The 57,671-nt window shown below is 70.0% G+C and carries 49 protein-coding genes and 1 pseudogene (1 of these 50 running past the window's edge); 25 read left to right on the top strand and 25 right to left on the bottom strand.

The window, feature by feature from the left end; translation table 11 throughout:
• The 3 genes from mmsB to chvE form a co-directional block, all read right to left on the bottom strand.
• Positions 1–874 carry the 5' portion of a multiple monosaccharide ABC transporter permease gene (mmsB, locus tag ACVCAH_RS16445; protein WP_447137002.1) on the bottom strand. Its footprint begins 368 nt before the window's first position, so the window shows 874 of its 1,242 coding nt (coding positions 1–874); its start codon is at positions 872–874; its stop codon lies beyond the left edge, outside the window.
• Positions 871–2,409, bottom strand: a complete 1,539-nt coding sequence (mmsA, locus tag ACVCAH_RS16440; protein ID WP_447137100.1) for a multiple monosaccharide ABC transporter ATP-binding protein — start codon at positions 2,407–2,409, stop codon at positions 871–873. The genes mmsB and mmsA overlap by 4 nt, the downstream gene beginning before the upstream one ends.
• An 82-nt stretch (positions 2,410–2,491) precedes the next feature.
• Positions 2,492–3,634, bottom strand: a complete 1,143-nt coding sequence (gene chvE / locus ACVCAH_RS16435) for a multiple monosaccharide ABC transporter substrate-binding protein (protein ID WP_447137001.1) — start codon at positions 3,632–3,634, stop codon at positions 2,492–2,494.
• A 471-nt stretch (positions 3,635–4,105) separates the two neighbouring features.
• On the opposite strand from chvE, the gene araB reads away from it, so the two are divergent.
• From araB to ACVCAH_RS16380, 11 genes are all read left to right on the top strand, one after another.
• On the top strand, positions 4,106–5,803 hold the full coding sequence (gene araB / locus ACVCAH_RS16430; RefSeq protein ID WP_447137000.1) for a ribulokinase: 1,698 nt from the start codon (positions 4,106–4,108) through the stop codon (positions 5,801–5,803).
• Positions 5,800–6,498 carry an L-ribulose-5-phosphate 4-epimerase gene (locus ACVCAH_RS16425; protein ID WP_447136999.1) on the top strand — a complete coding sequence of 233 codons (699 nt, stop codon included), beginning with the start codon at positions 5,800–5,802 and terminating at the stop codon, positions 6,496–6,498. Before araB ends, ACVCAH_RS16425 begins: the two co-directional genes overlap by 4 nt.
• Positions 6,499–6,625: 127 nt before the next feature.
• Positions 6,626–7,621: an ABC transporter substrate-binding protein gene (locus ACVCAH_RS16420; RefSeq protein ID WP_447137099.1), complete on the top strand. Its 996-nt coding sequence runs from the start codon at positions 6,626–6,628 to the stop codon at positions 7,619–7,621.
• A gap of 172 nt (positions 7,622–7,793) precedes the next feature.
• Positions 7,794–9,338 (top strand): sugar ABC transporter ATP-binding protein, encoded by a 1,545-nt coding sequence (locus ACVCAH_RS16415; RefSeq protein ID WP_447136998.1) that lies wholly within the window; start codon positions 7,794–7,796, stop codon positions 9,336–9,338.
• 119 nt (positions 9,339–9,457) lie between these two features.
• The gene (locus ACVCAH_RS16410) at positions 9,458–10,468 is read left to right on the top strand and encodes an ABC transporter permease (RefSeq protein ID WP_447137098.1); all 1,011 of its coding nucleotides are present in this window, start codon (positions 9,458–9,460) and stop codon (positions 10,466–10,468) included.
• Positions 10,465–11,493 (top strand): galactofuranose ABC transporter, permease protein YjfF, encoded by a 1,029-nt coding sequence (gene yjfF, locus ACVCAH_RS16405; protein ID WP_447136997.1) that lies wholly within the window; start codon positions 10,465–10,467, stop codon positions 11,491–11,493. Before ACVCAH_RS16410 ends, yjfF begins: the two co-directional genes overlap by 4 nt.
• Positions 11,490–12,995 (top strand): L-arabinose isomerase, encoded by a 1,506-nt coding sequence (gene araA, locus ACVCAH_RS16400; RefSeq protein WP_447136996.1) that lies wholly within the window; start codon positions 11,490–11,492, stop codon positions 12,993–12,995. The genes yjfF and araA overlap by 4 nt, the downstream gene beginning before the upstream one ends.
• A gap of 107 nt (positions 12,996–13,102) precedes the next feature.
• Positions 13,103–14,146 (top strand): LacI family DNA-binding transcriptional regulator, encoded by a 1,044-nt coding sequence (locus ACVCAH_RS16395; RefSeq protein ID WP_447136995.1) that lies wholly within the window; start codon positions 13,103–13,105, stop codon positions 14,144–14,146.
• A gap of 173 nt (positions 14,147–14,319) precedes the next feature.
• Complete coding sequence (locus tag ACVCAH_RS16390; RefSeq protein WP_447136994.1) at positions 14,320–14,760, top strand: MarR family winged helix-turn-helix transcriptional regulator; 441 nt, start codon at positions 14,320–14,322, stop codon at positions 14,758–14,760.
• A 34-nt stretch (positions 14,761–14,794) separates the two neighbouring features.
• The gene (locus tag ACVCAH_RS16385; protein WP_447136993.1) at positions 14,795–15,295 is read left to right on the top strand and encodes a hypothetical protein; all 501 of its coding nucleotides are present in this window, start codon (positions 14,795–14,797) and stop codon (positions 15,293–15,295) included.
• Positions 15,292–15,696, top strand: a complete 405-nt coding sequence (locus ACVCAH_RS16380) for a GNAT family N-acetyltransferase (protein WP_447136992.1) — start codon at positions 15,292–15,294, stop codon at positions 15,694–15,696. Before ACVCAH_RS16385 ends, ACVCAH_RS16380 begins: the two co-directional genes overlap by 4 nt.
• A 126-nt stretch (positions 15,697–15,822) precedes the next feature.
• On the opposite strand, the gene ACVCAH_RS16375 is transcribed toward ACVCAH_RS16380, so the two are convergent.
• The 3 genes from ACVCAH_RS16375 to ACVCAH_RS16365 are packed head-to-tail and all read right to left on the bottom strand — an operon-like array spanning position 15,823 to position 18,831.
• Positions 15,823–17,328: a tripartite tricarboxylate transporter permease gene (locus ACVCAH_RS16375; protein ID WP_447136991.1), complete on the bottom strand. Its 1,506-nt coding sequence runs from the start codon at positions 17,326–17,328 to the stop codon at positions 15,823–15,825.
• A gap of 20 nt (positions 17,329–17,348) precedes the next feature.
• A complete protein-coding gene (locus ACVCAH_RS16370; RefSeq protein ID WP_447136990.1) occupies positions 17,349–17,810 on the bottom strand; it encodes a tripartite tricarboxylate transporter TctB family protein in 462 nt (153 codons plus the stop codon).
• Between the two features lies 1 nt (position 17,811).
• Positions 17,812–18,831, bottom strand: coding sequence for a tripartite tricarboxylate transporter substrate-binding protein (locus ACVCAH_RS16365; protein ID WP_447136989.1), 1,020 nt, complete (start codon positions 18,829–18,831; stop codon positions 17,812–17,814).
• A gap of 175 nt (positions 18,832–19,006) precedes the next feature.
• Between ACVCAH_RS16365 and ACVCAH_RS16360 the strand changes: the two genes are divergently transcribed.
• On the top strand, positions 19,007–19,690 hold the full coding sequence (locus ACVCAH_RS16360; protein WP_447136988.1) for a response regulator transcription factor: 684 nt from the start codon (positions 19,007–19,009) through the stop codon (positions 19,688–19,690).
• Positions 19,691–19,696: 6 nt separating this feature from the next.
• Positions 19,697–21,175, top strand: coding sequence for an ATP-binding protein (locus tag ACVCAH_RS16355; RefSeq protein WP_447136987.1), 1,479 nt, complete (start codon positions 19,697–19,699; stop codon positions 21,173–21,175).
• A gap of 38 nt (positions 21,176–21,213) precedes the next feature.
• On the opposite strand, the gene ACVCAH_RS16350 is transcribed toward ACVCAH_RS16355, so the two are convergent.
• Together ACVCAH_RS16350 and ACVCAH_RS16345 are read right to left on the bottom strand one after the other, a co-directional pair.
• On the bottom strand, positions 21,214–22,176 hold the full coding sequence (locus ACVCAH_RS16350) for a TAXI family TRAP transporter solute-binding subunit (protein WP_447136986.1): 963 nt from the start codon (positions 22,174–22,176) through the stop codon (positions 21,214–21,216).
• A 112-nt stretch (positions 22,177–22,288) separates the two neighbouring features.
• Positions 22,289–23,851, bottom strand: coding sequence for a family 10 glycosylhydrolase (locus tag ACVCAH_RS16345; protein WP_447136985.1), 1,563 nt, complete (start codon positions 23,849–23,851; stop codon positions 22,289–22,291).
• Between the two features lie 179 nt (positions 23,852–24,030).
• On the opposite strand from ACVCAH_RS16345, the gene ACVCAH_RS16340 reads away from it, so the two are divergent.
• Positions 24,031–24,531: a nitroreductase/quinone reductase family protein gene (locus ACVCAH_RS16340; RefSeq protein ID WP_447136984.1), complete on the top strand. Its 501-nt coding sequence runs from the start codon at positions 24,031–24,033 to the stop codon at positions 24,529–24,531.
• Positions 24,532–24,687: 156 nt separating this feature from the next.
• Here the strand turns inward: ACVCAH_RS16340 and ACVCAH_RS16335 are convergent, their stop codons facing one another.
• Positions 24,688–25,068, bottom strand: coding sequence for a VOC family protein (locus ACVCAH_RS16335; RefSeq protein ID WP_447136983.1), 381 nt, complete (start codon positions 25,066–25,068; stop codon positions 24,688–24,690).
• A 146-nt stretch (positions 25,069–25,214) separates the two neighbouring features.
• The gene (locus tag ACVCAH_RS16330) at positions 25,215–26,156 is read right to left on the bottom strand and encodes an NAD(P)-dependent alcohol dehydrogenase (RefSeq protein ID WP_447136982.1); all 942 of its coding nucleotides are present in this window, start codon (positions 26,154–26,156) and stop codon (positions 25,215–25,217) included.
• A 276-nt stretch (positions 26,157–26,432) separates the two neighbouring features.
• On the opposite strand from ACVCAH_RS16330, the gene ACVCAH_RS16325 reads away from it, so the two are divergent.
• Complete coding sequence (locus ACVCAH_RS16325; protein ID WP_447136981.1) at positions 26,433–27,890, top strand: alkaline phosphatase PhoX; 1,458 nt, start codon at positions 26,433–26,435, stop codon at positions 27,888–27,890.
• A 76-nt stretch (positions 27,891–27,966) separates the two neighbouring features.
• Here ACVCAH_RS16325 and ACVCAH_RS16320 read toward each other — a convergent pair whose 3' ends face one another.
• A complete protein-coding gene (locus ACVCAH_RS16320) occupies positions 27,967–28,746 on the bottom strand; it encodes an SAM-dependent methyltransferase (protein WP_447137097.1) in 780 nt (259 codons plus the stop codon).
• Between the two features lie 340 nt (positions 28,747–29,086).
• The gene (locus ACVCAH_RS16315) at positions 29,087–31,444 is read right to left on the bottom strand and encodes an SGNH/GDSL hydrolase family protein (protein WP_447136980.1); all 2,358 of its coding nucleotides are present in this window, start codon (positions 31,442–31,444) and stop codon (positions 29,087–29,089) included.
• A 542-nt stretch (positions 31,445–31,986) separates the two neighbouring features.
• Between ACVCAH_RS16315 and ACVCAH_RS16310 the strand changes: the two genes are divergently transcribed.
• Positions 31,987–33,840 (top strand): exo-alpha-sialidase, encoded by a 1,854-nt coding sequence (locus ACVCAH_RS16310; protein WP_447137096.1) that lies wholly within the window; start codon positions 31,987–31,989, stop codon positions 33,838–33,840.
• A 172-nt stretch (positions 33,841–34,012) separates the two neighbouring features.
• Here ACVCAH_RS16310 and ACVCAH_RS16305 read toward each other — a convergent pair whose 3' ends face one another.
• From ACVCAH_RS16305 to ACVCAH_RS16290, 4 genes are all read right to left on the bottom strand, one after another.
• A complete protein-coding gene (locus tag ACVCAH_RS16305) occupies positions 34,013–35,749 on the bottom strand; it encodes a serine hydrolase (RefSeq protein ID WP_447136979.1) in 1,737 nt (578 codons plus the stop codon).
• Positions 35,739–36,500 carry an endonuclease/exonuclease/phosphatase family protein gene (locus ACVCAH_RS16300; protein WP_447136978.1) on the bottom strand — a complete coding sequence of 254 codons (762 nt, stop codon included), beginning with the start codon at positions 36,498–36,500 and terminating at the stop codon, positions 35,739–35,741. The genes ACVCAH_RS16305 and ACVCAH_RS16300 overlap by 11 nt, the downstream gene beginning before the upstream one ends.
• 1,086 nt (positions 36,501–37,586) lie before the next feature.
• Complete coding sequence (locus ACVCAH_RS16295) at positions 37,587–38,429, bottom strand: SGNH/GDSL hydrolase family protein (protein ID WP_447136977.1); 843 nt, start codon at positions 38,427–38,429, stop codon at positions 37,587–37,589.
• The gene (locus tag ACVCAH_RS16290; RefSeq protein WP_447136976.1) at positions 38,426–38,971 is read right to left on the bottom strand and encodes an NAD(P)-dependent oxidoreductase; all 546 of its coding nucleotides are present in this window, start codon (positions 38,969–38,971) and stop codon (positions 38,426–38,428) included. The genes ACVCAH_RS16295 and ACVCAH_RS16290 overlap by 4 nt, the downstream gene beginning before the upstream one ends.
• A 74-nt stretch (positions 38,972–39,045) precedes the next feature.
• On the opposite strand from ACVCAH_RS16290, the gene ACVCAH_RS16285 reads away from it, so the two are divergent.
• Complete coding sequence (locus ACVCAH_RS16285) at positions 39,046–39,645, top strand: TetR/AcrR family transcriptional regulator (protein WP_447136975.1); 600 nt, start codon at positions 39,046–39,048, stop codon at positions 39,643–39,645.
• A gap of 79 nt (positions 39,646–39,724) precedes the next feature.
• Positions 39,725–40,241 (top strand): annotated as a pseudogene (locus tag ACVCAH_RS16280) (IS1634 family transposase); the annotation flags it as partial.
• Between the two features lie 152 nt (positions 40,242–40,393).
• Here the strand turns inward: ACVCAH_RS16280 and ACVCAH_RS16275 are convergent.
• On the bottom strand, positions 40,394–41,332 hold the full coding sequence (locus ACVCAH_RS16275; RefSeq protein ID WP_447136974.1) for a cyclase family protein: 939 nt from the start codon (positions 41,330–41,332) through the stop codon (positions 40,394–40,396).
• 271 nt (positions 41,333–41,603) lie between these two features.
• Positions 41,604–42,026, bottom strand: coding sequence for a hypothetical protein (locus ACVCAH_RS16270; RefSeq protein WP_447136973.1), 423 nt, complete (start codon positions 42,024–42,026; stop codon positions 41,604–41,606).
• Between the two features lie 123 nt (positions 42,027–42,149).
• Here ACVCAH_RS16270 and ACVCAH_RS16265 point away from each other — a divergent pair, with 123 nt between their 5' ends.
• Entirely contained in the window at positions 42,150–43,157 is a 1,008-nt protein-coding gene (locus ACVCAH_RS16265) for a GlxA family transcriptional regulator (protein ID WP_447136972.1), read from the top strand.
• An 85-nt stretch (positions 43,158–43,242) separates the two neighbouring features.
• Here the strand turns inward: ACVCAH_RS16265 and ACVCAH_RS16260 are convergent, their stop codons facing one another.
• Both ACVCAH_RS16260 and ACVCAH_RS16255 read right to left on the bottom strand, forming a co-directional pair.
• Positions 43,243–43,833, bottom strand: coding sequence for a dihydrofolate reductase family protein (locus ACVCAH_RS16260; protein ID WP_447136971.1), 591 nt, complete (start codon positions 43,831–43,833; stop codon positions 43,243–43,245).
• A 27-nt stretch (positions 43,834–43,860) separates the two neighbouring features.
• Positions 43,861–44,484, bottom strand: a complete 624-nt coding sequence (locus tag ACVCAH_RS16255; RefSeq protein ID WP_447136970.1) for a dihydrofolate reductase family protein — start codon at positions 44,482–44,484, stop codon at positions 43,861–43,863.
• Positions 44,485–44,716: 232 nt separating this feature from the next.
• Here ACVCAH_RS16255 and ACVCAH_RS16250 point away from each other — a divergent pair, with 232 nt between their 5' ends.
• Positions 44,717–45,775: an ArsR/SmtB family transcription factor gene (locus ACVCAH_RS16250; protein ID WP_447136969.1), complete on the top strand. Its 1,059-nt coding sequence runs from the start codon at positions 44,717–44,719 to the stop codon at positions 45,773–45,775.
• Here the strand turns inward: ACVCAH_RS16250 and ACVCAH_RS16245 are convergent.
• Positions 45,731–46,042: a hypothetical protein gene (locus ACVCAH_RS16245; RefSeq protein ID WP_447136968.1), complete on the bottom strand. Its 312-nt coding sequence runs from the start codon at positions 46,040–46,042 to the stop codon at positions 45,731–45,733. The genes ACVCAH_RS16250 and ACVCAH_RS16245 overlap by 45 nt on opposite strands.
• Before the next feature lie 13 nt (positions 46,043–46,055).
• Positions 46,056–47,024: a TrmB family transcriptional regulator gene (locus ACVCAH_RS16240; RefSeq protein ID WP_447136967.1), complete on the bottom strand. Its 969-nt coding sequence runs from the start codon at positions 47,022–47,024 to the stop codon at positions 46,056–46,058.
• 119 nt (positions 47,025–47,143) lie between these two features.
• Here ACVCAH_RS16240 and ACVCAH_RS16235 point away from each other — a divergent pair, with 119 nt between their 5' ends.
• Positions 47,144–50,878, top strand: coding sequence for a S8 family serine peptidase (locus ACVCAH_RS16235; RefSeq protein ID WP_447136966.1), 3,735 nt, complete (start codon positions 47,144–47,146; stop codon positions 50,876–50,878).
• A gap of 27 nt (positions 50,879–50,905) precedes the next feature.
• Here ACVCAH_RS16235 and ACVCAH_RS16230 read toward each other — a convergent pair whose 3' ends face one another.
• Positions 50,906–51,160: an aromatic-ring hydroxylase C-terminal domain-containing protein gene (locus ACVCAH_RS16230; protein ID WP_447136965.1), complete on the bottom strand. Its 255-nt coding sequence runs from the start codon at positions 51,158–51,160 to the stop codon at positions 50,906–50,908.
• A gap of 231 nt (positions 51,161–51,391) precedes the next feature.
• Here ACVCAH_RS16230 and ACVCAH_RS16225 point away from each other — a divergent pair, with 231 nt between their 5' ends.
• Positions 51,392–51,844, top strand: coding sequence for a ribosomal maturation YjgA family protein (locus ACVCAH_RS16225; protein WP_447136964.1), 453 nt, complete (start codon positions 51,392–51,394; stop codon positions 51,842–51,844).
• 246 nt (positions 51,845–52,090) lie between these two features.
• Here ACVCAH_RS16225 and ACVCAH_RS16220 read toward each other — a convergent pair whose 3' ends face one another.
• Positions 52,091–53,191: a hypothetical protein gene (locus tag ACVCAH_RS16220; protein WP_447136963.1), complete on the bottom strand. Its 1,101-nt coding sequence runs from the start codon at positions 53,189–53,191 to the stop codon at positions 52,091–52,093.
• A 349-nt stretch (positions 53,192–53,540) separates the two neighbouring features.
• Here ACVCAH_RS16220 and ACVCAH_RS16215 point away from each other — a divergent pair, with 349 nt between their 5' ends.
• Positions 53,541–54,212 carry a hypothetical protein gene (locus tag ACVCAH_RS16215; RefSeq protein ID WP_447136962.1) on the top strand — a complete coding sequence of 224 codons (672 nt, stop codon included), beginning with the start codon at positions 53,541–53,543 and terminating at the stop codon, positions 54,210–54,212.
• A 344-nt stretch (positions 54,213–54,556) separates the two neighbouring features.
• On the opposite strand, the gene ACVCAH_RS16210 is transcribed toward ACVCAH_RS16215, so the two are convergent.
• Entirely contained in the window at positions 54,557–54,976 is a 420-nt protein-coding gene (locus tag ACVCAH_RS16210; RefSeq protein WP_447136961.1) for an ASCH domain-containing protein, read from the bottom strand.
• A 535-nt stretch (positions 54,977–55,511) separates the two neighbouring features.
• On the opposite strand from ACVCAH_RS16210, the gene ACVCAH_RS16205 reads away from it, so the two are divergent.
• Together ACVCAH_RS16205 and ACVCAH_RS16200 are read left to right on the top strand one after the other, a co-directional pair.
• Positions 55,512–55,952 carry a VOC family protein gene (locus ACVCAH_RS16205; protein ID WP_447136960.1) on the top strand — a complete coding sequence of 147 codons (441 nt, stop codon included), beginning with the start codon at positions 55,512–55,514 and terminating at the stop codon, positions 55,950–55,952.
• Between the two features lie 181 nt (positions 55,953–56,133).
• Entirely contained in the window at positions 56,134–57,426 is a 1,293-nt protein-coding gene (locus ACVCAH_RS16200; RefSeq protein WP_447136959.1) for a phospholipase D-like domain-containing protein, read from the top strand.
• The last annotated feature ends 245 nt before the right edge of the window (positions 57,427–57,671 follow it).

Genomic DNA, 57,671 nt, shown 5'->3' with positions numbered 1-57,671 from the left:
TGCCGCCGATCGCGTAGACCTGTCGACCGAAGACCGTACGCCGGGTGAGCAGGCCGTAGACGAGCACGAGCACGGCCAGGATGATCAGCACGATGGGGAGCCCACGGGCGTGGGCCAGTTGCCAGGCGAAGTACATGACGACGGCGGCCACCAGCGTCACCCGCGCGACGAACAGCGGGAACGATTCGACGGGCTGCTCGTAGCGGATGCGGGCCACCCGGGTCCGGAAGCCGCTCACCGCGTAGCCCGCCACCGCGACGGCCCCGATGAGGAGGGTGAAGGCGTCGTAGCCCTGGCCACCGAGCAGCCCGTTGAGGAACCCCGCCGCGACCCGCTGGTACTCGGCCGGGAACGGCGACAGGGAAATGTTGTCGAGCACGCGGAGGGTGAGCCCGCGGAACAGGAGCATGCCGGCCAGGGTGACGATGAAGGCCGGTATTCCTGCGTAGGCAACCCAGATCCCGTGCCAGGCCCCGACCGCGATTCCGACGGCCAGTGCGGCCAGGACGCCGATCCACCAGGGGTACCCCTCCCGGATGACGAGCACGGCGGAGACGGCACCGGTGAGCGCGACCACGGACCCCACCGAGAGGTCGATGTGTCCCCCGATGATCACGATGACCATGCCGATCGCGAGCACCAGGATGTACGAGTACTGCAGGACGATGTTCGTGATGTTGCCGGGGCTGAGTGACACGCCGTCGGTCAGGATCGCGAAGAGGGCGACGATCACGACGAGGGCGATGTAGATCCCGCTCTGCCGAAGGTTGCCCAGGATCAGGGTTCGTGGGTTGCTGGTCCCGGTGTGCAGGGCGGCGGCCGCGCCGTCGGACGGCGTACGGTGTGGAGCCGCGGGAGGCTTGGTGCTGGTCATCCGACGGGTTCCCTGTCCTTCGTCATGAGTTCCATGAGTTTTTCCTGGGTGGCCTCCCCGACCGGCAGTTCGCCGGTGATCCTGCCGGCCGCGAGGGTGTAGATCCGGTCGCACATCCCGAGCAGTTCCGGGAGCTCCGAGGAGATGAGGATGACGGCCTTGCCGTCCGCCACCAGGCGGTTGACGATCGTGTAGATCTCGAACTTCGCCCCGACGTCGATGCCGCGCGTCGGCTCGTCCAGGATCAGCACGTCCGGGTCGGTGAACAGCCACTTCGACAGGACGACCTTCTGCTGGTTGCCGCCGGACAGCTTGCCGACCACCGCCATGACGCTCGGTGCCTTGATGTTCATGTCACGGCGGCCCGCCTCGGCGACCTTGATCTCCTGGTTGCCGTCCACCCAACCCAGGCGGGCGAGCTTGCCCAGCGCCGCCGCCGAGATGTTGCCGCGTACATCGTCGATCAGGTTGAGTCCGTAGCGCTTGCGGTCCTCCGTCGCGTACGCGATGCCGTTGTCGATCGCCTCCGCCACCGTGCGCGCCCTGACCTCGCGGCCGTGCACGAACAGCCGGCCGGTGATGTCGCGTCCGTACGACCGGCCGAACACGCTCATGGCGAGTTCGGTCCGCCCCGCGCCCATGAGTCCGGCGATGCCGACGACCTCGCCGGCCCGGACGTTCAGGCTGACACTGTCGACCACCCGCCGGTCCTGGGTCGGGTGCCGCACGGTCCAGTCCTCGATCCGCAGCACCTCCGCACCCGGCGACGACACCCGCTCCGGGTAGAAGCTGGCCAGGTCACGGCCCACCATGCCGCGGATGATCCGCTCCTGCGTCACGGCGGTGGAGCGCACGTCGAGCGTCTCGACCGTCCGCCCGTCGCGGATGACGGTGGTCGAGTCGGCGATCGCGGTGATCTCGTTGAGCTTGTGCGAGATCATGATGCAGGTGATCCCCTGCTGCCGGAGCCGGCGCATCAGGTCCAGCAGGTGAGTCGAGTCGATGTCGTTGAGCGCGGCGGTCGGTTCGTCGAGGATGAGCAGGCGGACCTTCTTGGACAGCGCCTTGGCGATCTCCACCAGCTGTTGCTGGCCCACGCCGAGCTGGATGACCGGCGTGACGGGGCTCTCGTGCAGCCCCACCGACTCCAGCAGCCGCGCCGCCTCGGCGTTGGTCCGGTTCCAGTCGATCAGGCCGCCGGCGCCGCGCCGCTCGTTGCCGAGGAAGATGTTCTCGGCGATCGACAGATACGGCACCAGGGCGAGTTCCTGATGGATGATGACGATGCCGCGCGCCTCGCTGTCGCGGATGCCCCGGAAGTGCACCGGCTCGCCGTCGAAGACGATCTCGCCGTCGTAGCTGCCGGACGGATACACGCCCGACAGCACCTTCATCAGGGTGGACTTGCCGGCGCCGTTCTCACCGCAGATCGCGTGGATCGCTCCGCGTCGCACCGCGAGCGAGACGTCCCGCAGCGCCGTCACCCCGGGGAAGGTCTTCGTGATGTGCCGCATCTCGAGGATGTGGTCGTCCATGGTCACCGTCCTGATCGTTGCGGGCTCGGGTGCGGTACGACCGGGCTCGGTGGGGATGCGCGCCACCGAGCCCGGCGGCCGGTCAGCCCTTGGCCTGGCCGGCGGCGACCTCCTCGGCGGTCCAGTAACCGGAGTCGACGAGGACGGGCTTGATGTCGTCCTTGTAGACGGTCTGGACCGGCAGCAGGTGCGACGGAACGACCTTGACCCCGTTGTTGTAGGTGGTGGTGTCGTTGGCCTGCGGCTGCTTCTCCTGCAGGAACGCCTCGGCGGCGATCACGGCCTGTTCGGCGAGCAGCCGGGTGTCCTTGAAGATCGTGGAGTTCTGGACGCCGTCGTTGATGAGCTTGACCGAGGCGATCTCGGCGTCCTGGCCGGTCACCACCGGGATCTTGTTTCGCGGGCCGCCGTACCCGGCGTTCTGCAACGCCGTGATGATTCCCCGCGAGAGCCCGTCGTACGGGGAGAGGACCCCGTCGACCCGCGTGCCGTCGTTGTAGCTGGAGGTCAGCAGGTCCTCCATCCGCTTCTGCGCGGTCTCCTGCTGCCATCGCAGGATCGCCACCTGCTCGATCTTCGTCTGCCCGGACTTCACCCGCAGGGTGCCGGCGTCGAGGAACGGCTTGAGCGTGTCCATCGCCCCGTCGAAGAAGAAGTGGGCGTTGTTGTCGTCGAGCGACCCCGCGAACAGTTCGACGTTGAACGGTCCGGTCGCTGAGCCCTTGGAGCCGTCCTTGTTCTGCAGGCCGAGGCCGGCCAGCAGCGCGGTGGCCTGGGCGACGCCGACCTTGTAGTTGTCGAAGCTGACGTAGAAGTCGACGTTGGGGCTGTCCCGGATCAGCCGGTCGTAGGCGATGACCGGGATCTTGGCCTCCGCCGCCGCCTGCAACTGCCCGCTGAGCGCGGTGCCGTCGATCGCGGCGATGACCAGCACGTCGGCGCCTTGTGTGATCATCTGGTCGACCTGCTGCGACTGGGTGGGGATGTCGTCTCCGGCGTACTGGAGATCGACCTTGTATCCCTTCGCCTCCAGCTTCTCCTTCACCGAGTTGCCGTCGGCGATCCACCGCTCCGAGGTCTGCGTCGGCATCGAGACGCCGATGGTCAGGTCAGCGGGCCGATCCCCGCTGGTGTCGCCGCCGCCACCGGCGCCTTCGCCGCTGCAGGCCGCGAGGCCGAGGGCCAGCACCGTCCCACCGAGAGCGGCCAGAAATCGTCTACCCACGAGCTGTCTCTCCTCTCCGGACCCGCCGGATACGGGCAACCCTGCCGTAGTGTTAGCGCTCACAATGACGGCGTCAACACCCGCCCGAGAAATACGCCCGTCACGGTCTCGTAACGGTGCCGGTCGGCGTTCCGGGGCGCCGCCACGCCGTGGCGCACCGGCGGCCCACCGCCCGGCCGCACCGCGGCGGAAGCCCTCCCAGGTCGGGGCCCCGGTCCCCCGAACCGCCGTCAGGTCGCCGGACGATGTCGATCACGCGGGGGAGGAGGAGCGGGTCGGCCACGCGCAACTCCGACGGAGCAACGGATCGGGGGCGAAGGCCCTCCACTCGATGCGGGCGACACGGATCCGACGCACCGGACAGTCGCTGGCGCAGTTGGTCGCCGGCGTTGCGAGCAGGTGTCCGACGCGGCCTTGACGGAACCAATGTGAGCGCTAACACTGTTGGCCAACAGGCGAGCGGAGGATGTCATGAGCGTGTCGGCGGGCCCGGACGACCGGTTCGTCATCGGCGTCGACTTCGGAACGTTGTCCGGGCGCGCCCTGGTCGTACGGGTGCGCGACGGCGCCGAACTGGGCACCGCGGTGCACGCCTACCGCAGCGGCGTGATGGACCAGGTGCTGGCCGCCGACGGACAGGCGCTGCCGGTCGACTGGGCCCTGCAGGATCCCGACGACTACCGTGACGTGCTGCGGCACGCCGTGCCCGCGGCGCTCGTCGCGAGCGGTGTCGCCGCCGACCGGGTCATCGGCATCGGCATCGACTTCACCGCCTGCACCGTGCTGCCCACCCTGGCCGACGGCACCCCGTTGTGCGAGCTGCCCGACCTACGCGTCCGCCCGCACGCCTACGTCAAGCTGTGGAAGCACCACGCCGCCCAGCACCAGGCCGACCGGATCAACGCCCTGGCCCACCAGCGCGGAGAGCCGTGGATCGGTCGCTACGGCGGCAAGATCTCCGCCGAATGGCAGTTCGCCAAGGCGTTGCAGCTGCTCGAGGAGGACCCCGAGGTCTACGCCCGGGCGAAGCGGTGGATCGAGGCCGCCGACTGGATCGTCTGGCAGTTGTGCGGCGTCGAGACCCGCAACGTGTGCACCGCGGGGTACAAGGGCCTCCGCCAAGGCGGCCGTTACCCGTCCCGGGAGTACCTGGCCGCGCTGAACCCGGCCTTCGCCGACTTCGTGCAGAAGATCGACGGTCCACTGGCGGCGTTGGGCGGGCGGGCCGGCGGGCTGACCGCGCAGGCCGCGGCGTGGACGGGCCTGCCCGAGGGCATCGCGGTGGCGGTCGGCAACGTGGACGCCCACGTCACCGCCGCGGCCGCCCAGGCCCTCGAACCGGGCCGGCTGGTCGCCATCATGGGCACGTCCACCTGCCACGTCGTCAACGGCAGGGAGCCGGCCGAGGTGTCCGGCATGTGCGGCGTGGTCGACGGCGGCATCAGCGCGGGCCACTGGGGATACGAGGCCGGCCAGAGCGGGGTCGGCGACATCTTCGGCTGGTACGTCGAGCACGCCGCGCCCGACGGCTACGCCTCGCACGAACTGCTCAGCGAGCAGGCCGCCGCGCAACCCGTGGGCGCGCACGGGCTGGTGGCGCTGGACTGGTGGAACGGCAACCGGTCGCTGCTGGTCAACCACGACCTGAGCGGGGTGATCGTCGGGCTGACCCTGGCCACCCGGCCGCCGGACATCTACCGTGCGCTGCTGGAGTCCACCGCGTACGGGACCCGCATGATCATCGAGGCCTTCGCGGCGGCGGGGGTGCCGGTGGACGAGCTGATCGTCGCCGGTGGACTGACCGGCAATCAGCTGCTGATGCAGATCTACGCCGACGTCACCAACCGGCCGCTGGGCATCATCGGCTCCGCACAGGGCCCGGCACTGGGCTCGGCGATCCACGCGGCGGTCGCGGCCGGGGCCCATCCCGACGTACCGACGGCCTCCGCGGCGATGGGCCGGGTCGACCGCGACGCGTTCCTGCCCGATCCGGAGCGGGTCCGCGCCTACGACGCGCTGTACGCCGAATACCGGCGACTGCACGACCACTTCGGCCGGGGCGGCGACGACGTGCTGCTGCGCCTGCGCGCCATTCGGAACGCCGCCCGATCGGCGGCCACTCCCCCGCCGGCCGGCGAGGCCGCGCTTTCCCTGGAGGTGATGGCATGAGCGAGCGGTCGATCATGGGCGGCGAGGTGGCGCGGCTGCGCGAGACGGTGGCCGCCCTGCACGCCGAGCTGGTCAGGTACAACCTGGTCGCCTGGACGGCGGGCAACGTCTCGGCGCGGGTGCCGGGTCGGGACCTGATGGTGATCAAGCCGAGCGGCGTGTCGTACGACGACCTACGGCCCGACAACATGGTCGTCTGCGACCTGGACGGAGTCGTGGTGGAGGGAGACCTGTCGCCGTCGAGCGACACCGCCGCGCACGCCTACGTCTACCGGGCGATGCCCGACGTCGGTGGTGTCGTGCACACCCACAGCAGCTACGCGACCGCCTGGGCCGCCCGGGGCGAGTCGATCCCCTGCCACCTCACCGCTCAGGCGGACGAGTTCGGCGGCGAGATCCCGGTCGGCCCGTTCGCCCTCATCGGCGGCGACGACATCGGCAAGGGCATCGTCGCCACCCTGTCCGGGCACCGCTCGCCGGCGGTGTTGATGCGCAACCACGGCGTCTTCACCATCGGGCCGAACGCCACGGCGGCGGTCAAGGCCGCGGTGATGTGTGAGGACGTCGCCCGTACCGCCCACCTGGCCCGGGCGCTCGGCGAGCCGCTGCCGATCGCCGCCCAGGACATCGAGTCGCTCCACGCGCGCTACCAGAACGTCTACGGGCAGACCAGCATCCCGTCGGCCCGCCGGTAGCGCGGCCGGCAACCCGGCCGGCCCCGCGCTCCCCAGGGGTCGGCTTCGACGCACCTTGTTCCAGCACCACCAGTGGCGTGACCGCCAGCGTGACCCCCACCTCACCCCCGTAAGGAGTCAGCACATGATGGACAAGGGCACCACCCTCACCCGCCGTGGTTTCGGCGCCGTCCTGGCGGCCGGGCTGCTCGCCACCGGGCTGGTCGGCTGCGCCAACAGCGACACCGGCGGCGCCGGTGGCGACGACAAGATCGTCCTCGGGTTCTCGCAGGTCGGCGCGGAGAGCGGCTGGCGCACCGCGAACACCACCTCGATCAAGGACGCCGCCGCGGCGGCCGGGATCGAGCTGAAGTTCGACGACGCCCAGCAGAAGCAGGAGAACCAGATCAAGGCGATCCGCAACTTCATCCAGCAGAAGGTCGACGTCATCGCCTTCTCGCCGGTGGTGGAGTCGGGCTGGGACACCGTGCTCAAGGAGGCCAAGGACGCGGGGATCCCGGTGATCCTGACCGACCGGGCGGTGGACTCGGCCGACAAGTCGCTCTACAAGACCTTCCTCGGCTCCGACTTCATCAAGGAGGGCCGGCTCTCCGGCGAGTGGCTGGTGGAGCAGACCAAGTCCGCGACCGGCCCGGTGAACATCGTGGAACTGCAGGGCACCACGGGTTCGGCGCCGGCCAACGACCGCAAGAAGGGCTTCGCGGAGGCGATCGCCGCCAACCCCAACCTGAAGGTGGTCGCGTCCCAGAGCGGTGACTTCACCCGGGCGGGCGGCAAGGCCGTCATGGAGCAGTTCCTCACGGCCAACCCGAAGATCGACGTGCTCTTCGCGCACAACGACGACATGGGCCTGGGAGCGCTGGAGGCGATCACGGCGGCCGGGAAGGTGCCCGGCAAGGACATCACCATCATCACCATCGACGCCGTCAAGGACGGCATGCAGGCCCTGGCCGACGGGAAGTTCAACTTCATCGCCGAGTGCAGCCCGCTGCTCGGGCCCCAGCTGATGGACCTGGCCAAGAAGGTGCACGCCGGCGAGGAGGTGCCCGCGCGCATCGAGACCGAGGAGACCACCTTCACGTCTGAGCAGGCCAAGCAGGCCCTGCCCAACCGCAAGTACTGACGTACCGGGCCGGGCGCTCCTCGTGCCCGCGTCCGTCGCCACGGGCGGGCCGGCGGTGTCGACCACACCGCCGGCCCGGCCCGCTCTCCCGTGCCGTGCGCCGACGGGCCGGGACGCCGCGGAGGGTCGCGGCGGCCGCGCACCTGACGACAATCACGAAAGGTCTGCTGGGATGTCGGATAGGCATCCGGTCCTGACGATGACCGGGATCAGAAAGTTCTTTCCGGGGGTCCGCGCCCTCGACGGCGTCGATTTCCGGCTGTTCCCCGGCGAGGTGCACGCCCTGATGGGCGAGAACGGCGCCGGCAAGTCCACCTTGATCAAGGTGCTGACCGGGGTGTACGGCAGCGACGCCGGAACGGTCACCCTCGACGGCGCGCACGTCTCCTTCGCCGGCCCCATGCAGGCCACCGCCGCCGGCGTGAGCACCGTCTACCAGGAGGTCAACCTCTGCCCGAACCTGTCGGTGGCGGAGAACATCTTCATCGGGCGGCAGCCGCGCCGGTTCGGGACGGTGGCCTGGCGCGAGATGCGCCGCCGCGCCACGGCCCTGCTGGCCCGGCTCGACCTGGACATCGACGTCACCGAACTGCTCGGCAACTACTCTCTCGCCGTCCAGCAGATGGTGGCGATCGCCCGCGCCGTCGACGTACAGGCCCGGGTGCTGATCCTCGACGAGCCCACGTCCAGCCTGGACGCCGACGAGGTGACCCAGCTGATGCGCATCATGCGTCAGCTGCGTGACGAGGGCATCGCGATCCTCTTCGTCACGCACTTCCTCGACCAGGTGTACGGGATCGCCGACCGGATCACGGTGCTCCGGAACGGTCGTCTCGTCGGCGAGTACCCGACTGCGGAGCTGCCACAGTTCGCCCTGGTGGAGAAGATGATCGGCAAGGAACTCGACACGCTGGAGCGACTCGATGGGCAGGCCGGGCGGGACCTGGCCGCGGTCGAGACGGGTACCCCGGTGGTCGAGGCGACCGACCTCGGCCGGACGGGCTCGGTGGCGCCGTTCAACCTCACCATCCACCGGGGCGAGGTGGTCGGCATGGCCGGACTGCTCGGATCGGGCCGGACCGAGGTTGCCCGTCTGTTCTTCGGCGCCGATCGGGCCGACCGGGGTCGGCTCGCCGTGGACGGCCGCCCCGTGACCGTCCGGGGACCGATCACCGCCATCGAGCGGAACATCGCGTTCTGCTCGGAGAACCGACGCACCGAGGGCCTGGTGGGCGAGCTGTCGGTGCGGGAGAACATCGTCCTGGCGCTGCAGGCGGCCCGCGGCTGGTTGCGCCCGGTGCCTCGACGCCGGCAGGACGAGCTGGTCCGGCGCTACGTCGACGCGCTGAGCATCCGCCCGGCCGACCCCGACATGCCGGTGCGCAATCTCTCCGGCGGGAACCAGCAGAAGGTCGTTCTCGCCCGGTGGCTGATCACGGAGCCCCGGCTGTTGATCCTCGACGAACCGACCCGTGGCATCGACATCGGCGCGAAGACGGAGATCCAGCGCCTGGTGGTGCAGCTCTCCGACGGCGGCATGGCCGTGCTGTTCATCTCCGCCGAGTTGGAGGAGGTGCTGCGGCTCAGCCACAAGGTCGCCGTGATGCGCGACCGGCAGCTGGTCACCGAACTGGCCAACGACGACAGTCTCGACGCCGAACGCGTCATGCGCGTCATCGCGAGCGGAACGGAAACAGAAGGGCGGGACGGGGCATGAGTGAACATGGCGAGCATGGCGCGTCGGTTCCTGCCGCTGGCGCCGGGGGCGCGGGCACGAGCAGCTGGCGCACACGCGCCTCGGAGATCAGCGGACACCGGCTGTTCTGGCCGGTCGTGATGCTGGTGGTCCTGCTGGCGGCGAACGTGGCCTACCGGCCGGGTTTCCTGGCCATCGAGGTCAAGGACGGGCACCTGTACGGAAGCCTGATCGACATCGTCCGGCTCAGCGCCCCGCTCATCCTGGTCGCTCTCGGCATGACGCTGGTGATCGCCACCGGCGGGATCGACCTGTCCGTGGGATCCGTGGTCGCCGTCAGCGGCGCGGCGGCCTGCCTCCACATCAGCCGACAGCCGGACCAGGACAGCCTCGGCGGCGTGCTGACCGCGCTGGCGATCGCACTCGGGATCGCCCTGCTCCTCGGCGTCTGGAACGGGATGCTGGTCGCCGTGATCGGCATTCAACCGATCATCGCCACCCTGATCCTGATGGTCGCCGGACGGGGCCTGGCCCAGTTGATCACCTCGGGGCAGATCATCACCATCAACAGTGATCCCTACCGGATGATCGGGGTCGGACATGTGCTGACCCTGCCGTTCGCGATCGTCATCGCCCTGGCGGTGACGCTGCTCGTGGCGGTGCTGACCCGCCGTACCGCGCTCGGGATGATCATCGAGGCGGTCGGCGGCAACGCCGAGGCCAGCCGGCTGGCGGGCATCCGCGCGCGGCGGATCACGATCCTCGTGTACGTCGCCAGCGCCGCCTGCGCCGCCTGCGCCGGGTTCATGATGACCGCGAACGTGTCCAGCGCCGACGGCAACTCCGCCGGGCTGTGGGTCGAGCTCGACGCGATCCTCGCCGTCGTCATCGGCGGCACGTCGCTGGTCGGTGGCCGCTTCTACCTCGGCGGCACCGTCGTCGGCGCGCTGCTCATCCAGACCCTGACCACCTCCGTCTACGCCATGAACATCGATCCGCAGACCTCCCTGCTGTTCAAGGCGATGGTGGTGATCGTGGTCTGCCTCATCCAGGCACCGGCTTTCCGCGCCAAGCTCCGCCGCCGACGTGCCCCCGCGACGGCACCGGCGGCACCGGCCGGCGAGATGAAGAAGGAGCAGGTGACGGCATGAGCACGAGCCAACTGACCGGGCGGCTGGACCGGCCGACGTGGTGGCGGCTGCCACGGCGTCAGGTGCCGGTGCTGGTCAGCCTCGGCCTGCTGCTGGTCATGTACGGCATCGGCGTGTCGCAGTACCGTGCCTTCTCCAACGTCCAGGTCGTCTTCAACGTGTTCATCGACAACGGGTTCCTGCTCGTCGTCGCGGTCGGGATGACCTTCGTGATCCTCACCGGCGGCATCGACCTGTCCGTGGGCTCGGTGGTGGCGATGACCGCGATGGTGTCGGCCGCGTTGCTGCGCGACGGCCTGCCACCCGCGCTGGTCCTGCTGATCGCGCTGCTGATCGGCCCGACGCTCGGGTTCGTGATGGGCTGCGTGATCCACTTCTTCGACATCCAGCCCTTCATCGTCACCCTGGCGGGGATGTTCTTCGCCCGCGGCATGTGCACCTGGATCAGTTCGGTGTCCGTTCCCATCACCGACGACTTCTGGACCGGAGTCGCGCAGGAACGGATCAGGATCGGCGACAACTTCCTGACCGTCAGCGTCCTGGTCACGGTGGCGGTGGTCGCGGTGGCCGCGTACGCGCTGGCGTACACCCGGCTGGGCCGCAACGTGTACGCGGTCGGCGGCAACCCGCAGTCGGCGCTGCTGATGGGCCTGCCGGTCGGCCGTACCCGCATCGCCGTCTACACGATCAGTGGCCTCTGCTCGGCGATCGGTGGCATCCTGCTGTCCTTCTACACCCTGTCGGGGGCCCCGCTGATCGCCGTCGGCATGGAGCTGGATGCGATCGCCGCGGTGGTCATCGGCGGCACTTTGCTCACCGGCGGCGCCGGATACGTCCTGGGCACCGTGCTCGGTGTGCTGGTCCTCGGCGTGATCCAGACCTTGATCACCTTCGACGGCACCCTCAACTCCTGGTGGACCAAGATCGTGATCGGTGGCCTGCTGTTCGCGTTCATCGTGCTCCAACGCCTCATCGGCATCCGCAAGAAGCAGTCTCCACCCGATCATCGGAAGGCAACCGCATGACTCGCCCATCCCCGGCCCCCGAGGTCTGGTTCCTCACCGGCAGCCAGGGCCTCTACGGCCCGGAGACCCTGCGTCAGGTGGCCGCTCAGTCCCAGCAGATCGCGGCGCAGCTGGATGCCGATTCCGCCATCCCGGCCCGGGTGGTCTGGAAGCCCGTGCTCACCTCCAGCTCGGAGATCCTGGCCGTCTGCCGCGACGCCGCCGTCCAGGGAGCCGTCGGGGTGATCGCCTGGATGCACACCTTCTCGCCGGCGAAGATGTGGATCTCCGGTCTGGACGCGTTGCGTACTCCCCTGCTGCACCTGCACACCCAGGCGAACGTGGCGCTGCCGTGGTCCGAGATCGACATGGACTTCATGAACCTCAACCAGGCCGCCCACGGCGACCGGGAGTTCGGGTACGTGCAGACCCGGCTCGGGGTCGCCCGCAAGACGGTCGTCGGCCACGTCAGCAACCCCCAGGTCGTCACTCGAATCGCGGCGTGGACCCGGGCCGCGATCGGGTACGCCGCGATGCGGTCGCTGCGGCTGGCCCGCTTCGGCGACAACATGCGCGACGTGGCCGTGACCGAGGGGGACAAGGTCGAGGCGGAGCTGCGGTTCGGTGTCTCAGTCAACACGTACGGGGTGAACGACCTGGTGAACGCCGTCGAGGCGGTCCCCGACACGCGGGTCAACGAACTCGTCAAGGAGTACGACGACAGCTTCCGGCTGGATCCCGTGCTGCGGCCCGGCGGCGAGCGGCACGATTCCCTACGCTACGCCGCCCGCATCGAGGCCGGATTGCGGGATTTCCTCACCGCCGGTGGGTTCGGCGCCTTCACCACCAACTTCGAGGACCTCGGCGGGCTGCGGCAACTGCCGGGCGTCGCCGTACAACGGCTGATGGCCGACGGTTACGGTTTCGGCGGCGAGGGCGACTGGAAGACCTCGGTGCTCGTGCACACGCTGAAGGCCATGTCGGTCGGGACCCGTGGCGGCACATCCTTCATGGAGGACTACACCTACGACCTCACGCCGGGTCGGGAACTCGTGCTCGGAGCGCACATGCTGGAGGTCTGCCCGAGCATCGCCGCGGCGACGCCCAGCGTGGAGATCCACCCGCTGAGCATCGGCGGGCGCGAGGACCCGGTTCGGCTGGTGTTCGACGCCCGGCCCGGTCCCGGCGTGGTGCTGGGGCTGGCCGACATGGGCGAACGGTTCCGTCTGGTCGCCAACGAGATCGACGTGGTGGCCCCGCCGCAGCCGCTGCCGAAGCTGCCCGTCGCCCGGGCGGTGTGGCGGCCCCGTCCGAGCCTCGCCACCGCGGCGGAGGCCTGGCTCACCGCGGGCGCACCGCACCACACGGTTCTGTCCCAGGCCGTCGGGATCGAGGAACTGCACGACCTCGCCGAGATGATCGCGACTGAACTCGTGGTCATCGATGCGGAAACCACCCCGCGCCGGCTGGCCGACGAGATTCGCTGGAATCAGGCCTACTACCGGCTGGCCAAGGGTTTCTGATCCTCCGATCGCTGGCGTCGATCGGCTGTCGGTGCACGGCGGGAGCGCACCGGCGGTCCGGCCTGCGGTCGGAATCCGGCCGCGCGGGCGAGGGCGTTACGATGACCATGAGGGGGAAACACGCCATGCGCCAGCAGCCGGCCGCACGCGCCGCGGTCATGAGCGACGTCGCACGGCTCGCCGGTGTCTCACACCAGACCGTGTCCCGGGTGCTGAACAACCACCCGAGCGTCCGCCAGGAGACCCGGGAACGGGTGCTACGCGCCGTACATCAGCTCAACTACCGGCCCAACGCGCTGGCCAGAGGGCTGGCGGCGCGGCGCTCCCACGTCATCGGAGTGGTCAGCTTCGACACCATCCTCTACGGCCCGGCCGCCACCCTGCTCGGCATCGAGCGCGCCGCGCGTACCGCGGGTTACGGAATAAGCATCGTCACCCTGGAACGCCTCGACCGGTCCGGGCTGGCCTCCGCCATCGACGCCCTGACCGAGCAGTCAGTCGCCGGGGTCGTGCTCATCGCCCCGGTGGTCAGCGCCGCGGTCGCCCTGCACGGCCTGCCCACCGGCGTACCGGCGGTGGTGGTCGAGCCCGGCGGCGACGGTGAGTTGCCGAGCGTGTCGGTCGACCAGGTGGCGGGCGCCCGCCTGGCCGTCGAGCACCTCCTCGCGCTCGGCCACGAGACGGTGGTGCACATCGCCGGTCCCCGGGACTGGCTGGAGGCCCGCGACCGCGTCGACGGGTGGCGGTCGGCCCTGGAGGCGGCCGGTCGTCGGGTTCCGCCGGTCATCACCGGCGACTGGAGCCCGCGGGCGGGCTACGAGATCGGGCAATCCCTCGCCGAGCGACGGGAGGTCACGGCCGTGTTCTGCGCCAACGACCACCAGGCGCTCGGTCTGCTTCGTGCCCTGCATCAGCGGGGCGTGCGGGTGCCCGAGGATGTCAGCGTGGTCGGGTTCGACGACATCCCCGAGGCCGAGTACTTCTCTCCACCGCTGACCACCGTCCGGCAGGATTTCGACGAGGTCGGCCGCCGGTGCGTCGCGGCTCTGCTGGAACTGCTGAACGCCGATCCGTCGACCGAGCGACCGAACCCGTCCCCGGTCGAACCAACGCTCGTGGTCCGGTCCAGCAGTGCTAGCTGGAAGTCCTAAAGGCAGCTGGAAGTCCGGCCCGGCCTCGAACAGGCCGCGACTCGGCCACCCCGATACGCCCGTCCTGACCTGTGCACACTCCCCCGCCGCCAGGCGGTAGCGCCCCGGGCCAGGTGAGCGACGGACGCGGAGGGTGGTTGTACGGTCGAACCATCTGGTTGTATCGTCGAACCATGGTCGATGGCGAGGACGTGGGTACGGCGCAGGACGCCCTCATGCGGTTCGTCCGCAACTTCGGCCTTCACCAACCCGATCGCACTCCGTGCGGGCAGCCGCTGCCGGCTTCGGAGGCGCACGCGTTGGCGGAGATCGCCCGGGATGGACACCTGCGACAGGCTGAACTGACCAGGCGGTTGCGGCTGGAGAAGAGCACGGTCAGCCGGTTGGTCGCGAACCTTGAGCGGCGGGGCTGGATACGCCGGCAGGCGGCCAGCGACGACGGACGGGGAGTCCTCCTCGGACTCACCGACGTCGGAGTCACCGCTGCGGCGCGACAAGCAGAGGCCCGCCGGGCCAGGTTCACCGCCCTGTTGGCCCGCATACCTGACGATCAGCGCGCGTCCGTGGTGCACGCGCTGCAAACCTTGGCGGAGGCCGCCGATGAGAAGCCCTGACTCTTCCCGTATCCGCCGCTGTGCGTTGCTCGCAGTGACCGCCGCCGTGGCGACGTTGGGTACCGCGTGCGCCGAGGACGGCCGTGGACCGACGGCGCCCACGGCAGGTGCCGACCGGCAGGCGCAGGTCGCAGAACGTGGCGAATCCGTGATGCCGTTCGAACTCGACCGTACGACCCATCACTTCGTGAAGACGGACGGCGGGGGCGTTCAGACCGTCGTCGCCGACGATCCACGCGATTCCGAGCAGATGGATCTCATCCGCCAACACCTGCAGCAGGAGGCCGAGCGGTTCCGCCGCGGTGACTTCACCGACCCGGCGAGTATCCACGGCGGTGAGATGCCGGGGCTCGGCGTTCTCCGGGACAGCGCCAGCAAGATCGAGATCGAATACGAGACGACGGTTGACGGCGCGCGGATCACCTACACCAGCAGCGATACCGCGACCGTCAGCGCGTTGCATGCCTGGTTCGACGCGCAGGTGAGCGATCACGGTGCGCACGCCACATCCGGAGGGACCGTCTCAACGTCATGACCTACCTGGTGCGGATAGAGACGCCGTCGGTCGAGGTTTACCGGCACCTGCGGGTCGCCGCCGGTTTGAGTGCCAAGTCGGTGGCGGCGGCGGCCGCGGGTGTGGACGGCACATGGCACGCCGTCGTCGTTCATCACGATGACCAACCGATAGGCATGGGCCGCGTCATCGGTGACGGCGGCACGGCGTTCCAGATCGTTGACATGTGCGTATTGCCTGAGCACCAGGGCCGAGGAGTCGGCAGGATGATCATGAATGCACTCATGGAGCGACTTCTGGACCGGGCGCCGAGCACCGCTTACGTCTCGCTGATCGCAGACGGTGCGGCACGCCACCTCTCCGCGAAGTACGGCTTCGCGGACACCGCGCCGGAGTCGGTGGGCATGGCACGCCAACTCTGACGGGCGTCGCGGAATTACCGTGCGCACGCATGTCCGGGCGCCCCGGCACGCCTCCCCTGGGCAGGCGTCGGTTGAGGCTGGCTCGCCGGCCGCGATGGCGCCGGTTCCGCAGATCGCGTCCGCTTCCTACTCGTCTTCGGCGAACACGACCTCGCGGCGCTTACGAATCGTCGGGAGGGCGGCGACGACGAGCGCCGCCACGGCGAGGGCCAGGAGCACCGCGGAGATCGGTCTGGTCAGGAAGACCGACGCGTCGCCGCGGGAGATGATGAGCGCGCGCCGCAGGTTCTCCTCGAGCAGCGGGCCGAGGACGAAGCCGAGCAGCAGCGGCGCCGGCTCGCAGCCGCACTTGATCAGGATGTAGCCCAGGAGCCCGAAGAACACGATGGCGTAGACGTCGTAGGCGTTGAAGTTCAGCGAGTAGGTGCCGATCGCGGCGAACAAAATGATCATCGGAAACAGGACCTGGTACGGAATGCGCAGCATGCGCACCCAGACGCCGATCAGCGGCAGGTTCAACAGCACGAGCAGCACGTTGCCGATCCACATCGACGCGATCAGGCCCCAGAACAGCGCCGGCTCGTCGGTGATGACGTTCGGGCCGGGGGTGATGCCGTGGACGATGAACGCGCCGACCATCAGCGCCATCACCGGGTGGGCGGGCAGGCCCAGGGTGAGCAGCGGGATGAACGACGTCTGCGCGGCGGCGTTGTTCGCCGACTCGGGACCGGCGACGCCCTCGATCGCGCCGCGCCCGAACTCCTGCTGCCGCTTCGAGATCCGCTTCTCGACCGCGTACGAGGTGAACGAGGCCAGGACGTGGCCACCGCCGGGCAGCACGCCGAGCGCGGCTCCCAGACCTGTGCCCCGAAGGATCGGGCCGACGATCCGGCGCCGGTCCTCGTGGGTCGGCCAGAGGTTCTTCACCGTGCTGACGACGGCCGTGCGGGTCTGCTCGTTCTCCAGGTTGCGCAGGATCTCGGCCACCCCGAACATGCCGACGGCGACCGACACGAAGTCGATGCCGCCGTACAGTTCGCGCTGGTCGAGCACGAACCGGGGCATGCCGGTGTAGATGTCCTGGCCGATCATCCCGAACAGGACGCCGAGCGCGATCATCGCCAGGGCCTTGAGCGCGCTGCCGCGCGCCAGCGCGATCGACACGATCAGGCCGAACAGCACCAGCGAGAAGTAGTCCGCCGGGCCGAACTGCAACGCAACGCGGGCCAGCGGTGGGGCCGCGACAGCCAGCGCGACGGTGGCCAGGGTACCGGCGATGAAGGACCCGATCGCGGCGGCGGCCAGCGCCGGCCCGGCCCGGCCCTGCCGGGCCATCTCGTGACCGTCGAGCGCGGTGACCGCCGCCGACGACTCACCGGGCAGGTTGATCAGGATGGCCGTCGTCGAGCCGCCGTACTGTGCGCCGTAGTAGATGCCGGCCAGCATGATCAGCGCCGTCACCGGCTCGAAGTTGAACGTGATCGGCAGCAGCATCGCCACCGTCGCCGTCGGCCCGATGCCGGGCAGCACGCCGACCGCTGTCCCGAGCAGCACGCCCACGAAGCAGTAGAGGACGTTCTGCACCAGCAAGGCCGTCGAGAAGCCCAGCGCGAGGTTGTCGAAGAGTTCCATGCCTCAATCCGGATGGCGCGTCAGAACGACAGCCACGGGCCCCACAGCGGGATCCGCAGTTGGAGTCCGACGACGAAGATGAGCGTGCTGGCCACGGTCAGCCCGGCGGCCACGGCCAGGGCCGTGAGCAACCGCACCCGCCGGCTGGCCAGGGTGATGAGGAGGGCGGTCACCGCCGACGTCGGCACGAATCCGAGACGCCGGACGGTGTATCCGAAGAACACGACCGCGACCACGATGACGCCGACCGCACGCCACGGGACCGCCCCGAACGAGATGACCTCGCCGGCGACAAGCCCCTTGGCGACGATCATCAGGCCCAGGGCGGCCAGGACCACGCCGACCAGCAGCGGGAAGTAGCCGGGACCCATCCGCAGTGGGGTGCCCAGCTCGTAGCTGAGCGACCCCACCACGAATGCGCCACCGATGAGGACGAAGACTGTTCCGGCGAGGACGTCCGGGAAGGAGCGTCGGCGTTCCACCTCAGGAGGCCTCGACCCCGGCGTCGGCGATGATCTTCGACCAGGTGCCGAGCTGCTCCTCGAGGTGCGCCCGGTGTGCCTGCGGGGTGGCGTCCTCCGCCGGGACCGGCGCGGTGCCCAGCTTGGCCATCTGGTCGATCACGCCCTGGTCCGCCAGTGCTACCTTCAGCGCCTCGGACAGCTTCTGGACGACGTCCGGTGGGGTGCCGGCCGGGACGTAGAGGCCGTGCCAGACACTGACCTGGAGCTGGGGCAGCCCCGCTTCGGCCGTGGTCGGCAGATCGGGCAGGCTCTTCACCCGCTCCGGGGTGGTGACCGCGTACGCCTTGACCTCGCCCGCGGAGATCTGACCGCTGGTGTTGGTCGTCTGGTCGCACATGAAGTCGACCTGGCCGCCGACGAGGTCGGTCAGCGCGGGGCCGGTCCCCTTGTACGGGACCTCCTGCAGCTTGACGCCGGCGGCGTGCTGGAACAGCAGGCCGCACAGGTGGGACGCGGCGCCGACGCCGGCGTTGGCGAGGGTGACCTTGTTGGCGTTCGCCTTCACGTAGGTCACGAGGTCCTGAAGGGTCGCGGGCTGGAAGTCCTTGCGGGCGACGATCGTCATCGGCACCTCGGTGACGAGCCCGATCATCTCGAAGTCCTCGAGCGGCTTGTAGTCCAGGTTCTTGTAGAGGGCGGGCGCCGTGGACATGCCGATGTGGTGCATGAGCACGTTGTAGCCGTCGGGCTCGGCCCGCGCGACCTCGCCCGCGCCGACCGTGCCGCCCGCGCCCTCGACGTTCTGTACGACTATCTTGGCGCCCAGCTTCGCGGCCATCGGCTCGGCGATCATGCGGGTGACGGTGTCCGTCGGCCCGCCGGCGCTGAAGGGCACGACGATCGTGATGTTCTGCTCCGGGTAGTTCCCGGCGTCGCCTCCGCTGCCACCGCCACCATTGTCGGAACAGGCGGCCAGGAGCGAAACGGCGCCGATCGCGGCGATCATCCGCGCGGCGGCCCGGTGCCTGGTCGTTGTCATATCGGGGCCTCCTCGTCAGCGCACGCGCATCCCTCGGCGGGTGCGCGGCCTCAGTGTCGGCTGGCGGGGACCCGGATGGTGTCAGAGAAATCCCAAGGAATGCGGCAGATGTCAGAGGAATCCCAAGAACTGAAGGGCTAACAGGAGCGTGGTCCGGGCCGTACAATCCGCCGGTATGCGGATCACCGTCATCGAGGATGATGACCGCGTGGCGCGGGCTCTGGTGACCGTCCTGGCCCAGGCGGGCTTCGAGGTCCACCGCATCGCCACCGCCGCGGAGGCCGTGCGTGCCGCCCCGTCCGATGTCGTCCTCGTCGACCTGGGTCTGCCCGACGGCGACGGACTCGACGTGATCCGCAAGCTGCGTGACCACCCGGAGACCGCCGTCATAGCCGTGACAGCGCGTTCGGAGGAGCACGAGCGGGTCCGTGGCTTGCGCGCCGGTGCCGACGACTACATCGTGAAGCCGTTCGGCATCCCGGAGTTGCTGGCCCGGATCGACGCCGTCCTGCGGCGCACCCGGGTGGCCCGTGCCCTGAGCCACCCGGACGAGCCGCTCGTCCTCGGCCCGGTGCGGATCGGCATCGGCACCCGCGAGGTCACCGTCGGCGGCACGCCCGTGACGCTGACGCGCAAGGAGTTCGAGCTGCTCCTGCTGCTGGCCCGGCGGGCGCCGAACGTGGTGAGCCGTGACGTCATCCTCGACCAGATCTGGGGCGCGACCTGGGAGTCCTCGAGTCGCACCCTGGACACCCACGTCGCGGCGTTGCGGCACAAGCTCGGGCCGGCCGTGCTCATCCGCACGGTCCACGGGGTCGGCTATCGGCTCCTGGCCGACCACCCGGAGCTGGTCGGCTGACGCGCCGTGCACCGTCGCCTGCTCGTCGTCCTGGTGCCCCTCGCGGTGCTGCTCGTCGCGGCGCTCGGGGTGCCGCTCAGCGTCACGGTGGCCGAGCGGGAGATGCAGGAGACGTACGTCGACCGGCTCAACGACGTCGGCCGGTTCGCGTCGTTGGCCGAGACCGCGCTGTCGACCGGGCGGACCGAGGCGCTCCATCAGGAGCTGGCGCGCTACCACAAGCTCTACGGCATCCCGGTGGCGGTGATCGACACGTCGGGCACGGTGCTGCTCGGACCAGCCGGTGCGTACCAGGAGGCGGCGCGGGCCGAGCCCGCGTTGCCCCGGATCGTGACCGCGGCGCTGGCCGGGGCGAGGTCCGAACCGTCCGGCGAATGGGCGCCGTGGGACGACTCCGCGCTCGTGGTCGCCGAGCCGGTGGGCCGGGACAGCGAGGTCGTCGGCGCCGTGGTGACGATCTCCGACCTGTCCGAGACGCGTGATCGCATCCTGGTGCGATGGGCCAAGCTCGCCGGGCTCGGACTGCTGCCGTTGATCGCGCTGGTGGCCGTCGCCTGGCCGGTTTCGGCGTGGGTGCTGCGGCCGGTGCGGGAGCTGGACGCGGCGAGCTCGCGGATCTCCCAGGGCGACCTCACCATCCGGGCGGACGCCGAGGCCGGCCCGGTCGAGCTGCGGCGGCTGGCGGAGTCGTTCAACACCATGATGGACGCGGTCGAGAACGCCGTGCAGCGGCAGCGGGCGTTCGTGGCCGACGCGTCGCACCAGTTGCGCAATCCGCTGACCAGCCTCCGGCTCGCGGTGGAGAGTCTGGAACCGCATCTGCGGCCGGCCGGCGACGGGCGGCAGCTGTACGACGTCGCCGTCGACGAGCTGAAGGCGATGCAGCGGATGTTGAACTCGCTGCAAGCCAGTGCGCGGATGGAGAGCATGCGGACGGCGTCACCGGTCGATCTCGACGCGGTGCTGGCGACCCGGGTGAACCGGTGGCGGGCGTTGACGGCGACGGCGGGGCAGGCGCTGGTGGTCGACGTGCCGCCGGGGTTGCGGTTGCTCGAGCCGCCGGGCGGGCTGGGCAGCATCCTGGACGAGCTGATGAGCAACACGTTGCGGCTGTCGGACGCGCAGGTGGTGGAGGTGACCGCCCGGGTCGTGCCCAGTGGTGCGGACGCCGGACCCGGCAACGCCGCCGCGGCCGGAGGCGTGGTCACGATCGTCGTCCGTGACGACGGCCAGGGGATCGACGTTTCCGAGCGGGCCCAGGCGTTACAGCGGTTCTGGCGCTCGCCGCGGCACCAGAACGTGTCCGGGACCGGCCTGGGACTGGCGATCTGCGCCGACCTGGTCGGGGCGGCCGGGGGCGAGCTGCGACTGGAGGATGGCCTGCCGCGTCCGGACGGATCCGGGCACGGATTCGCCGCGGTGGTCGCGTTGCCGGTCGTTTCGCGGGTGGCGTCGTGCGACGAGCCGGCTCCGTCGCCGATCTGAGGGCCCGGGCTCGGTCGCCGTCCGGTCATCGTCCCAGGTCAGCGCTTGCGGTCGCGGAACCAGGCGGCCGCGCCGGGATGGAGCGGGACCGATGCGGTGGAGATCCCGGTACGCACGTTGATCTGCCACGCTTCGGGAACGGCTTCGGCGTCGTCGCGACCGGCGGAGGTGATCGCGCCGGTCTGCGTGAAGATCGTGTCGGTGATGGCGTAGACCAGGTCATCGGGCAGGTCGTTGCGCACGAGAAGCACGTTCGGCACAGCGACGGTACGGGTGGCCGGAACGCCGGCGTACGCGGTGGCGGGGATCATCGCCGGAGCGTAGGGACCCGGGTACGCCGTGAAGAGCGCGTCTGCCTGTGCGTCCAACGGGATGAGCCGGATCGGGTGCCGCTGCGCCAACTCCGTGATGGCGGGTGTCGGAACGCCGGTCAGGGAGAACATCGCGTCGATCTCGCCGTCGCGCAGCGCCGCCGCCGATTCGGCCTGGCTGAGGTACCGACCGTCGGCCTGCACCCGGCCGAGCTCCAGAACCCGCAGCGCCGTGAACTCGGTGCCCGAGTCGCGGGCACCGAGGGATATCCGCTTGCCCTCGAGGTCCCGGAAATCGTCGATCGCCGAACCGGCCATGACCACGAGATGCAGGTGACTGTCGTAGAGCCGGCAGATCGCCGAAAGCCCCTCGGGCGCGCTGCCGTCGGTGGTGATCAGCGCGTCCAGGCTCGTCAGCCCAAGGTGCACCTCGCCAGCCCGCAGCATCCGGATGTTGTCGGTGGACGCGCCGCTCGGCACGGTCGTCACGGTGGCGCCCGGCACCTGCTCGGAGATGTTCTCGGCCAGCGCACCGCCGATGCGCCGATACACCGCCCCCGCCGGCCCGGTGGCCAGCCGCAGGTGGACCTTGCCGGCCTCGGGCTGTTGAGAAGAGCAACCGACCAGCAGCCCTCCGGCGAACAGGAGCACCGCCCGCCGGCTGAACCGTACCTCCAGGTTCAGCACCATGCCGAGATGATACGGACCCAGGCCCCGGCGGTGATCTGCTCTGGTACCCGCCGCGATGTGCTGAGGATGGTTCCCGCCCATCCGATCTCTGGATGGGCGGGAACCAGACGGTCTACAGCTGGCTGAGGTGGCTCAGGTCCACCTTGGAGATCGCGCCGGCGCGGACCTGGGCGACCGCGACCGGCTGGCCGACGACGCCGTTGGGCAGGTCGACCTGTACCAGGTAGGTCCCGGGACGCAGATGCACGAAGCCGAACCAGCCGTCCCCGTCGGCGGGCCGGGTGATCGGCTCACCGCCGGTGGTCAGCGGCCGCAGGGTGACGGTGACCTGATCCAGCGGCGCGCCGGTGCGCAGCGCGACGCGGCCGGAGACGTGGCCCTCGGTGGGGGTCGCCTTCCACGGCATCACCGGCACCGCCACCTTGTCGGCGAACGGGGCGTCGGGCCCGGTCGTCAGCGCCTGGACCAGCCTGTCCCGCTCCGCGTTACGGAACGACAGCGGCTGGTTGACACCGGCGCGGGTCGGGTTGGCGTAGGAGTAGCCGCTCCAGCCGGCGGCGGTGTTGCCGGCCGCGGTGGGAGCGAGCGCCTGGCGCACCTGCTCGACGCTGTCGGGGATGTCGTTGAGGTACAGGGCCGGGCCGATCACCGCCTGTCGGTCGCCCTGCCAGTCGGCGAGCACCTCTGTCCACTCCTCGTACATCTGCTTCTGGTCGGGCATCCAGTTGCGCTTGTAGTTCATGGCGACGACCGTGTCCATGATCCCCTCGGCCATCCAGCCCTTCCAGTCCTGCAACACCTCGGCGTACGGCCGGGTCTTCTCCCAGCCGCCCATGGTCTGCGGCCCGAAGCTGTAGGTGATGCCATCCATCGACAGGCGCGCTCGCGGGTCCACCTCCCACATGCCGAGGTAGATCTTGCGGACCAGGTTGGTCATCTGGGTGCGCCGCCAGTCGGAGAACTGCGGGTCGGCGGGTAGGGGCGTGTCGGTGCGGCCGGTGGCGGCGCGGAAGCGGGCCAGCGAGGTCTCGCTGTAACCCCAGTCGCTGTGCGTGGTGGTGGAGTTGAAGTCGGGGTAGCGCACGTAGTCGAGGTTGATGCCGTCGACGTCGTACTCACGCACGATGCTCTGGATCGCCGAGACGATGTAGTTGACCGCGCCCGGGTTGGCGGGGTCCATGTAGGCGTTGGCGCCCATGAGTTCCTGGCCGTCGTAGCGCTTGTTGAGCCAGCGGTCGGCGCCCGTGGCGGACCGGCCGTGCTTGTTGAAGACGTGCTCGGGTGAGGAGTGCGGCGTGGCCGAGTTCCACATCGTGTTGACGTTGACCCAGGCGTGCACCTCCATGCCCGCCGCGTGCCCCTGCGCGATCATCTCGTCGAGCGGGTCGTAGGGCATCGGGGCGATCGCCGCGTCGGTGCGCGGGTAGAGCGCCCGGTTGCAGAAGCAGTCATAGCGCCGGGCGATCTGGACGATCAGCGCGTTGGCGTTGATCTTCTTGGCGTCCTGCACGAGCCTGGTGACCTGTGCCGGGGTGTAGATGCCCTCGTTGAACGCGTCGACCCAGTAGCTGCGCCACTGTTGGGTGGGTTCCGGTTCCGGGTCCGCTTTCGCGGCGGTAGCCATGCTCAGCGCCAGGATGGTGGCGGTCAGGACGGCTAGTACTCGTTTTGTCACTGTGCCCTCCATGGATGAGGGTGCGTTGAAGAATATCTGCAAAGATTGCAGTAAATGCGAAGGTAAACTACGGCACGCTCCGGGGGCAAGGGCCCTGGTCGTGCCAGCGCTCGGCCGTTCGACGCTGCCGGTCCGGCCGAGGCTGCGGCTGGTCTTCTGTTCGTACCATCGCCTGGTAGGTGTGGGAGGTCGCCATGTCGGTCGAGAATCGGGCGGAAAAACCGAAACTTCCGCCGCGCTGGTTTATCCGGCTGGCCTGGTCGGTGCACCGGGGCCTGTACCGGGTCTTCGGCGGCCGGGTCGGGCTCTGGCGGCCCCGCGCCAACCGCTGGGGCACTGTGCGGCTGACCACCACCGGGCGCCGCACCGGCCAGCAGCGCAGCGTCATCATCGCCTACTTGGAGGATGGGCCGAATCTGTTCACGCTGGCGATGAATGGGTGGGGTGAGGGTGAGCCCGCCTGGTGGCTCAACCTGCAGGCGCATCCGGATGCGACCGTCGATCTGGTCGACGGGCGGCGGCCGGTACGTGGGCGCGCCGCAACAGGTGACGAGCGGTTGCGGTTGTGGGCCCGCTGGCGCCAGATCGACACGAACCTCGACGCGTACGCGGCGCTGCGGTCGTCCGAGACTGCGCTGGTGGTCCTGGAGCCCCGGCGCGCCGGAGACGTTGCCGGTTAACTGATCGGCCGACGACCCACCCGGCCGCGTGACACCCCTGCCAGCCACACCTGTCAAGGTGGCCGACGGCGGCGCCGAACCACGGAGGCACCTGTGGCGGTCTCATGGGTTTCCGTAGCCACCGACGGCTGGCGGCGACTCGGCATCGGTCCTGGCCTACCGCGTGGTCGCGGGCGGGTCGTACCTCGGCTGATAAAGCGTCATCTCGCCGGCGCCTGGCACCTTCAGCCGAGCGGCGATCCCCCAGCCTTCGTCCCGGACGTTTCCGACAAACTGGGCGCCCTTCGCGGTCAGTTCCGCCATCGTCCTGTCGAGATCGTCGCACATCAGGGACACGTCGAATTGCTGATCCGTGGAGCCGGTCTGGCCCTCGTGTCCCCAGGAGCTCGGGTGCACTCCCAGTTCGCTAGGGCCGGTCTTGAAGATCAGCCAACCGCCGCCGGTGTCGGTGCTCGGGAACCCGAGGACGTCGCGGAAGAAGGTCCGGGCCGCATCCGGATCCTCGGCGTACATAAGCGTGTGCAGTGCCGTGATCATGCCGTCATCGTACGTACGGCGCTTCCCCGGATCGGGAGTTTGCGTCCAGCCGGGCACGGCCGGGCGCTGATGCAGCACATAGGGGCCATCTCGGGGAAACGTCGTGGCGAATGCTTCTCCTGGGGTCACCGACGTGAAGACGCTGGTCAGTTCACGCCCACGACGACCTTGCCGAGGGCGCGTCCCTCGCCGACGTGAGCCAGTGCCTCGGGCACCTCGTCGAGGGTGAAGGTGCGGTCGATGTGGACGTCGAGGTCACCCGCCACGCAGAGATCGGCCACCGGTTCGAAGTGCGTCGGACCTTCCTTGACAGCGAGCACGCCCAGCCGGCGGCGCGTGAGCCGACCGGCCACCGAGCCGATCGTCAGTACGCGCAGCAGCGCCGGGACCGACCCGCCAACGCACCGGTAACGGCCACCAGGAGCCAGTGCCCGGCGGTAGGCGAACACCGACCGGTGCGCGACCAGATCGAGGATGAGATCGTACGGACCGCTGCGGGTGAAGTCCTCGCTGCCGTAGTCGATCACCGTGTCCGCGCCGACCGACCGCATGAAGTCGAGCTTGCCTGCGTTGTCGACGCCCGTCACCTGGGCGCCGAGTCGCTTGGCAAGCTGAATCGCGAATGAGCCCGAACCACCGCCGGCACCGTTGATCAGGACCCGTTGCCCGGCTCCGGCGCCATCGGTCCCCTGCCGCGCGATCACCCCCGCCTGCGGAATCGTCGACGCCTCGGCGAAGGTCAGCGCTGGAGGCTTCCGGGCCAGCACCGACTCGGGCGCGATCACGTACTCGGCGAAGCCGCCCTTGAGCACGAGGTTGTCGCCGTACACCTCGTCACCGGGTCGGAACCGGGTGACGGCCGGGCCGACCGCGTCGACCCATCCGGCGATGTCCGAGCCGAGTGTCCGACGCGCCGGGGAGCGCAGGCCACCGATGCGCGAATACAGTGGCCAGCCTCGCAGGGTCTCCCAGTCGCTCAGATTGACCGAGGTCGCCGCGATTTTGACGAGCACCTGCCGGGCAGCGGGAGACGGCTTGGGAACGTTCTCGATCCGCAACACGTCCGGAGGCCCGTAACGGTCGTACACGACCGCTCTCATCCGCGTACCCCCAACCCTTCCGTGGAAGGAGGCCGGTCTCGTACCCGATGGGTCCGGGGCCAGCGGCCCCACGTCTTCTGTAGCACGCCGCGACAAGGGGTGTCGCGTTGCCGTAGGTGGTGCGCCGTCGCCTGGGCGACGCGTGAGTAGCGCCGATTCTTTCCCCCGATGTCGCCGATCCCTCATATGAATGACGCGTCGGTGTCGGTCCGCGGGAGTTGGTTGTCAAGTCGTCGCACTCGTCTTGAACAGGAGCTAACCGACGTGCCTTCCTCTCGCCGTACCTTCCTCGCCGGCGGCGCAGCCGCCGGCGTAGGCCTTGCCGTCGCCGGTGGCTTCCCGTCCCTGGCCCAGGCCCACCCGGGCCGGCCCCGCCCGCCGGTCGGAGCCGGCCACGTGCCGTTCCCGCCGCTCGTGGACGACCCCGACGGCATCCTGGCCCTGCCGGAGGGCTTCAGCTACGCCGTGGTTACCCGGACTGGCGTCACCCGGCTCGACGGCGGCCAAGGCCTGACCCCGGCCGACCACGACGGCATGGCCGTCTATGACGCCGGCCGCGGCCGCTACACCCTGATCCAGAACCACGAGATCGACCCGGGCGCCGAGTTCGGCGTACCGCACGTCAAGGGCACTGTCTACGATCCCGGCGCCGTCGACGCCGGCGGCTGCACCGTGATCAGGACTGACCGCGCGGGCCGCAACCTCGGTGAGTTCGTCGCGCTCTCCGGCACCGTCGCCAACTGTGCGGGCGGGCCTACCCCATGGGGTACGTGGCTGACCTGCGAGGAGACTGAGGACCGGGCCGGGGACGACTGGGAGGAGGACGGCCGGTCCGGCGTCTTCCAGAAGGATCACGGCTACGTCTTCGAGGTCTGGGCCGACGGCAGCGCGGACCCGACGCCGATCAAGTGCCTGGGCCGCTACGCCCACGAGGCCCTGGCGATCGACAAGGACCGCACGAGAATCTACCTCTCCGAGGACGCCGACGAACCCAACGGCCTGTTCTACCGCTGGACCGCACCCCGCGGCGTCAAGCTCGGTCCCGGCGTGCTCACCCGCCTCGCTCCGGACGCCGGCGTCCTCGCCGCGATGCAGATCATCATGGACGACGGCTCAGTGCTGCCGGACGTCGCCTACCTGACCTCCGCTCAGCTGGGCCGCCCGTTCCCGGTTCGGTGGATCGAGGTGCCCGAGCGCGACGCGCAGACCACGCCGGTGCGCGAGCAGTTCGCCGACGGCCAGGTCACCCGCGGACGCAAGTTCGAGGGCGTGTGGGGCACCGACGAGGGTGTCTACGTGGTCAACTCCTACGCGTGGGACGACGGTGAGCTTCCGGCGGACGCGGCTCCGCACGATGGCATGGTCTGGTTCTACAACTACCGGGCCCAGACCATCCAGCTGGTGACCTACTTCCCCCACCAGAGCGCGTCGGAGGAGGGTACGCCGGTCAAGTACAACGACCTCACCTTCGACGGCCCGGACAACGTGACCGTCACCCCGTGGGGAAGCCTCGTGCTCGCCGAGGACGGCTCGGGCGCCTCCCATGTGCTCAGCGCGATCCCGGGCGGCCCGACGTACGCGATCGCCCGCAACCAGCTCAACGACTCAGAGTTCTGCGGGCCGACCTTCACCGCCGACGGCAAGGTCCTCTTCGTCAACATGCAGGATCCCGGCCTCACCCTGGCCATCACCGGCCCTTGGGAGAAGTACCTGGGCCAGTAGAGGCAGACCGACCGGTGGGACCAGGCGATCCGCCTGGCCCCACCGGCATCTTCGCGCCACCGTTCGGGCGGCGCCCTCAGGGTTTGCGGGCGACCCCCGCCCAGTAGTAGGCGGCCTGCGGGTCGTCCGGCGCACCGTCGTCCGGCCGCCACGCCATGACGGGCACGATGCCCGGCTCGATCAAATCCCACCCGTCGAAGAACCGCTCCACCTCGGCGCGGGTCCGCGGCACCAGCGTCATGCGGCCCTGGTTCGCGGCGGCGACCGCCGCGCTCATCTGCGCCGGGTTGAAGTCCTGGGTCGGGTGGGTGATCGCCAGGTAGCTGCCGGAAGGCAGGGCCCGCATCAGCGTACGCAGCTTCTCCCCCGGTTCGTCCTCGTCACGCAGCAGCATGAGCACCGCGATGAGGGTGAGCGCCACGGGCTGGCCCAGGTCGAGCGTCTCGGTGAGGCGAGCGTCGGCGAGGATCGCCTCGGGCCGGCGCAGGTCGGCGTGGATGTACTCGCTGCGTCCTTCTGGCGAGCTGATCATAAGCGCCCGGGCGTGAGCCAGCACGATGGGATCGTTGTCGACGTAGACCACGCGCGTCTCGGGCGCCAGTTCCTGGGCGACCTCGTGCAGGTTGGGTCTGGTGGGGATGCCGGTGCCGATGTCGAGGAACTGGCGGATGCCGGCCTGGGTCACCAGGTGGCGGGCGACGCGGTGAACGAACCGGCGGTTCTCGGCGGCCATCATCCGCAGGGTGGGGATCGCCTCGATCAGGGCGGAGCCCATCGCCCGGTCGACGGCGAAATTGTCCTTCCCGCCCAGCCACCAGTCGTAGACGCGAGCCGAGTGCGGCACGGACACGTCCACACCGGACGGCGGGAGATTGTCGGTCGCGTTTCCGGCTTCGCTACGCGTCACGATCGTGTCCCTCCGACAGGCCGGGATTGACCTGCGCAGCTTAGACGATGCCTCGCATTCCGGCGATCCGCGTCCGAGTAGTAGCTGGAGGCTTCCACCTGCACCGGTTGCACCACGACGCCGGCCGCCACGACGGTGAGGACTTCCTGCCAGGTGGCGACTGCGGGTCCGCGTCGCACTTCCGATCCGCCAGCAGGACAATCGCATCCGGGTGCTGGCCGCTGCCGCGCGCGACCATGCCGGCGGGTGGCTGCGTGCCGACCTGGGTGGGCAGCACGCAGCCAAGCACTCAGCGGAGTGTGCCGAGGTCGATGGCCTCGGCCATCGCGCGGTAGCCCGCGTCAGACGGGTGCAGGTGGTCGCCCGAGTCGTACGGCGGGTTGATCCGTTGCGGGTCGGCCGGGTCACGCACCACCGCGTCGAAGTCGACGACGGCGTCGAAGTCGTCACTCGTGCGGATGAACTCGTTCACGGCCTGCCGCACGTTTTCCCGTTCCTCCGTGTAGGAGCGCCATCCCTTGATCGGCGTGATGGTTCCGACGACGACCCGCAGGCCCTGTGCGTGTGCCTGGGCGGCGATCTGCCGCAGGGCGAGTTTCAGGGTTTCCGAGTCGGGGTGTTCGAGGTTGAGGATGTCGTTGACGCCCTCGAGCACGATGACTGTGCGCGCCCCGGACGTGGTCAGCATGTCCCGGGCCAGGCGGGCGAAGGCGTTCGGTCCACCGATCCCGGTTCCGGTGCTGCTGTCCAGGATCCGGTTGCCGCTGATGCCGCTGTTGACCACGCCGAGCGCGGTCGGTCCCGGCTCGGCGGCGAGCCGGTCGGCGAGGATGTCGGGCCACCGCAGGTTCGCATTGATGGTCGACTTGTCCCCGTCGGTGATCGAGTCGCCGAAGGTCACCACCGCGCCGCGGGCGGAGGTGGACCGGACCTCCACGGCTGTCACGTAATACCACGCCGTGGTCGGCTTGGTGAACGCGTTGCCCTGCTCGTCCGCCGCGTGGTCGCCGTCCGCGGTGATGAACGATGTCTGGTACGAGCGCGGGTGCTCGGTCACCGGGCCGGACGGCGCCGGGGTGTAGACGGTCACCAGCAGGTCTCCGTCTGCCGGCACGGCAAGGGAGATCGGGTCGCTGAGCACCTCGCCGCCAGCCGGGATGGTCACCGACGGCGCGCCGCCGAAGGTGAGCTCGCGCATCGTTCCGGCGACCGCGTCCGGTGCGTCGGGCCTGCTCGCCACCGCCAGCGTCGCCCGTCCCATCAGGACCGGCGCCGTGCCGAGCGCGTTGGACAGCCGCACGCGAGCCGCGTCGCCGCCCACGCTGGTGTGCACCACGTTGCGGATCGAGTGGTTCGGCAGGCCCTGGTCGGCACCGGGCGTCGTCCGCGCCATGGCCGTCTGCCAGGTGCCGACCCAGTGGCCGGGCGGGCGGGTGTCAAGCTTGTCCAGGTCAACGACCGCCGCCATCGCCTGGTAACCGGCGTCCTTCGGGTGCAGGTGGTCGCCGGAGTCGTACTCCGCCCGTAACCGGTTCGGCACCGCGGGGTCCCGCAGCGCGACGTCGAAGTCGGCCACCGCGTCGAACGCGCCGCCGCCGCGGATGAATTCGTTGACCGCCTGCCGCACACCTTCCAGTTCCTCGGTGTAGTTGCTCGACCCGCCGAACGGCGTGAGCGTGCCACCGGTGACCCGCAGCCCCTTCGCCTTGACCTGAGCCGCTATCTGGCCCAGCGCCGCGATGATCTTCGACGGCTCGTGGTGCTGCGGCTGGCCGCCGATGTCGTTGATTCCCAACATGACGATCACGGAGCGCGCGCCGGTCGCGGTCAGCACGTCACGGTCCAACCTGGATAGCGCGTTGGGGTTCCAGGTGCTGTTGAGCAACCGGTTCGAGCTGATTCCGGCGTTGAGCACGCCGAGCCGCGTCGGCCCGGGGTCGGCGATCAGTCGGTCGGCCAGGTAGTCCGGCCAGCGGTGATTTGCGTTCCGTGTCGAGTTGTTCCCATCGGTGATCGAGTCGCCGAGGGTGACCACTGCGCCCTCGGCCTGTCCCAGGACGTCCACGCCGCTCACGTACGGCCAGAAGGTGATCGTTTCGATGAACGCCGCGCCGGATTCGTCGGCCGCGTGATCACCGTTCTGCGAAAGGTACGAGGTCTGGTTGGCCAACTGGTGATAGGTCACCGGCCCGGACGGCACCGGGGTGTACACGCTGACCAAGAGGTCGCCATCTTCCGGCACGGCAAGGGAAATCGGGTCGCTCAGCACCTCGCCGCCGGCCGGGATGGTCACCGACGGCGCGCCGCCGAAGGTGAGCGCTCGCATCGTGCCCACGACGGCGTCCCGCGCGTCGGGCGCGTCGGCGACCGCGACTGTCACCACGTCCATCCGCACCGCCACGGTGCCGAGGACGTTGGTCAGCGAGACCCGCACACCCGAACCACCAACGCTGGTGTGCACGACGTTGCGGACGGTCCGGTCCGCATACCCGGTGGGGAGGTTGGGCACGGTGCCGGAAGCCGAGGCCGACCAGGTGCCGACCCAGTCATCCGGCGGTGCCATCGACTGGGCGTCCTGGTCGGCCGCGAAGGCCGGGCTTGTCAGGCCGAGCACCAGCCCGAGCACGGTGCCGGCGGTTTGCGTCATTCTTCGGACGTGGGACATGGGATCTCCTCACGGTCGCGAACGAGTTTGCTACCCCGCCGCCGTCGCGGTCAACAGTTGTCCGGCTTTCTGTCCGGTCGCGACTCAGCTTGTTCGTCGAGTGCGCCACTAGCGTGGAAGGGGTCGATGCAGGTAGATCCCCTTGATGGACTTCATGCAGGAAATGAAGGGGTTGTGGCCCTTCAGCGCCGCCCTGCGGGCGTGCCGTCGAACCGCCTCCTGCCGCACTGGTTGAAGAGCCTCGGGAGGAACGTGTCGGCCAAGCTAGCCCGACAAGCTGCCTCCAAGGGCTTGCGGCACCGGGCGTCAGACGTAGGATGTCCGGCAACGTTTCGTACGTGTGAAGAGAGGTGGGCGCTACGGGCAGTGCTGCGGACGATCCGCGAGCGCAGCAGGTGCGACAACCGGCAGCTCCGGATCCACCGGCCGCTCGACACGAGCACCCCGAGCGGTGACCAGTGGAGGTATCGCATTTCATGACGAGACAACGACACAGCCAAAGGCACCGTCGACTGTTGTCCACCGTGGTGGCCGCGGCGATGGCTGCCGCCCTGCTCACCAGCGGCCCTGCGCACGCCGCCGAGCCGTACCACGAGGAACAGGCGGTCTACACGGCGAACGCGGACGGGTATTCCTGCTTCCGGATCCCGGCGATCGTGAAGGCCACCAACGGGGATCTGCTGGCGTTCGCCGAAGGCCGGATCAACAACTGTGACGACAGGGGTGACATCGACCTGGTCTTGAAGCGGTCCCACGACGGCGGTCGTACGTGGGGGCCGCTGCAGGTCGTGTCGCGCGGCAACGGCGACACGCACGGCAACCCGATGCCGATCGTGGACGAACGGACCGGTCGGGTCGTGCTGTTCACGACCCACAACCCGGGCACCGGAAGCGGTGGCCGCGATCCGTTCCTGCAGGTCAGCGACGATCACGGGGCGACCTGGAGCGCGCCGCGGGAGATGACCGAGCTGATGCTGCCGGAGTGGACGGCCTGGTACGCCACCGGTCCGGTGCACGCCATCCAGCTCAAACGCGGCCCGCATGCCGGGCGGCTGGTGATGAGCGCCAACCATGAGTCCTTCGGCCCCGACGGGCGGCGCATCGCCGGAATCCACCTCGGGTACAGCGACGACGGCGGCGACACCTGGCATCTCGGCGCCAGCGCCGGTGGCGCCGCCGACGACATCTTCGTCAACGAGTCGACGCTGGTGGAGCTGACCGACGGGCGGATCTACGTCAACGTGCGGGAAGCCGGCACGGCTGAGGGCACCCGGGCGTACGCGATCTCCAGCGACGGCGGCGACAGCTACGACGCGCCGTTCCAGATGGTGCCCGAGCTGACGATGCCGGTCGTGCAGGGAGCGTTGCTGCGCCTCACCGCCACCGACGAAGGTGACGCGCGGGACCGCATCCTGTTCTCCGGACCCGCGAACCCCGGTAAGCGTGAGGCCCTGACGATCCGGTCCTCGTACGACGAGGCCCAGACCTGGCAGACCTGGCAGGAAGGCAAGGTCATCAGTTGGGGTCCGGGCGGGTACTCCGACATGGTCAAGATCGGGACCGACCCGGTCGCGGGCCCCGTGGCCGGGGTGCTGTACGAAGGCGGCGTGGCCGCCCTGTACGAGGTGATCCAGTTCGTCAGGTTCAACGAGGCGTACCTCGACACCCCGAACGGTTCGCCGCCGGACCTGCCGCCGCCACCGGCGCCGGGACCGACGACCCCGGACGCGGCACCGCGCTACGACAACACCGCCTACGTGCGCGGCGGCGCGACGCTGACCGAGGGGCGGTACGGCACCGGGATTGCGCTCGACGGCGTCGACGACCACGTGGAGGTGCCGTACAACCCGGACGTCGACCTCGAGGACAACCAGTTCACGATCATGACCTGGTTCCGGTACAGCGAAACCACCGGCAGCATCGTGATCTGGTGGTTCCACCAGGTGGGTACGGGAGCCGCGCAGATCTGGCTGCGGGCCGAACCGGCGAGCAACCGCATCCGGGGTGTCGTCGGCACCGGCCAGGGCGACGCGAACATCACCATCGCGGGCGCATACAACGACGGGCTCTGGCACCACGTCGCCATGCAACGCACGGCGACCCGGGTCACGGTCCTCATCGACGGCGCCACCGTCGCCGACCTGGCCGCTCCCCGCGGCTCGGTGACCACCGGCAAGGAGTTCGGCATCCGCAGCATCTACCTCGGCCGACGGGTCGACGGCCTCAACAACCCGTTCCGCGGCACCCTCGACGAGTTCCGCATCTACGGCCGCGCCCTCACCCCCGAGGAGCTGCGGGATGTCCGGGAACACAACGTCCCGATCGCCGGCCAGCTCCGCCTCCGCCTCCCGTTCATGACCATCAACCCCGAGCAGTAGCCGCAGCATCGGTGCCCCGCCGGCGGTCGAGATGGCACGGCCTGTCGTCCAGCCGGCAGCGCCAGCAGAGGCCGAGCCCGGCAAGCGCCCTCCGCCGGCCACTGCCTGCCCCGGGTCATTCCGGGGCAGGCAGCGGTTCGGGGCGTCGAGCCTGCCTGGCTGCAGGGCAGTGTCAATTCGGACTTGGGGCGAATCCGTCGGCCTGCCAGCGGGCCGCGTCGGCGGGTCTGCTGTCCTCGAACAGCACACCGTCGGACGCGGTGTGGATCCGCACCGCGTCCACGTACACTCCCCGGCCGAGCCACCAGTTGTCGGTGGCGTACCGCCAGCGCACCTGGGAGGTGCCCGCCGGAAGTACCGCGCTGGCCCGGTGCCAGCGACGCCCGACGCCCGCGATCTCGCCGTCGGACTCCCACCCGTCGCTCCCGGCGCTTAGGGTCAGCGTCAGCGGGGTCCAGCCGGCTCCTCCCTCGGCGGTCGTCTCGATCGTCAACCGGTCGCAGCAGTCCTCGGTGTCCCACCACAACGCGAACTCCAGCCGCGCCGGGCCGTCCTGCGGTGCCAGCGGGAGCGTCAACGTCGCGGTGCGGGGCGCACCCGCCTCCGGACCGTTGTCGGCGAACCAGGCGGTGTGACCCTCCGCAGGGCGCACCGCGATCGCACGGGCCAGGTCACCGGCGACCGCGCGGCGGGCCTGCCCGATGTCCGGCGCCCAGGCCCGGGTGGGGTGCACCCGGTTGGTCAGCAGGATGACGAACGCCTCGGTCTCCGGGTCGATCACCAGCGAGGTCCCGGTGAAGCCGGTGTGCCCGACAACCGAGGGACCGGCCATCGCGCCCATGAAGGAGTGGCGATACATGTCGAAGCCGAACCCCCGCTGGGTGCCCGCTCCGAGGTGAGCGTTCCCGTTGGTCCACATGGCCCCCACGCTCTCCTGCGAGAGGATGCGCGTGTTGCCGTAGCGACCGCCATTGAGCAGGGTCTGCGCGAAGACGGCCAGGTCGTGGGCGGTCGAGAAGAGGCCGGCGTGGCCGGCGGTGCCGCCCAACAGCCACGACGTGCGGTCGTGGACCTCACCCCAGATCAGGCCCCGGTCCCCCTCCTGCCACTCGGTCGGCGCGATCCGTGGTCGCAGCGCGGCGGGCGGGTTGTGCATCGTGTCGCGCAGGCCCAGCGGCTGGCTGATCCCTTCACGGACGAGTTGGTCGAGCGGCTTGCCGGTGACCCGCTCCAGCACCTTGCCGACGACGATCATCGACAGGTCCGAATAGAGGTAGCTGGTGCCGGGCACGGCCCGGGCCGGTACGGCGTAGATCGCCGCCAGCCGTTGCGCCACCGTGGGGTACGGGTTCAGGTTCAGCCCGGCGGGCAGACCGGCGGTGTGGGTGAGCAGGTGCCGGAGGGTCACAGCCTGCTTGCCATTGCTGGCGAACTCGGGCATGTACCGGGCGACCGAAGCATCGAGCTCGATCAGGCCGCATTCGACCAGTTGCATGGTGACGACCGCGGTGAACAGCTTCGAAATCGAGGCCATGTCGAAGAGGGTGTCTTCGCGCATCAGGATCCAGTCGCCGCGCGGCAGTTCGGCACCGCCACTGCCGGCGTAACGCAGGGCGTGCCCGCCAGCGGTGTGCTCGACGATCACGCCGCGGCGGGCGGCCAGCGCGACGAATCCCGGGTAGGACGGGTACGGACGGCCCGGCCCCGGCTGAGTGAACGTGGCCGCGTCGGGCGCGATCCGGGCGACATCCTCGGCCAGCAGCCCGGCCTGCTGCGGAGTGCCGTACTGCAACGTCCGGCCGACGTGGACCGGATGGTGGTCCGGTTCTTCCGCCCGAGCCGGAGATCCGAGCAACGACGCCGCGAGTGCGGCCACGACGAGGGCGGGCGCGAGTCGGCTACGCCGCACCGTTCTCTCCCCTGGTCACGGTCAGGTCGGCGACCACGGGCAGGTGGTCGGAGGCGATGGTGTACGGCACGCGGACCGACCGCACGGTGACCCTCGGCGAGCCGGCGATGTAGTCGATCCGCCGGTCCGGCGCGCTCGCCGGGTAGGTCATCTCCGGCCCGGAGCCGCCTACCAGCCAGGCGTCCGTGACGTGCTCCCACAGCGGAGCCAGTTCCGGCGCGTACGGCCGGGCGTTGAGGTCGCCGAGCAGGAGCTGTCGCTGCCCCTGGTCCTCGGACATGATGCGCAGCATGTCGGCCACCTGCAACCGCCGGACGCTGGGATCGCTGCGGTAGTCGAGGTGGGTGTTGTAAACGTGGACATGGGCGCCGGCGACGTTGACCACGACCTCCGGGAAACCGGGCGCCGGCTCGGGCTCCGGGTTCGGCACCTGCGTCGAGAGCCGGGTGATCGAGTGGTTCTCGGCGTACAGGATCGGATAGCGGGAGAGGATCGCGTTGCCGAACTGGCGGCGCGGCTGACCCTCGGCGAGCGGGTCGAGATCGTAGATGGGCCCGAAGAACACGTTCATACCGAGCCCGTCGGCGATCTCGGTGGCCAGGTCACGCCACTGGCTGCGGGCGCTCCAGTGCACGTCGACCTCTTGCAGACCGATGATGTCGGCGTCCAGCGCCGTCAGCGTCTCAATCTGACGGGCAACGTCGAAGCCGCGGTCCGCGCCAGCGCCCGCCGCGATGTTGTAACTGGCCACCCGCAAGTCCACCAACCGCGCCGCAGGTACCACGGGCTCGGTGTCGTCAGCGCGCACGGCCGCGGGCATCGCCACGACCAAGGCTGCCGTCACGGTACCGAGCAGCAATCGCGCGAGGGATCGCGCCGGCCGCCACCGTTCGCCGAGACGGGTGAGCACGCTACGTGGTCGCATGGGGTCTCCTCTCCAGCGGCAGACCAGCGCTGTAACTTGGTTACCTGCATGCGCTGGCCTCAGAAGGTTTCCTACATGGATCGGCGAACGCGAAGCAGAATCCGTTACCGCGCGGCGAACTCTCGGTCGACAGGCCGGCCCGGGCGTGGCCGTGGTCAGTGAAGCGGGGCGGCGGCAGCGTGATGACCCGCTTCACAGGCCGGCACGCGGCTTGTCGACCACCAGTAGCTCATCGCGTCGACTACGTGCTTGCCGCGCAACGCCTCGGCGGGGATGCTGCGGTGACTGCCCAGCGGGAGGGCGCGAACGAAGCCCTGCGTTGCCTGACACGGCGACTGTCCGACCTGGTCTACAAGCAGATGGTCAACGATGCGAAGGCGGCCAGGACGGGCCCGGGAGGACAACGGGGAGCGGCTCTGCAATCCAGCGCGGCTGACCCAATCCCCGAGGCCAGCTCTTCGGAACAGTCACTTCCCGGACCCGCCGAGACCCACCCTAGAACACCCCTTCCCGCCGGCGCTTGTCATGGAGGGGAGCCATGAGCGGACGTCCGCTCTGCGGATGCGGTCATCTCGTCCAGCCTGAGATGCTCGGCGCAGGGGCGATCGACCACCGGAGGGTTACGTTGAGCCGATATCGGTATGGCGCTTCTAGAGGCCTTGGTGCAAGCCGGCGGCTATGAAGACCTCTGCATCAACCTGGTGCCAGTCCACGCCCGGCTGGAGGATCGGGACTGGGATCGCTGACTGTCCCACTCGCAGCAGATCAGCAAGCCGCCGGACTTGGTGTGCGGCCCGGAGGGGTCGCCTTGTTGGAGATCGTGCTGTCGGTGGTCCGGAAGCGCTGCTGGGTGTCGGTTCCGAAGAGCAGGATGTGCGACGTACTTGGCCCTCCGATGACGCAATCAGGCGGTCACCGTGGTGGGTGTGTCGAGGCCGGGGTTGTGGTGAGCCAGTTGGCCGCGAGTTCGGTGATCTGGGCAGCGCCGTGGTCACTGAGGTGGATGTGGTCCACGAACAGTGTTCGGTCGCCGCTGCGGGCCACCTGGTCCCAGCTACGCCGGAAGGTGTAGTGCTGCACGGCTGCCCAGAGGGCCAGCCCGAAGCTGAAGGCGTAAGGCTGATGGTGATCTTGGGGAACAAGCAGCAGGGCCATGCGTTCGTGGACGGGTAGGTAGTCGACGGCGGCGGCTTCTGCGGTCTGTCTGATGGCGGCGTTGTAGCCCGCCAACTTCTGGTTGATGCCGGTGGTCAGGTCCTCGCCGAGCGGTGGCAGGGAGGCCAGCGCGATTCGCGCGTCCGTCTGGGCCTGGATGCGGTCGACGATCGCGGTGAGGTTGTCTCGGTACTGCGCGACGGGTACCCCGTTGCGGACATCGTTGGTGCCGACGAGGATGGTGACGGCGGTCGGTCGACAGGCCACGATGTCGGTGTCGACTCTGCTGAGCAGGTCGGCGGAGGTGTTGCCGTTGACACCGGCGTTGACGAACGTGTAGCCGCTGAGGTCCGGCCGATTGCGCAAAGCGCCGACCCAGTCGCCGCCGAGGGTGCCCTGGGTGATGCTGGCTCCGGCGGCAACCACGACCGGCGGGGCGTCCGGGGCTGTTTCGGCGCGGCAAGCGTCGGCGGGGCTGTTCTGCGGGGAGCGGACGAACGCGAGATATCCGGCCGGAGCGGTCACGCCCACGGTGACGGCGAGTACGAGAGAGGTCGGCAGGACGACTCGCTTGAGGAGCTTGGCGCGGCGAGTGGTCATCGGCTGACCGCCACCGTCGCGTGCACCGTACGTCCGTCGGTGAGGCAGCGCAGGAGTTGATCGGCGAGGTCCGCTCGGGAGATCCGGTTGCCGCCGCGCAGGTTCCGGTTGAGCGCGGTCCGGTGGCGGCCGGTGCGTTCGCCGTCGGTGAGCATGGGTGGCCGGACGATCGTCCACTCCAGGTCACTGGTACGGACCAGTTCTTCCATGCGGCGCATGTCAGCGAAGGCGTGCGTGAGTACTCGGCCGAGGATCGGCTTGACGAGGTACCGGGTGATCAGCCTGCGCGTGCCGTGTTGTCGCATGGCGGCGACGATCGCTGCGGCGCTGTCGGTGCAGACGCTTGTCGGTGCCCGGCCGTCGCGTGAGCCGACCGCGGAGACGACGGCGTCGCGGCCGGCGATGGCCGCGCCGATCGCGGTGGGATTCATCAGATTCCCTCGTACGACCGTGACCGCCGATGTGTCGGCGGGCAGCCGGCTGGGATCACGGACCACGACGATGCCCGTTCCGCCCGTTGCGCCGAAGACAGCGAGGTTCATTTGAACTCCCGGTTGGTGAGTACTTACTAACCACTATTGTTAGTGGGCACTCACTCGCGAGTCAAGGAGAAGGCTTGAGCACCCGCGACCGGATCATCACCGCCGCCGCCGAGGTCATCCGTGACCGGGGACTGGCCCGGGCGACCACCAAGGAAATCGCCCGGGCGGCCGGCTACTCCGAAGCCGCGCTGTACAAGCACTTCCGGGACAAGACCGACATCTTCCTCGCGGTGCTGGGCGAGCGCGGCCCCACCACCCTCAGCGCCGTCCTCGGCCACCTGCCGGAGCGGGTCGGCACCGAGCCGGTCGAAACGGTGCTACACGACGTAGTGGTCGCCGCAGCCGACTTCTACGATCAGGGCTTCCCGATGGCCGCCTCACTCTTCGCCGAACCCTCCCTGCTCGCAGCGCACCGCACGGCACTACGCGAACGCGGCGCCGGCCCACAGGCGCCGAGCCGAGCACTGACCGCCTACCTGACGGCGGAACAACGACTCGGCCGGCTCGAACCGGACATCGACGCCGCGACCGCAGCGGGCATGCTGCTCGGCGCCTGCCTCCAACGCGCCTTTCTCAGCCACTTCACGGAAGTCGAGGAAACGGCCGACGTCGACACCTTCGCCACCGCTCTCGTCGACACCCTGCTAACCGGACTTGCCTCCAAGCCGACCTGAGGCACACGCCGCACACCACTTTCGGCATGACAGTGCGCCGCGGCCCACACAGTGAGCTGCTCAGGTGCGGTCTTCAAACGGTGCGGGCGAACCCGGATTCTCCAAGGAACGCCGTCTCGACCCGCAGATCACCATCGGGCTGCTCACCGACGCGGCCGGGTTTCCGTTGATGGTCAACGCTTTGAGGGCGACAAGGCCGAGACCGCCACGATGCTGCCGGTGCTCGAAGTTCCTTTATGACCGCCCACCAGCTCCAGGACGTGACCGTCGTGGCGGACGCGGGGATGATCTCGGATGCGAACAAGCGGGCCATCGAGCAAGCGGGGTTGTCGTTCATCCTCGGGGCGAAGATCGGCGAGGTGCCGTATGTCGTCGAGAAGTGGCGCCACGACCATCCCGATGAGCAGATCCCGGATGGGCACATCTTCACCCAGCCGTGGCCAGCAGGCCCGACCGACAAACGCCGCGACCAGACGATCTTCTACCAGTACCGGGCCGAGCGTGCCCGCCGGACCCTGCGCGGCATCGACGAGCAAGTCGCCAACGCCGAGAAGGCTGTCGCGGGCAAGGCACCGGTCAAGCGCAACCGGTTCATTCATCCGCACCGCCCGCCGCTGCCGCACCATCCAGATCCAGGCCGGCGAACACACCCTCACCGCCCCCGAGCCGCTACCCGACGACCTCCACCGAGCCCTCGCAGCCATCCACAACCGCGCCGGAAGTACGCACTAATTTGAGCCCACTCAGGTCAGAATGTGGCGATCGGGTTGACCGGGCTGCCGGACGTACCGGCGAAGCGGACCGGCGCGACTGCGAGGTGGAAGTCCCACTGGCCGAGCTCGGCAGCCGTCGTCGCGCACACCTCCAGGTCGCAGTTGTCGAGCAGCCACAGACCCATCGCGACAAGGCTCACGGCGTGAACCGGCATCAAGACGTCTTCGTACCCCGACGGTTGAACGTCCTGGGGGGTGTCAGCGCCGATCAGCGCGACCTCCCGTTCATGCAGCCACGGCAGGCAGGACGCGTGCCAGCCGGCCTGCGTGAAACCGCTGGCCGCACCGGCCTCGTGCCGGACGCGGCCATAGCCGGTCCGCAGCAGTACCGCATCGCCGGACCGCACCCGCACACCCTGGCGACGCTCAGCCTCCTCCAGATCGTCGGGAAACACACCCTGCCCCGGTTCCAACCACGGCACATCACGGACTCTCGCAATATCCAGCAAGACACCACGCGTGACGATCCCGTTCGCCGCCGCCGTGACGGCCGCCCACCCCGATCCCGTTGCGGCGTCGACCAACGAGTGCGACCGCCCGTTGTACATCATGCCGTCCCAGAAGATGTGGCACGGCGAGTCGACGTGGGTGACGGTGTTGCCGTGAAACGTGATGCCCAGCCGCTCGGACGAAAAGCCCCAGCGCCGGTCGGCGCGGAATCCGGGCACCGGCATGTCCTCGGCACCCGGCATGTCGGCGGCGCACGGGCACGTCGTCGTCGACCGCTCCATCTCGTCCGGTACGGCAACCTCCCATGCGCACGACACGCTCCTGCCGTGGCGCACGGCCCGCGCAGCCGCCAGCCGGACGTCGTCGGTAATGTGGTTCAGAGTCCCGAGCTCGTCGTCGTCGCCCCACCGTCCCCAGTTCGACAGCGTGTTGAAGTACCCGAGCACGTCGTGCTGTGTGGGCATCGGTCGCCCTACCGTCATCCCAGCATCGACTCCTCCGGTCATGCGGTTCGAGGCACCGCAGGTAGGGTATCCCGCCCTCTCCTTGACATGCCAAGGCCCGCTGAACTGGCCTGACACTAGTCCGCACCGCCCCGCCGCTACCGCACCATCGAAATCCCGGCCGGCAACCACACCATCACCGCCGCCGACCCACTACCCGACGACCTCCCCACATGGCTACAGCTCCTCGCTCGAAGATCTGGTGTGGGTACTGCCGGCCGGGCCGCCGGGGTCAGCAGCGGACGAAATGGTGGCGACGGCGCAGGAGCACGGCCAGCATGGCGGCCAGCATGAGGACGTGAGTGGCGATCATGAACGTCGTCGATCCGATGACCCCGGCCCACACGAGGGGCACCAGCGCGACGGGCAGGTACATGGCCGCGCACATCTCGAGCGTCGCGGCCCAGGGGTGGCCGCGGACGCGCATCCAGACGGCCATGCCGATCGCCATGTCGGTCGCCATCAACAGGTACCCGGCGCCGGGATGCTCGGCGAACGCGACGGTGAGTCCGATGGACGAGCGGAAGACGCCGATCACCATCATGCCGACGGTCATCGCGACGACCATCTCGACGTAGTGGCGGACCAGCGGGCGTACGACGCGCGCGGATCCGAGGTGACTGTGCGCCCGCCGGGCGGGATTGGTGGTTGCCATGAAGCCACCGTGCGCGGCGGGTCGCCGTCGAGGCGACGCTCGGCCGGCTGTTGGTCCGAATACTTGGGCTGGCTGTCCTACGGACATGTCGCCTGTGGGCGGCGCGGCCCGTAGCGTGGCACCGTGGGGACCACACGTCGCGTCCTGGTCGTCGGCTATCCCGCGGCCGAACTGCTCGACATCGCCTGCGTGACGGCGTCCCTGCAGATGGCCAACTACCTGCGGCGACGTGCGATCTACGGGCTCCGGCTGGCCTCGCCGGGCGGCGCTCCGATCCGTACCGCGGCCGGGCTGGTGGTGAACGCCGAGATCGCGCTCGAGCGGGCTCGCGGTCCGTTGGACACGCTCGTCGTCTCCGGCGGGATCGGCTACGTGGACGCGATGCAGGACGAGCGCCTCGTCGCCCACGTCCGTCGACTCGGCCGGGAGGCGCGCCGGGTGGCGTCGGTCTGTACCGGCGCCGGCGTGCTGGCCGCGGCGGGTCTGCTCGACGGACGGCGGGTGGCGACGCACTGGCACCACGCGGCGTACCTTCAGCGGCGGTTTCCGCACGTGGAGTTCGACAGCGATCCGATCTTCATCGCCGAGGGCGACGTGTGCACGTCGGCGGGCGTGACCGCGGCGCTGGACCTCACGTTGGCGTTCATCGAGGCCGACGAGGGTCCGGCGCTGGCCAGAGACGTGTCGCGCCACCTGGTGACCTACCTCCAGCGGCCCGGCAACCAGGCGCAGATGAGCATGTTCACGGCGCCGCCGGCGGTCAGGCACTCCCTGGTGCAGAACACCGTCTCGCACATCTCGTCGCACCTGCACGAGGACCTCTCCGCAGCGACGCTGGCCCGGCGCGCCGGGGTCAGCGAGCGGCACCTCGCCCGGCTGTTCAGTATGGAGATCGGCGTGACACCGGGCCGGTTCGTACGGCGGGCCAGGGTGGAGGCGGCCGCGCACCTGCTCACCGGGACCGACCTGACGGTGGAGGCGATAGCGGGCCGCTGCGGCTTCGGGACCGTCGAGGCGCTGCGCCAGGCGTTCGTCGGCACCTACGGCGTCTCACCGTCGCACTACCGCGCCACCCAGTCCACGTCCGCTAACCGCACGGACGCCGCGACATCGGGTCGGGGATCCCCGTAGCGCGTCGTCCGTGCCGCGACCATGGTTTGCGCCCTGGACCGCCACGTCCCGGTCGCCGGCCGCGGTCGCGTTCCGCTCCCCCGGGTCACTCGCCTGTCGGTCCCGCCGTCCCGGGCGGGCCCGCGAGCACCGTGGGGACGAACTCCAGCAACTGGAGCCGACCGTCGAACGTCCGGTTGGCGACCGTCTCGAGGGCGACGTCGGGCCATCCGTCGTAGATCCGCTCCCGACCGGAGTTCCCCGTGACCACCGGGAAGACGACCACGCGGAAGCGATCGACCAGCCCGGCTCTGATCAGCGACCGGCACAGGGTGAGGCTGCCGATGGTGCGCATCGAGGTCGCACCGTCCTCCTCCTTCATCGACCGCACGGTCTCGACCGGGTCGGTGTCGACCACGCGGGAGTTGGCCCACGACAGCGGCGCCCGCAGCGTCGACGAGAACACGACCTTGGGTCTGGCGGTCAGGTCCGCGAGGCCCGCGTCGTCGGAGTCGGCGGCGAACCCGGACATCAACCGGTAGGTGTTCGCTCCCATCAGGACGATGTAGTCGTCGTCAGCCTGCCGACCGAGCCACTCGAGGTACTCGGGCCCTTCGAGGCCCCAGAACCCCGGCCAGCCCTCGGCGGCGCCGTAACCGTCCAGTGAGGCGATGAAGTCAACCATCAGGTCTGACACGTCGATCTCCCTTCGCGACGTATGGGATCAGCGCACGACGCCGTACCGCACGTGGACGGCATACGGCGAGTTGTGGACCGAAAGGATCTTGAGGTCGATGTCGCGGTCGAAGCCCTCGAAGAGCCGCTTCCCGCTGCCGAGGACGACCGGCGCGGTGGTGATGCCGAGTTCGTCGACCACCCCCGCCCCGAGCGCCTGGCGGATGATGTGGGCGCCCCCGCCGATGGCGACGCCGCCGTCACCAGCCGCCCGACGGGCCTCCGCCAGCGCCTCCTCGAACCCGTCGACCATGATGAAACCGGTGCTCGGGTCGGGCTGGTCCGCGGTGCGGTGGGTGAGCACGACCATGGTGCCGCCGAACGGATTCCGGCCGCCCCAGGCGCCGGCGCTGTCGTACATGCCCCGGCCACACAGGCCGGCGCTCGTTCCCTCGAGCAGCGCGTCGTAGTAGGCACGGTCCGCGTCGGTCATGCCGGCGCCGGGTTCGCGCTCCGTCTCGTAGGTCCACGGGCCGCCCATCACCCAGTAGTGGAGCCGCTCGCCGCCGACGCCGAGCCCCTGGCCCTCGCGATCGTCGGGACCGGTGACGTAGCCGTCCAGTGACACCGTGATGGCGGCCTTCACCGGGCCTCGCCGCTCGGTGGTGCTCATAATTCCTCCTCTGAGGGATATCGGAGACGTCGGACCTGCCAGAGACTGTCGCTGGCGCTGGACTCCTCGGCCCGCCTCGTCGAGCTTGGGTCAGAGTGAGGCACGGGGCCATTGATTCGAGGTCCCTGTAATTGTCACGGGTGGTGCCCGCCCGCGACGGCGGTTCACGCCCGGCCGCGGGACGTGGCTCTCGACGCCGCACGCCGGCCCGCCACTGAGGCAGACTGGCCGCGTGGTGCTGCGCATTGCGATGACCGCTGACACTTTGGGCCGGTCGAGGTTCGCGGCCTCCCCGGTGCACGAGGTGATCGACACCGTACGGCTGCGCGAGCACCACCCGGCGCCCCATGCCCGCATCTGGTACCTGCGCGCCAAGGAGCGGATGCCCAGGCGACTCCGGGAGGTCCTCGAAGCGCTCGTGCCGATCGACCACGGCTACAGCCCGGACTTCCTGAGCCCGGTGCCGACGCGCGGGACATCTGTCGAGGCGATGGTCGAACAGATCGCGAGCACGGCCCCCGAGGTGGTCGACCACCATCTCGACATCGGGCTACGCGGCCGGACGGTCCGCAGCGACGTCGCGGGAATGTTCGCCACCCGCACCGAGTACGAGCAGTGGCGACGGCCTGCCCCGGCGGTGCTGGACGACCTGGTGAGGCGTGGGCCCCGGGTGGTGGCGGCCGTGGCCGCCGAGGCGATCGGGACCTTCTTCGACGTCGCCGTGCGGGAGGACTGGCCAGCGGTCCGCGGCGTGCTGGACGCGGACATCCGACGCCGCGGCGACCTGTCGGCCGCCCGCGGTGCGGTGGCGATGCTCGAATCGCTGGGGCCCGGGCTGTCCTGGCAGGAATCCGGCATCTCGCTCGATCGGCGATACGACGGCACCATCGACTGGGCGCACGACGGGCTGCTGCTGGTACCGACCACCGCGCATGTCGGCCCGGTGCAGGTCGCGGCCGAGCGCCCGCTGACGCCGATGCTGGTGTACCGAGCCGACGACATCGCCCGGTTGTGGGTGCGGCGCCGCGACGACCCGTCACGTGCCGTGGCGGACCTGATCGGCGGCACCCGGGCGGCGCTGCTCACCGCCCTGACCGAGCCGAGGTCGACCGGAGAGCTCAGCCGGGAACTGCACTGGACCGAGCCCACCGTGTCGTATCACCTGCGGGTTCTCCTGGCCGCCGGGCTCGTGGACCGCAACCGGCGCGGACGCCGGGTCCTGTACCAGCGCACGCCCCTGGGGTCGTCACTGCTCGCCGCGCCGAAGAACGCCAGCGTCGCCCGCCGCTGACCGACCCAGGTGTGCAGCTGCGGCGACCAAGGATCGCTGGCGTCGGCAGCGGGCCGGGGCCAGCGAGGCCGAGGGCGTGGGCAGGACCAGCTCCAGCAGATCGTCCAGGCGGATCAGGATCAGCGCACCGAGCGATCCGGCTGCCACGCCGACCAGCACACCGGCCACCGCGAGCGGATGCATCCGCGCGACCGCGACCGTCACCAGGGCGGCCGCGGCCACCGCCAGCTGGAGTGCGTTGCGCACGACGTGCCGCCGAGCGTCCATAGAAGACGGCGAGTCAAAGCCAGCCGCGGTCGCGGGCCTGCCACCCCAGCTGCATCCGCGACCGCGAGTTGGTCAGCTCCATGAGGTGCTGCACCCGGCGGACCACCGTGCGGCGGCTCACGCCCAGCCGCGCGCTGACCGCCTCGTCGGTCAGGCCGGCGACGAGCAGGGACAGCAGGTGCCGGTCGGCGGCGGAGACCGCCGCGGCGGCGGCGAGGTCGGCGGAGTCGGCCACGGACAGGGGCGTGGCCTGGTTCCAGACGGTCTCGAAGAGCGCGATCAACGCGTCGAGCAGGCCACACGGGTGCACCAGCAACGCCGCGTCGTGCGCCGCCTGCGTCCACGCCAGCGGCAGCAGGGCCAGCTCCCGATCGGCGACGGCGAGCTTGGTCGGTAGGCCGTGCGCCAGTCGCGCTTGCTCGCCCTCCTGGACATGGACGACGACGCTCGCCACGAAGCCGGGGTCGGTCAGGGCATCCACGTCGTACACCGCCCGGTAGGTGATCCCGGCGGCCTGTCGTTCGAGCTGCTGCCGGTTGACGTCCTTCGGCACCGCGTACGGCGGCGCGACCAGCACCCGCATCTGCTGACGGGCGGTACGTTGCAACCGGTCGAAGGCCTGCGCGACCGCCGCCCGGCCGGACACGATCTCGATCAGCTCCTCGGTACGCCGATTGCTGGCCCGGCTGCGCGCCTCCTGCGCGAGGCGGTGGGCGGCCGCCCGTACGCCCTCCAGCTCCTCCTGGCGGCGGCGGACCTGCTGTTCCACCGCCAGCTCCGGGGGGACCGGAACAACCCGCTCCTCGGGGGCCGGGGTGTGGTGCACGAAGCCCTTGCGTTGCAGGGAGAGCACCGCGCGGCGCACCTGGGCGGGGGTGAGTCCGGTCCGGGTGGTCAGCTGTGTCAGCGTCGCACCGCCCTGGCGGACCAGTGCGAGGTAGGCCGCCTCCTCCGCCGCGCTCAGCCCCGCCGGTCCAAGCACGATCGTCCTCCCTGGCGCATCTGGGCCATGTCACAGCTGCGCTGACTCTAGATCCTTTACCGGCCCGCTGACGAGGTGTGACGCTGCCTGCCGTACGGCCGGCACGTCGAAGGGGCCTCGTGTTCAGCTCGTTACGCAAAGTGCTCGCCGCGGCGATGGCCGCGGTCACCGTGGTCGCCGCGGCGTCATCAGCCGCGACGGCCTTCGCCGCTGACGCAGATGCGCCAACCACTGCCCCCGGCTCGGTCTACACCGTCACGCTGATCAACGGTGATGTCGTCCGGCTCACCCGGTTCGCCGACGGCCGGCAGGAGGCGACCATCGACGACCGGGGCAGACCCGCCCGGCACGGCTTCCGACTGTCCCACCGCGACGGTGACGTCTACGTGGTGCCGGACGAGGCGGTACGGTACGTATCCGCCGGCCTGCTGGACGAGGCGCTGTTCAACGTCACGGACCTCGTCGCCGAGGGCTACCACGACGCGGCCAGCTCGACCCTTCCGCTGCTCGTGGCCGGGGTGCCCGCCACCGCCGGCGCCCGGGCAGCGGTTCCGGACACCCCGCCCGGCGCCACCCGGACCCGGGTACTGCCCAGCATCGGCGCGGTCGCGGTCACCGGCCGCAAGACGCAGGCGCGGGCACTCTGGACGGCGCTGACCACCGGGCCGCGTACCCTCGCCGCCGGCGAACGAAGGGTCTGGCTGGACCGGCGGGTCCGCGCCGACCTGGTCGACAGCGTGCCCCAGATCGGCGCGCCGTCCGCGTGGCAGGCCGGATACGACGGGCGGGGCGTCACCGTGGCGGTGCTCGACAGCGGCTACGACCCCACCCACCCCGACCTCGCCGGCCGGGTGGCCGCCACCGCCGACTTCACCACCGAGGGCGGTGCGGCGGTCGACCGGTTCGGGCACGGCACGCACGTCGCCGCGACCGTCGCCGGTAGCGGAAAGGCCGGCCGCGCCGGTGGCAGGGGCGTGGCCCCGGGCGCCCGGCTGCTGGTCGGCAAGGTCCTCGACGACTCCGGCTCCGGCGACCTCTCCTGGATCATCGCCGGCATGGAGTGGGCGGTACGCCAGGGCGCCCGGGTGGTCAACCTCAGCCTCGGCGCGCCGTCGTACGGCGGCCCGGACCCGGTCAGCGAGGCCGTCGACGCGCTGAGCGCCAGCTCGGACACGCTCTTCGTGGTCAGCGCCGGCAACTCCGGCCCCGGGCCGCAGACCGTCGGCACGCCCGGCATCGCCACCGCCGCACTGACCGTGGGCGCGGTGTCCAAGCAGGACGCCCTCGCGGACTTCTCCAGCCAGGGCCCGCGCCTCGACGACGGCGCGGTCAAGCCCGAGATCACCGCACCGGGTGTCGGGATCGTGGCGGCCCGGGCAGCGGGCACCTCGCTCGGCCAGCTCGTCGACCAGTCCTACACCGCGATGTCCGGCACCTCCATGGCGGCACCGCACGTGGCCGGCGCGGCCGCGCTGCTCGCCCAGGCCCATCCCGACTGGCGGCCCGAACAGCTCAAGGCCGCGCTGGTCAGCAACGCCGAGCCGGTCGGCACGGCGCCGGTCTGGGCGCAGGGCGTCGGCCGGATGGACGTCCCGGCGGCGCTGGGCCAGACCGTCCAGGTCGACACCGCCAACGTCGTACTCGGGCAGGTCCCGGCCGGGTCCGACCCGCGCAGCGCCGACGTGGTGTACCGCAACACCGGCCGAAATCCCGTCACCCTCGACCTGGCCGTGGCCGCCACCGACACCGGCGCCACCGGCCGGGCTGCCGCGCTGACCGTCACGCCGGCCCGGCTGACCATCGCCGCCGGTGGGCGGGCGACGGCAACCGTACGTCTGGACACCGCGGCCACCAGGCCGAACCAGTACGCCGGGGTGCTCACCGCGACCGCTGCCGGACTACGGCTGCGGACCCCGGTCGGCCTCAGCGTGACGCCGCCGGCGCACACCCTCACCATCGCGGCGACCAACCGCGACGGTCGCCCGGCCACCGGATTCCCCGACCGGGCGGAGCTGTGGAACCTGGACACGGGCGCGCAGTACTACGGCTTCTTCGCCGACGGCCGGGCGACCGTGGAGCTGCCCGCCGGCCGGTACTCGCTGATGGCGCTCGTGCACAGCCTGGACGCCAGCGGCACCGAGAAGGACGTCACCGTGGCCGGCGACCCGGAGCTGCTCGTCGACGCGGACCGCACCGTGCACCTCGACGCGCGCGCCGGCAACGAGATCCGCATGGACGTCGCGGACCCGACCGTGATCGGCCGCGGCGCCATCTCGTGGCAGCGCACCGCCGGGAGCCGGTCGAACCTGTCCGGCTGGGCGTTCAACCCGTGGAACGTCCGGCGGGTCTACGCGGTACCAACCCGGCCGGTCGCCACCGGCACATTCCAGTTCTTCAGCCGGTGGGACCTGCGCGCCCCCGAGCTGACCGCCGAGGTGACCGGCGCCGGCGGTTTCCGCCTGACCCGCCCGCTGCCGCTGGAGTACGCGCCGGTGCTCGACGGCACCCGCACGCTGCCGCTGGTCGACGGCGGCGACGGCCGGCCGGCCGGGCTGGGCGCCGCCCGCGGCGCGGCGCTGCTGCTGCGGTACGTCGGCGACGAGGCGGTCGCGGAGCAGCTGCGGGCCGCGGCCGCGGCCGGTGCCGTGGTGGTGCTCTTCGCCCCCGACGGGCCCGGGAAGATCTACCCGAGCGGCCACGGTTCACCGGTACCGGCCTACCAGGTCGAGTACGCCGACGCCCAGCGGCTGCGCGAGCGGTTGGCGGCCGGGACGGTGACGGTCAACCTGACCGGCGCGCCGCACAGCCCCTACCACTACGACCTGCTGCTGGCCGAGTCGGACCGGATCCCGGCCGACCTGCACTACACCGCGAAGGAGCTGGCGCTGGCCACCGTGGACAGCGAGTTCCACCAGCACGCGCCGGAGATGCGCGCGCTGGACTCGAGGGCCGGCTACCCGGACGGGGTGACCGTCGCGTTCGGCTTCAACCGGTCGCTGACCGCTGGGCAGCGGCGTACCGACCACGTCAACACCGGCGGGGTGCTCTGGCGCGCTCAGGCCACGGCCGAGGGCGAGAACCGGCAGGGGACCCAGGGCACCATGTACGGTCCGCTGCGGGCGTACCGGCCCGGTGAGCGGACGCGGGAGGTGTGGTTCCCGGCCCTGACCCGGCCCGCCGTCCCGGCGGGTGCGCCTAACTACCCGTACGGGACACCGGTCAACCGGTGGCACGACACCATCCGGGTTGCCGTGCCGCAGTACGCCGACGGCGCCGTCACGGCGTACGGCTGGATCGACGGCGGCTCCGACCGGGCCCGGTTGACGCTGCGCTGCGGCGACCAACTCGTCGGCACCACCACTGGGTCGTCGCAGCAGTTCACGGTCGGCCCGGGCAACCGGACCTACCGCCTGACCCTGGACGTCACTCGCGACCGGTTCCCGGAACGGGTCTGGTGGACCACCTCGACCGCGACCTCCACCACGTGGACGTTCCGCTCCGGGCGGCCCAGGGGCGAGAAGCCGCAGGTGCTCGCGCTGCCGCAGCTCCACTACGACATCCGGACCGACCTGTCCAACGCGGTCCGCGCGGATCAGCCGTACCCGCTGTCGCTCACCCCGGGCTACCAGCCGGGCGCGACCGGGCCCGGCCGGTTCGAGGTCACGGTGTGGGTGTCGTACGACGACGGCGCCCACTGGCGGAAGGCGCCCGCCCGAGGCACCGGAAAGGTGACGGCGACCATGCCGGCGGCGCCGGCGGACGCGCGGTTCGCCACCGTCCGGGTCATCGCCACCGACCGCGCCGGCAACCGCATCGACCAGACCATCACCCGGGCCTGGAAGGTGCTGCCCTGACCTCACCCGTCGGACGGGCCGGCCGCGTCACCGCGGCGGTGCGGGCCCGACCGGCACCGTGGACAGCGTTGCTCCGGTCGCCGTCCACGGCCGGCGGTGCCGGGCGACCCCACCCTCGTCGCCCGGCACCGCCCACCCGTCCGACATCGTCGGATCCTGCCGCCGCCGCTTCGGTGGGCGGCGCCGAACCGCCGTGGTAGCTGGGGTGAACAGGTCCTGCTGGTCGTCACCGGCCCACGCCACGTGGCCGTCCGGCCGCAGCAGCACGGCGGGGGCGTCCATTCCTCGCTGACGTCGATGACGTGGTCGACCCGGTCCGACCAGCCCGCCACCGACAGCTGCCCGGTCTGGTCGATCAGCAGTCCGCGGCCGCCGCGCGTCAGCGCGTAGCGGCGCCACCGCTTCGGCCGCACGTCCCGCATCCGCCGGCCGAGCAGGTCGTGGCCTTCGCCGAAGTCGTAGCGGACCGGCATCGCGCTGGACCCGTACCGTGGGGTGGCTACCATCGGGAGAATGTCGATCACGGCCCGTACGGTGCGGCTGCTCATGCCGGTGGCCGCGCTGTTGTTCCTGGGCCTCGCACTGCTGATCCGCGTCGTTGACGACGGGGCACTGCGGCAGTACTCGGGCACCGCGCTGTACGCGTCGATGGTCTGGGCCGGGGTGCTGTTCCTGTGGCCGCGGATGGCGCCGGTGCCGGCCGGGACGGTCGCCACCGTGTTCTGCTGGGTAGTGGAGTGCGCGCAGCTGACCGGGGTGCCGGCCGAGCTGTCGGCGCGGAGCGTGGCGGCGAGGCTGGCGCTGGGTGTGCAGTTCGACCCCGTCGACCTGGCCTGGTACCCGGCTGGCGTGGCTCCCCTGATGGTGCTGCACCACCTGATCCGCGCCCGGGCCCGCCCCACGCCGCCACCGCCGCGCGACGTCGTCCCCCCACCGGCGGCCCTCCCAGTCGACACCCGCCCGTAGCTGCCATCGGAGCTGACCGGCAAGGTCACTCGTAGCAGGAGCATCGCCCTTCCCAGGCACCAGGCCGTCCGGCGACGACAAGCATCGCCTGGCTGACCGCTTCGGCACCCAGCTGCAGGAAGCCGCCGGCCAGGTCAAGCAGACTGGAGATGAGGGGAGGCCGCAGGCCCGGTAGACGCGGAGACGCCCAGCGGGGCCGGGCGCAGCCGGTGACCAGGATTGTCGTCTCGGCGGCGAGTGATGCGACTACTCGATGATGTGGAGCGCGCCTTCGGCGAGCACGTGCGCCGCCTTGATCTCGTCGGGCACACCGGGAGCCTCCAGCCACTCCGGCTCGAGCCGATCGGCCCAGCCGACGATCTCCGTCGCGAGTGCAAGCGCCCCCTCGTTGCGGCCGTGCACGAGCTCCAGGGCGAGCCGCAGGTACGCACCTTGCTGCGTCCCGTCGAGTTCGGCGGCCAGGGCGGAGATCCGGTCGGCGGCCCGCACTCCGCAGCCGGGATGTTGCGCTGCGAGGACGGCGAGCACGAACCGGATGCCCTGCGGCTCGGCGTCCCACCGGTCCAGCAGCACCGGAACCTGGTCGCCGACGGTCCGGAAGACCTCCTCCGTCCAGGCGCCCGGCTGGAGCGGCTCCCCCTCGTCTCGGGCGAGCTCGGCGAACCCGACCAGGTTGTCATTGCGGCGGCCACCGGCAACCATCAGCCACAGGTAGAGATCGCGACGCTGCCGCGCCGGCACCACGTCCGCGACGATCAGGTCAGTCAGGAACGGCAGCGCCGGGGCCGTTGCCTCGTAGCAGTCGCCCTGGTGCAGCAGGTTGTCGCCGAACAGCTCGTCGAGGACGCCGTCCCATTCCTGCGTCCCGCCCGCCAGCTCGCGCAGCAGGTCGGGCACGTCGTCGGCGCAGCCGTGCGCGTGCTTCAGATCGGCCCACGGCACGTCGTCGAGTCCGGTCAGCTCCACCGTCCCGGGCGCGGAGGTGTCTGGCGGGAGCGCCAAGGGTTCCAGGGGCGGCGCCGGGACGACGGTGACTTCCGGGACCGGTGGACGCGCCTTGGTGCCGATCACCTCGATCGGCGCGGTCCAGGTGCGATGCTCGGCGATCCGGCTGACGTCGAACCGGCTGCCACCACTGGGCCTCCCGCCGTGCGCCCGCGCGATCGCCGCCGCTTCGCGGCTCACCGCCTCGATCTGCCGGTGGCCCACGGTGTCGACCGGATAGGGGCCCTCGTCGAGCGCCATCACCAGCCAGCCGCCGTCCGGGTGCGGCCGGGCGAGGACGCGCGGGAAGCCGTACGCCACGAGTTCCTCAGCGGACGCCTGTGCGGCTGCCTCATCCGGCACGACGAAATCGTGCATTCCCGCCATCGCGCTCCAGCCCGCCACGTGCACGTCTCCGTCCCTGCCGCCGCATCTCCCTGCCAGCCTCCCAGATCGACCGTCCCGGCAGCCCGGCGGCCTCCGACGCCTCGAAAAGGATGAATCCCACGACCGCGTTCGACGCACCGCTCTACAAGGCGACACCGGCTCCCGCCATCCCGGACGGGGCAAGGAATCCCGACCCTCCCGCTGTCGCAGCGAGCCTCGGACCTGGCGGCGGCACCGGTCGCATGTCGTCAATCCGTCGTTGCCTCCGACTGGAGCCCTCCGTAGCGTCGCGGCTACAGATCCAGGCTAAGCGGAAGGAGCCCTCGTGACCGAACTCGTCGCTCCGCAGCTCGTCGTCGACAGCAGGATGATCTACTTCGGCTGGACACCGGCCGACCCCGAGGCCGTGGCCGCCCTGGTGCCCGAAGGGCTCAAGCCGACGCCGAACCGCCAGGTCTTCATGAACCAGTACGTCGTCGACGACCCGGGACAGACCTCCGGCTTCGGCGCCTACTCGCTCACCTATCTCGGACCCGACCTGTCCGGCGTCGACGCCCCCGACGGGGTCACCCCTGGTCGCTGGTGGACGCACTACTTCAACTCCAGCCCGGTGGTCCGCGAGTACGCCGCCGCCCGAGGCGTGCCCGCCACCGCGGGAACCACCAGCATCGAGGTGAGGGGTCACCGGTTGGTCGCCACCACCGAGGCGGACGGCGTACCGGTGATCAGGACGACGGCCCGCGTCGGCCGCACCGGCGACACGGTGAACCGGGGACAACTCCGCTACCTCACCGAACTGAACGGCAAGCTGGTCAGCGGGAACTATCCCTTCGTGGCGGCCCCGGTCGACCCCTTCGAGGTGGAGTCACTGGAGTTCCTGGAACCCGACCACCCGGTCTACGCCCTACGTCCCGCCGAGCCGCTGGAGGTCGTGTGGGGCTTCTACTCGCCGCGTTCGTCATTCGCCTACCCGGGTGGCGAGACGGTGCTCGACTGAGCGGATTCTCGAGGCTTCGTCAAGCTTCCGGTGGACTCCGGACAGCACCGGCGCGACCAGAGAGGCAGGCTGAAGCCTGAGGAACCTGGCGTAGACCTACCGCCGAGGGCCCCTGGCTCCAATCGCCTTGACCCCTCGCTTTCAAGCTCTGGGTACCGCGTCGGGACCTGTCCGCGAACGGTCGCAGGCTCGGAGCCGGGTCCGTCCCAGCGCCCGTCAGCATGTCGTGTCCGGCGTCGTTGCCCTCAGCGTCGCTGTCGGCAGTTCGTTCCGCCGCCAGCCCCAGCCGACTGCCGGTTGTCTCGCGATGTCGGTGATGCGAGGCGGAAGGCCGTGAGCGAGGCTCAGACGGTGTGCACCAGGCGGAAACGCTGGGCCAGCACCAGGGTGTCGTCGTCGACGGTGAAACCTGGATCGCCCAGCTCCGCGCGCACTTCCGCGCTGTGCCAGAACGTCTCGTGCCCGACGCGCCACTGCGCCACCGACTCATCCCCCTCGCCCTCGTCGATGGCGTGTTGCAGGTCGACATCGGCGAGCCGGACCACCCGCACCTCGGTCAGCTCGATCACCGCGACCCGCCGATCATCGGAGTCCACCACCGCCGATCGCTGGCCAACCTCAGGCAGCGGCTCGTTCGCGCGCTCGTATCCGGCCAGCAGGGCTGACGTCGAAGTTTTCGCGCCGGAAAGGATCGCCGCCACCAACTTGTCCCGCAGCGGCCCCGGAAACGCGAACTCCGCACGCGGAAGACCATCAACGTCCATGCCGGGAAGGGTACGCGGACCGGCCAGCCGTGACTGACCCCTCGCTCAGAAGCCGCTTTCAGCGGAAGTCGTAGTGCCGAGTAACGTCCACTGCGTTCCGGCCCGAGTCGACAACCGATCACAGTCGTGGGGCTCGACCGCTGCCGTCGATGTCAACGACTGATGCCACGGTCACTTCGACTCGCTGTTGCGTCGGCGAAGCGCCGCCACGGCATGTCCAGCCGTGCCGTCAGGGTGGGCAGTAGTCAAGACGGCTGAGGCCGGCAAGGGTGACGCGACCCCCGTAGCCGCCGCAAACGCCCACCTGCTGGCGATGTTCGCTTGGGGCGTGGATGGTCTAGGCGTCGACCGGTGCGTATGTGCGAGCCGGACCCGGCGCGCTGCTTGAGGAGCCAGAGCAGATGCGCGGCCAGGTCGCGGCCGCGTCAAGAGGTTCCCGGAGAAGATGGTGCAAAGGATGTCGAAGACGGCCGGGCGGCTCCGTCTCAGGGGCGGATGCGGCCACCGTGGCCGTACCACATCAAGGAGACCCAGAATGACGATCCAGCGGATGGACAACGTCCTCATCGTTGTCGACAACCTTGACGCTGCTATTTCGTTCTTCGTTGAACTCGGCATGGAGCTGGAGGGCAAGGCGCCAATCGAGGGACGTTGGGTGGAGCGTGTCATCGGGATCGACGACGTCCGGCAGGACGTCGCAATGCTGCGGACCCCGGACGGCCACGGCCGAATCGAGCTGGCGATGTTCCACACGCCGAGGGCGATCAGCGCCGAGCCGAAGGATGCACCGGCTAACACGCTGGGCATCCGTCGCATCATGTTCGCTGTGGACGACATCGATGACGTTGTTGCCCGCCTGCGCACCCACGGCGCCGAACTCGTCGGCGAGGTGGCGCAGTACGAGGACATCTATCGGCTCTGCTACGTCCGCGGCCCGGAGGGCATCATCGTCGGGCTGGCCGAACAGCTCAGCTGAAAGGCCGCCCAAGGGACCCTGCACCCAAAGAACCCTCCCGCGCACCCGCGCCCGGGAAGCGGCAATGGGCACAGCGTGCAGGCCGCGGGCCGGTCGTGGCCCCTTCCCGACCCGGCACGTCGAGGGGTAGCCCGCCGGCCGACACCGGTGAGAGCATCCATACATGCAGACTCGTAAATTTATGCCACGACTCGCGACCCGTTCGGCATTGGTCTTCATGACCGTCCTCGCCGCCAGCGGCGTCCCCGCTCTGCTCCCCGCGCCGGCCAGCGCCGCCGAGCCCGACCCGGTGCTGAACAAACCAGTGTTCAGCCGGCCGCTCGGCTCGGTAGGCGAGCAGAACGCAATCGTCATGCAGCTGGCCCGGATCATCGACCGGGTCCCAGCGGGCGAGGAGATCCAGATGTCGTGGTTCCACTTCTCATTCTCGGATGTGACGGACTCGGCCACCACCCCGGACATCCCCGGTCGCCTCATCCGGGCGCACCAACGGGGCGTCCGGGTGAAGATCATCCTCGACCAGTCCTCGGCGACCGGGCGCCCGTCCCAACGGCTGCAACCGGTCCTCGGCTCAACCGACACCGCCGGCTCGTACATCGTGCACTGCGCGGACCGGTTTCCCAGCCAGGACCGCGGCTGCATCGGCACCCGGGCGATCAACTACACCGACTCAACGGTCACCGCGTACAACCACAACAAGTTCCTGACCGCCTCGAAGGTCGTGCTCGACACCGGGGCGATCGTGTCCAACGTCGTCTTCCAAGGCTCGGCGAACCTGACGTGGTGGGACGCGAACGAGGCGTACAACAACGGGGTGACGTTCAGCGACGTCACCACGTACAACGCTTACCGGACGTACTTCGCGGACCTGCGCTCCCACCGGTACAGCTCCACCGGCGACAACGACTACTACTGGGTGACGCCGACCGGCAGCACCTACAAGGCGCACTTCTTCCCCCGCCGGGAACGGTCCGGCCAGCCGGTCTCCGACCCCGCCACCGACACCGTGGTCAGCATCCTGAACGCGGTGACCTCGTGCAGCTACGACGACGCGGGCACCCGTCGGCAAACCGATATCCGGGTCAACATGTACTCGTTCACCCGACCCGAGGTGGCCAAGCGCCTCACCGCGCTGCGCAACGCCGGCTGCTGGGTCGACGTCGTCTACACCGAGGCGAACACCGCGGTACTCGACGCGCTGGGCAGCACCATCCAGCTCACCAGGTGCAACTTCAACGTCGGCCCCGGGCTGGACATCCGCACCCACAACAAGTACATGCTGATCGACGGCGCCTACGACGACGACATCGTGCCACGGGTCTTCACCGGCAGTCACAACTACGCCGTCTCGGCCCTTCGGCAGGCCGACGAGACCCTGCTGCGGATCATGGGACGCGGCATGCACGACGACTACCTGCGCGACTTCTGGCACGTCCGGGACACCTGCCGAGCCCACGGCGGAGCCGTCCGCTGAGCGTGACCTTGCTCGCACGGCGCCGCGACCAACTGGGCGCGCTCACGGACGCCGCGCCTCATCAGCGGCAGATCCGGACGATCCCTCAGTGAAGAGCGCCGCAAACGCCTCGGCTGGCCGCCGATTCGATCAGGAATCGAGAAGCACCCTGGGTTTCGGCAGTCCTAGTACGGCAGCCGCCAATTGCTAGCTGACCAGGGCGTAGTCCCGGTTCAGCCGTGTGCGTTGGTGGAACCAGCGTGCGC

It is taken from the genome of Micromonospora sp. LZ34 (genome assembly GCF_052981855.1).
Note: the sequence above shows the minus strand (reverse complement) of the source record. Positions and strands in the feature narration are given on the sequence as shown.

Coding starts and splice junctions, on each gene's coding strand:
- mmsA (WP_447137100.1), bottom strand. CDS start 2,409: ATGGACGACCACATCCTCGAGATGCGGCACATCACGAAGACCTTCCCC.
- araB (WP_447137000.1), top strand. CDS start 4,106: ATGAGCGTGTCGGCGGGCCCGGACGACCGGTTCGTCATCGGCGTCGAC.
- ACVCAH_RS16425 (WP_447136999.1), top strand. CDS start 5,800: ATGAGCGAGCGGTCGATCATGGGCGGCGAGGTGGCGCGGCTGCGCGAG.
- ACVCAH_RS16420 (WP_447137099.1), top strand. CDS start 6,626: ATGGACAAGGGCACCACCCTCACCCGCCGTGGTTTCGGCGCCGTCCTG.
- ACVCAH_RS16415 (WP_447136998.1), top strand. CDS start 7,794: ATGTCGGATAGGCATCCGGTCCTGACGATGACCGGGATCAGAAAGTTC.
- ACVCAH_RS16410 (WP_447137098.1), top strand. CDS start 9,458: ATGCTGGTGGTCCTGCTGGCGGCGAACGTGGCCTACCGGCCGGGTTTC.
- yjfF (WP_447136997.1), top strand. CDS start 10,465: ATGAGCACGAGCCAACTGACCGGGCGGCTGGACCGGCCGACGTGGTGG.
- araA (WP_447136996.1), top strand. CDS start 11,490: ATGACTCGCCCATCCCCGGCCCCCGAGGTCTGGTTCCTCACCGGCAGC.
- ACVCAH_RS16395 (WP_447136995.1), top strand. CDS start 13,103: ATGAGGGGGAAACACGCCATGCGCCAGCAGCCGGCCGCACGCGCCGCG.
- ACVCAH_RS16390 (WP_447136994.1), top strand. CDS start 14,320: ATGGTCGATGGCGAGGACGTGGGTACGGCGCAGGACGCCCTCATGCGG.
- ACVCAH_RS16380 (WP_447136992.1), top strand. CDS start 15,292: ATGACCTACCTGGTGCGGATAGAGACGCCGTCGGTCGAGGTTTACCGG.
- ACVCAH_RS16375 (WP_447136991.1), bottom strand. CDS start 17,328: ATGGAACTCTTCGACAACCTCGCGCTGGGCTTCTCGACGGCCTTGCTG.
- ACVCAH_RS16365 (WP_447136989.1), bottom strand. CDS start 18,831: ATGACAACGACCAGGCACCGGGCCGCCGCGCGGATGATCGCCGCGATC.
- ACVCAH_RS16360 (WP_447136988.1), top strand. CDS start 19,007: ATGCGGATCACCGTCATCGAGGATGATGACCGCGTGGCGCGGGCTCTG.
- ACVCAH_RS16350 (WP_447136986.1), bottom strand. CDS start 22,176: ATGGTGCTGAACCTGGAGGTACGGTTCAGCCGGCGGGCGGTGCTCCTG.
- ACVCAH_RS16335 (WP_447136983.1), bottom strand. CDS start 25,068: ATGATCACGGCACTGCACACGCTTATGTACGCCGAGGATCCGGATGCG.
- ACVCAH_RS16315 (WP_447136980.1), bottom strand. CDS start 31,444: ATGACGCAAACCGCCGGCACCGTGCTCGGGCTGGTGCTCGGCCTGACA.
- ACVCAH_RS16295 (WP_447136977.1), bottom strand. CDS start 38,429: ATGACCACTCGCCGCGCCAAGCTCCTCAAGCGAGTCGTCCTGCCGACC.
- ACVCAH_RS16290 (WP_447136976.1), bottom strand. CDS start 38,971: ATGAACCTCGCTGTCTTCGGCGCAACGGGCGGAACGGGCATCGTCGTG.
- ACVCAH_RS16275 (WP_447136974.1), bottom strand. CDS start 41,332: ATGCCCACACAGCACGACGTGCTCGGGTACTTCAACACGCTGTCGAAC.
- ACVCAH_RS16270 (WP_447136973.1), bottom strand. CDS start 42,026: ATGGCAACCACCAATCCCGCCCGGCGGGCGCACAGTCACCTCGGATCC.
- ACVCAH_RS16255 (WP_447136970.1), bottom strand. CDS start 44,484: ATGAGCACCACCGAGCGGCGAGGCCCGGTGAAGGCCGCCATCACGGTG.
- ACVCAH_RS16245 (WP_447136968.1), bottom strand. CDS start 46,042: ATGGACGCTCGGCGGCACGTCGTGCGCAACGCACTCCAGCTGGCGGTG.
- ACVCAH_RS16230 (WP_447136965.1), bottom strand. CDS start 51,160: ATGGACGCCCCCGCCGTGCTGCTGCGGCCGGACGGCCACGTGGCGTGG.
- ACVCAH_RS16225 (WP_447136964.1), top strand. CDS start 51,392: ATGTCGATCACGGCCCGTACGGTGCGGCTGCTCATGCCGGTGGCCGCG.
- ACVCAH_RS16210 (WP_447136961.1), bottom strand. CDS start 54,976: ATGGACGTTGATGGTCTTCCGCGTGCGGAGTTCGCGTTTCCGGGGCCG.
- ACVCAH_RS16205 (WP_447136960.1), top strand. CDS start 55,512: ATGACGATCCAGCGGATGGACAACGTCCTCATCGTTGTCGACAACCTT.
- ACVCAH_RS16200 (WP_447136959.1), top strand. CDS start 56,134: ATGCCACGACTCGCGACCCGTTCGGCATTGGTCTTCATGACCGTCCTC.